The organism is Streptomyces sp. NPDC058637 (assembly GCF_042717325.1).
Taxonomy (GTDB): Bacteria; Actinomycetota; Actinomycetes; order Streptomycetales; family Streptomycetaceae; genus Streptomyces.
The window spans coordinates 113057-154873 of record NZ_JBHXRD010000019.1; the positions used below are offsets into that span (position 1 = coordinate 113057).

Consider the following 41817-nt stretch of genomic DNA (forward strand, 5'->3'; position numbering starts at 1 on the left):
GCCCAGCCGGACATGGAGGTCGTCGCCGAGGCGGGCGACGGCGCGGAGGCGGTCGAGGTCCTGCGGTCCACCGCCGTCGACGTGGTGCTGATGGACGTACGCATGCCGCGCCTGGACGGCGTCGAGGCGACGCGGCGCATCTGCGCGCAGACCGATCCGCCCAAGGTGCTCATCCTGACGACGTTCGACCTGGACGAGTACGCGTTCTCCGGTCTGAAGGCGGGTGCCAGCGGCTTCATGCTCAAGGACGTGCCGCCGGCCGAGCTGCTCTCCGCGATCCGGTCCGTGCACAGCGGCGACGCCGTGGTGGCCCCGTCCACCACCCGCAGGCTGCTCGACCGGTTCTCCTCGATGCTGCCGAGCAGTACGAAGGAGCCGCGCCACAAGCACGTCGAGAAGCTGACCGAGCGCGAGCGCGAGGTGATGATGCTCGTCGCCCAGGGCCTGTCCAACGGCGAGATCGCCGCCCGTCTGGTGCTGTCCGAGGCGACCGTGAAGACGCACGTCGGCCGCATCCTCACCAAGCTGGGCCTGCGCGACCGGGTGCAGGTGGTCGTCCTCGCGTACGAGACGGGCCTGGTCCGGGCCGGTGGCGGCGCGGGCTGACCCGTGGCCCCCTCCGCCGGGTCGGCGGGCCGTTCGACGGGGGCGGACCCGGACGGGTCCTGCTCGCCGAGCCCGTGCGGGCCGGCCGGCTGACCGGCCCTCAGGCCATGGGCGGGATCGGTGGGTCGGCGTGGCACGCCGTCGAACCGGACACCGGCAGCCGGCCGCGCGCCGCACCCGGACGCATCTCAGGCGTATCCGCCTCGCGGCCGTTCACCGCAGCACGCCCTCCAGGAAGTCGCTGCCCAGACGGGCCACCACGGTGAGGTCCAGCGCGTGCAGGACGTAGCGCCCGCGCCGCCGTGTGGTGACCAGGCCGGCCTTCTTGAGCACCGCCAGGTGGCGGGAGACCTCGGGGGCCGTGATGCCGTGCGAATCGGCGAGCTCGCCCGTGGTGTACGGGGAACGGGCCAGGTTGCGGCACAGGCGCATCCGCATCGGGTGGGCCAGCGCCTCCATCCGGAGCTGGAGCAGCTCGACGGACGCGGGGGAGGGCAGCTCGGGCCGGTGCACCGGGTAGTGGATCACCGGCCGCCAGCCCGGGGCGTGCAGCACCATCAGATGCGGCCAGCCGAAGCTGGTCGGGATGAGGGTGAGGCCCGTGCCCGCCGCCGAACCCGCGGCGTCGGTCCGGCCCACGGTCAGCTTGTCGACGCTGATCCTGCTCGCGTCCTCGTTCAGCGACAGGGCGGCGGACACCGCCTCCATCGCCGGTCCGACGCCCTTGCGCCGCAGCACCTCCGTCTTGTGCCGGGCGTCGGCGGCCAGCTGGACCTGGACCCGCTGCCAGGTGTCCGCGAAGAAGGCCTCGTCGCAGTCCTCGAAGAGGCGCCTGACCCAGCCGCGTACGGAAGCCGGGTCGGCCAGCAGCTGCTGGGTGAACTCGACCTGCTTCGGCCCCCGGGCCGCCGCCATGTCCAGTGCGCGGTCGCGCATCGCGGCGTCCGCCAGCGGGGAGGGCGCCCCTGTCCCGTACTGGCTCGCACAGGTGAACTCCAGGGCGGCGGCGACGAACCGCTCGTCGTCGAGCCGGTCGAGGATGTCCAGGTCCTCGGCGAGGGTCGCGCCGGTCCTGCCGTCGCCGCCGCGGACACCGGCGAACGGCATGAACACATCGGAGAAGGTGTTCCGCCAGAGGAAATTCGCCTCGTGCATCCGGTCCGCGAGGTCCGGCTCCAGCGCCGCGGCGGTCGCGGTCGCCCAGCCGTGCAGGCCCGGGTGGTGCCCGGGTTCGGAGAGCGCGTGCAGAGCCAGCCCCAGCTCGGCGAGGGGGGATATCTCGAAGAAGATGCGCTCGGGGGGCAGGCCCGCGATGTCGATGTGCACACTCACCCCTCCATAGTGAGGGGTGCGGGGACGGGGCCCGGCGCCGATTGACGGCGGCGGTCAATCCACGGGCGGCCCCGGGGCCACGGGTCCAGGCTGGACGCATGGACATCGTTCAGCAGCAGATGCTCGACAGCTATCGCGCGGCGCAGCACGGCGAGCCGCCGCCGCCGCTGCCCGGCCGCCACGACCGGGAGGTCCTGCGAGACCTCCGCAGACACCTCCTCGGGCGCCCCGCCGCCGCACCGCGCAGGCCCGGCGGCTGAGGACGACCGGGGCGCCGGCCGGCCGGGGGCCGTGCCGTGCCAGGACCGGCCGACTCACCCCAGCCGCGCCACGAACTCCGTCACCGCCGCCCGTACCTGCCCCGCCGTCCACTCCAGCCCCGGCGCCGCCACCGTGACCTCGGTGTACGACACCCCGGGCGGCCCGGCGGGACCCGCGAACCAGCGCCGGAAGAGCGTCACCCCGGTCTCCTCCGCCTGCCGCACCGACGCCTCGTCCAGCACCTCGGTCCCGTACGGCAGCCACACCTGGAACTGATGGGTGTGCGGCGGCTCGGGACACACCCGGAACCACGGCACCGAGGAGTCCGGGAAGCCCTCCGCCAGCGCGGCGGCGACCACCTTCGCGTGCGCGACGTACGAGGGCAGCCTGGGCAGCTCCCGCTCCAGGCCCAGCAGTGCGGAGAGCGCCGCCGGGTACTGCTGGAAGAGCTGCCCGCCGTACCGGTGGCGCCAGGTCCGGGCCTCCTCGACCAGCGACTCCGGACCGGCGAGCACCGCCCCGGACATCCCGTCCAGGGACTTGTAGAACGAGACGTACACGCTGTCGGCGAGCCCCGCGATCTCCGGCAGGCCGCGTCCGAGGTGCGGCCCGCACTCCCACAGCCGCGCCCCGTCCAGGTGCACCACCGCGTCCCGCTCCCGCGCGGCGGCCACCACGGCCTCCAGCTCCTCCCAGGACGGCAGGACGAATCCGGCGTCGCGCAGCGGCAGCTCCAGCATCAGGGTGCCGAACGGCTCCGGGAAGTCCCGGACCTCGGCCGCCGTCGGCAGCCGGGGCGCGGTCGTCGGATGCACCGTGCGCAGCCCGCTCACCGCCCCGAGCGCCCCCTGCTCGTGCACCTCCGGGTGGGCGAGCGGATGCAGCGCCACCACCGGACTGCCCGTGCGCCCCGCCCAGCACCGGAGCGCGACCTGCTGGGCCATCGTGCCGGTCGGGAAGAACGCCGCGGCCTCCATGCCGAGCAGGCCCGCCGTGCGCCGCTCCAGCTCGGCGACGACCCCGTCGCCGTACACATCCGTCCAGCCGTCCAGGTCCTGCACCGTGCCGGCGTCGGCGGCCAGCGCGGCGAGCCGCTCACCCAGCGTGTGGTCCGCGGACCCCCGGGCCAGCACCCTGTGGGAGCGCTGCCATGCCGTCAGCCTGCGGTGCCGTTGCTTCTGCTCATCGGTGACTGCCATGGGACGATCATCACCCGGACCGCCGGCACCGCCCACCCCGTTTTCCACCGCCGCCCGGAGTTACCCACAGGCTGTGGACAGCCGCGAGGTGCCGCGAAACGCTGGCGTAGCATGCAGAGGAATCGTCCGGTACCCCCCGCGGACTGGAACGGAAGGCCGTCGCCGCGTGAACGCATCAGTTTCCAAGGAATCCCTCGACGCGAGGGACCGCCCCGCCCGCCTCACCGTCGGCGTCGTCGGCGCGGGACGGGTCGGCCCCGCCCTCGCCGCCTCGCTGCAGCTCGCCGGGCACCGCCCGGTGGCGGTGTCGGGCGTCTCCGACGCATCCGTGCGCAGGGCCGCGGCCCTGCTCCCCGACGTACCCCTCGTGACGCCGGCCGAGGTTCTCGCCCGCGCCGAGCTCGTCCTGCTGACCGTCCCCGACGACGCGCTGCCCGGTCTGGTCGAAGGCCTCGCCGAGACCGGCGCCGTGCGACCGGGCCAGCTGATCGTCCACACCTCCGGGCGGTACGGGACGAAGGTGCTCGACCCCGCCCTGCGGGCCGGAGCACTGCCGCTCGCCCTGCATCCGGCCATGACCTTCACCGGCGGCTCCGTCGACGTCCAGCGGCTCGCGGGCTGCTCCTTCGGGGTCACCGCCCCGGACGAGCTCAGGCTGGCCGCCGAGGCGCTCGTCATCGAGATGGGCGGCGAGCCCGAATGGATCGCGGAGGAGTCCCGCCCGCTCTACCACGCGGCGCTCGCCCTCGGCGCGAACCACCTGGTCACCCTGGTCGCCCAGTCCATGGAGCTGCTCGGCAAGGCCGGCGTGGGCGCGCCCGACAGGATGCTCGGCCCGCTGCTCGGGGCCGCGCTGGACAACGCCCTGCGCTCCGGCGACGCGGCCCTGACCGGCCCCGTCGCCCGTGGCGACGCGGGCACGGTCGCCGCGCACGTCCGCGAGCTGCGCACGCACGCCCCGCAGGCGGTGGCCGGATATCTCGCCATGGCACGCACCACGGCCGACCGGGCACTCGCCCACGGCCTGCTCAAGCCGGAGTTCGCGGAGGACCTCCTCGACGTCCTGTCGGACAGCGCGAACACGGTGAACGGAACACACGGCACGGACGAGTCCGGACCGGGGGAGAACCGATGACCACCGCACCCGCCACCCTGCTGCGCACCGCCGGGGAACTGCACGCCTTCGCACGGCCCACCGAGGCACGGCGCGCCGTCGTCATGACGATGGGCGCCCTCCACCAGGGGCACGCCACCCTGATCCGTTCGGCACGGGCCGCCGCCGGACCCGACGGCCAGGTCGTCGTCACGGTCTTCGTCAACCCGCTCCAGTTCGGTGAGGCCGCCGACCTCGACCGCTACCCCCGCACCCTGGAGGCCGACCTCGCCCTCGCCACGGAGGCCGGCGCCGACGCGGTCTTCGCACCCTCGGCCGAGGAGGTCTACCCCGGCGGGGAACCGCAGGTCCGGATCACCGCCGGCCCGATGGGCGAGCGGCTGGAGGGCTCCTCGCGCCCCGGGCACTTCGACGGCATGCTCACCGTCGTCGCCAAACTCCTCCACCTCACCCGGCCCGACGCGGCGTTCTACGGGCAGAAGGACGCCCAGCAGCTGGCCCTGGTCCGCCGCATGGCGCGCGATCTCGACTTCGGCATCGACATCGTCGCCGTGCCCACGGTCCGCGACCCGGACGGCCTCGCGCTCTCCAGCCGCAACCGTTTCCTCTCCGCCGACGAACGCCGCACGGCGCTCGCCCTGTCCAAGGCCCTGTTCGCGGCCCGCGACCGGCTGGCCGCCCAGCAGGCCCTGCACGCCCGCGCCCGTACCGTCCCCCGGCGCGACGGCCGGGCCGCCGCGCTCACCCGCCTCGGAGAGGCCCGCGCGGCGGCCGACACGCAGGCGGTGGCACTGGCCAGGCCGACCGTCGGGCCCGCCGCGGTCCGGGCCGCCGCGCAAGCCGTCCTGGACGAGGCGGCCCAGGAGGACGTCCCGCTCGTCCTGGACTACCTGGCCCTCGTGGACCCGGCGGACTTCACCGAGATCCCCGACGACCGGGACAGCGGCGAGGCGGTCCTCGCCGTGGCGGCGCGGGTGGGCGCCACCCGCCTGATCGACAACATCCCGCTGACCCTCGGAGCCCTCACGTGACCGGAATACGGCTGACCGCCCCCGCCCCCGGCTGGGCCATCGACGCGGACGTCGTCGTGGTCGGCTCCGGCGTGGCCGGTCTCACCACCGCCCTGCGCTGCGCCGCGGCGGGCCTCGCCACGGTCGTCGTCACCAAGGCACGCCTCGACGACGGCTCCACCCGCTGGGCACAGGGCGGCATCGCGGCGGCCCTCGGCGAGGGCGACACCCCCGAGCAGCACCTCGACGACACCCTGGTCGCCGGGGCGGGACTGTGCGACGAGACAGCGGTGCGGACCCTCGTGACCGAAGGCCCCGACGCCGTACGCAGGCTGATCGAGACCGGCGCGCACTTCGACACCACCGACGCCGGTGACATCGCCCTGACGCGAGAGGGCGGCCACCACCGCCGCCGCATCGCGCACGCGGGCGGTGACGCCACGGGCGCCGAGATCTCCCGCGCCCTGGTCGAGGCGGTCCGCTCGGCAGCGCTGCACACGGTGGAGAACGCCCTGGTCCTCGACCTGCTGACCGACGCCGAAGGCCGTACCGCCGGCGTCACCCTGCACGTCATGGGAGAGGGCCAGCACGACGGCGTCGGCGCCGTCCACGCCCCCGCGGTGGTCCTCGCCACCGGCGGCATGGGCCAGGTCTTCTCCGCCACCACCAATCCGCCGGTCTCCACCGGCGACGGGGTGGCACTGGCGCTGCGCGCGGGCGCGGAGGTCTCCGACCTCGAATTCGTCCAGTTCCACCCCACCGTCCTGTTCCTCGGCTCCGACTCCGAGGGCCAGCAGCCGCTGGTGTCGGAAGCGGTACGCGGAGAGGGCGCCCACCTCGTCGACGCGTCGGGTACGCGCTTCATGGTCGGTCAGCACGAGCTGGCCGAGCTGGCCCCGCGCGACATCGTCGCCAAGGCCATCACCCGCCAGACGCACCTCCAGGGCACCGAGCACATGTACCTCGACGCCCGCCACTTCGGCGCCGGGATGTGGGAGCAGCGCTTCCCGACGATCCTGGCCGCCTGCCGCTCCCACGGCATCGACCCGGTCACCGAACCCATCCCGGTGGCCCCGGCCGCGCACTACGCCTCGGGCGGCGTCCGGACGGACCTCCGGGGCCGTACGACGGTCCCCGGCCTGTACGCCTGCGGCGAGGTCGCCTGCACGGGCGTGCACGGCGCGAACCGGCTGGCGTCCAACTCCCTCCTGGAGGGGCTGGTCTTCGCCGAGCGCATCGCGGCGGACGTCGTGGCGGACGTAACCCGGTCCGGCAGGCAGCGGGCCGAGGCCGTGACGGCCACCGGCCGGGCGCCCGTCCCGCTGCTCACCGCCGAGTCCCGGACCGAGATCCAGCGGATCATGACCCGGGGCGCCGGAGTGATCCGTTCCGCCGACAGCCTCGCCGCCGCCGCACAGGAGCTGGAGGCCCTGCAGCGGCGGGCCTCCGACGCCGCGGACGCCGAGGTGGACGGCCCCAAGGACGCCGTGCCCGGTGTGGAGGCCTGGGAGGCCACCAACCTGCTCCTCGTCTCGCGGGTGCTGGTCGCCGCGGCCCGGCAGCGCGAGGAGACCCGCGGCTGCCACTGGCGCGAGGACCGGCCCGACCGTGACGACGCCGAATGGCGCAGGCACCTCGTCGTCCGGCTGGCCCCGGACCGCGGCCCGGTGGTCCACCGGACCGACGATTCGGCGTTCCCGCCCGTACGCCCCGGGGATTCAGCAGACTTCGCCGTACCCACCAGCCCCCCGAACCACCCCGCCGACGCCCCCGAGGAGCCGTAACCGTGAGCACGCCCGAAGAGAACCCGCGTCCCACACCCGTGGACGTACCGCTGATCCAGATCGGCGCGCCCGCCGCGTCCGGGGGCGGCTGCGGCGACGACTGCGGCTGCGGCGACGGCTACGACCCGGACGGCCTGGAGTGCGGCCTGGACCCCGCGCTGGCCCAACTGCTGGCCGAGGCCGGTCTGGACCCCGTCCAGGTCGAGGACATCGCCCATGTCGCGATCGAGGAGGACCTCGACGGCGGGGTGGACGTCACGACCGTGGCGACCGTCCCCGAGGAGGACGTCGCGACCGGTGACTTCACCGCCCGCGAGGCCGGTGTCGTCGCGGGTCTGCGCGTGGCCGAGGCCGTCCTGTCCATCGTCTGTACGGACGAGTTCGAGGTCGAGCGCCACGTCGAGGACGGCGACCGCGTGGTGCCCGGCCAGAAGCTGCTCACCGTCACCACCCGCACCCGTGACCTGCTCACCGGCGAGCGCAGTGCGCTCAACCTGCTCTGCCGGCTCTCCGGGATCGCGACGGCGACGCGTGCCTGGGCGGACGTGCTCGAAGGCACCAGGGCCGAGGTCCGCGACACCCGCAAGACCACTCCCGGGCTGCGCGCCCTGGAGAAGTACGCGGTGCGCTGCGGCGGCGGCGTCAACCACCGCATGTCGCTCGTGGACGCGGCCCTGGTCAAGGACAACCACGTGATCGCGGCGGGCGGCGTGGGAGAGGCGTTCAGGCGGGTCAGGGAGGCGTTCCCGGAGCTTCCGATCGAGGTCGAGGTCGACACCCTGGAGCAGGTCGGCGAGGTGCTCGACGCGGGCGCCGACCTGATCCTGCTGGACAACTTCACCCTCTTGGAGACCGAGGAGGCGGTCGCCCTCGTCGGCGGCCGTGCGGTGCTGGAGTCCTCCGGCCGGCTGACCCTCGACTCGGCACGTGCCTACGCCGAGGCGGGCGTCGACTACCTGGCCGTGGGCGCGCTCACGCACTCCTCGCCGATCCTCGACATCGGCCTGGACTTCCGCGACGCCGACGGGACCGGCGCCTGATGCTGCTCACCATCGACGTCGGCAACTCGCACACGGTCCTCGGCCTGTTCGACGGTGAGGAGATCGTCGAGCACTGGCGGATCTCCACCGACGCCCGCCGCACCGCCGACGAGCTCGCCGTGCTGCTGCAGGGCCTCATGGGCATGCACCCGCTGCTCGGGGTCGAGCTCGGAGACGGCATCGAGGGCATCGCGATCTGCTCGACCGTCCCCGCCGTGCTGCACGAGCTCCGCGAGGTCACCCGCCGCTACTACGGCGATGTCCCGGCGATCCTGGTGGAACCGGGCATCAAGACGGGCGTCCCGGTCCTGACGGACAACCCGAAGGAGGTCGGCGCGGACCGCATCATCAACGCGGTCGCCGCCGTCGAGCTCTACGGCGGCCCGGCGATCGTCGTCGACCTCGGCACGGCCACCACCTTCGACGCGGTCTCCGCCCGCGGCGAGTACACGGGCGGGGTGATCGCGCCCGGCATCGAGATCTCGGTGGAGGCCCTCGGGGTGAAGGGCGCCCAGCTCCGCAAGATCGAGCTGGCCAGGCCGCGCAGCGTGATCGGCAAGAACACCGTCGAAGCCATGCAGTCCGGCATCGTGTACGGCTTCGCGGGCCAGATCGACGGCGTGGTCGAGCGCATGAAGAAGGAGCTGGCGGCCGACCCCGACGAGGTCACCGTGATCGCGACCGGCGGTCTTGCTCCGATGGTGTTGGGCGAGTCCTCCGTCATCGACGAGCACGAGCCCTGGCTGACACTCATCGGACTGCGTCTCGTCTACGAGCGCAACATCGCCCGGATGTAGGACGCGCCGACGGGCACCCGCGGTCACCTGCGGGAACGGCTCGGCGGCGCGACGGAGTGCGCCGCGCCGCCGAGCGGCCAGTTAAGCGGATTTTGTCCATTTAGCACGTATTGTCGCGCCATGCCCACGCCCTACGGATCACGCGGCGGCATGGCGTTCGGTGCGGACGAGCTGCGGGTGCTCCGACGTGCCCTCGCCAACGCCCTCCACCCCACGCCCCTGCCGGAAGACGACGTCCAGGACTGCCTGCGCCTCGCGGGTGCGGTGGACGAGGTGGTGAGCGAGGCCGGCCGGCTGCGCGCGTTCCTCCTCGCCGATCTCGCCCGCTACCGCGAAGCGCTCCCCGGCTCGCGCAGCGGCTACCTGGAGCTCCTCCAGGACGCCCTCGCCGCCGGTTACGACCCTCGCCCCGACGACCTCGCGGCCCTGCGCGCCCTGCGCGCCGGACCGGTCGCCGCGGCCCTTCTGGAGCGCTGCCAGGTGCTCGCCGAGCGCTCGGTGCGGGCCCGCCTCGCCGGACGCGCGGTGTCCGTCACGGCGCCGGCGCCACGCGCCCGGCTACTGGCCCTGCCGGGCGGCCTGGTCGCGGCCGAGGAGACCGAGCGTCCGGCAGTCCCTGCCCGGCCCGCACCGCCGGCCCGCCCGGCGGCCCCGGGTGAACGGCCGATGCCCAAGCCCTCCGAGGTCTTCCCGCCCCGCCGCCGTCCCGCGCCGGCGCCCGCTCCGGAGGAGCGCGCCGCGTCCTGAGGGGGCGCGGGGCCCCGGAAGGACACGCCGCGCCGGGGGTGCCCGCGAGGGACCGGAATGCCGGGCTCGATACCCTGGGCGGCATGGACTACGTATCCGCGCTCGTGCCCCCCGTGGTGATGGCCGCCTTCTTCATCGGTCTTGTCGTGACGATCATCAAGAGTCAGGGCGGACCGAACAAGGCGAAGGAGGACGCCGCCGTGGACGCGGCGATCGCCCGTGCCGAAACGGGACAGCAGGCCCCGCGGCCCGAAGGCGTCTGACCCGACCCGAGCGCGAAGGGCGCACGGCTCCCCAGGGGCTGTGCGCCCTTTTCGCACCCCATAAATGCCTCATTCCAGACATCTAGCACTAAGGTGAGGCTGTGCCGCGCCAATTGGGAGAGCTGGAAGACGCCGTGATGACACGGGTCTGGCAATGGAACCGTCCGGTCACCGTGCGGGAAGTTCTCGAAGATCTTCAGCAGGAGCGCTCCATCGCATACACGACCGTCATGACGGTAATGGACAATCTCCATCAGAAGGGCTGGGTGCGCCGAGAAGTGGACGGGCGTGCCTATCGATATACGGCGGTCTCCACCCGGGCCGCCTACTCGGCCGCGCTGATGAACGAGGCCTGGTCGCGCAGCGACAACCCCGCGGCGGCCTTGGTCGCCTTCTTCGGCATGATGTCCGCCGAGCAGCGCGAGGCGCTGCAGGATGCGATGCGCATCGTCGCCCCCACCTTCCCCGAGCCGTCCGGCGACCGGGCCCCGGCCGATGAAGCGCAGCCGGAGACCGGGCGATAGCGTCAGGGCATGTCCTCAGAGCTGCCGCAAACCGAGCCGCAAACCGAGCCGCATACGGATTTTCATACCGACCCGTCGGTAAATAGGCAGGCCATCACAGTCCGCCGGGCCAGGACGAGTGATGTGGCGTCCGTCCGCGCTCTCCTTGACGGGTACGTCTCCGAAGGCATCCTGCTCGACAAAGCGACGGTGACGCTTTACGAGGACATCCAGGAGTTCTGGGTCGCCGAACGGGACGAGGACGCCCGGGTCATCGGCTGCGGCGCACTGCATGTGATGTGGGAAGACCTCGCCGAAGTGCGTACTCTCGCCGTCGATCACAGCATCAAGGGTGCGGGAGTAGGGCACCAAGTTCTGGACAAGCTCTTGCAGACCGCGCGCTGGCTCGGCGTCCGCCGGGTTTTCTGTCTCACCTTCGAAGTGGACTTCTTCGCGAAGCACGGGTTCACGGAGATCGGGGAGACGCCCGTCGACGGAGATGTCTACAGCGAGCTGCTGCGTTCCTATGACGAGGGTGTTGCCGAGTTCCTCGGTCTCGAACGAGTGAAGCCGAACACCTTGGGCAACAGCCGGATGCTTCTGCACCTGTGAACGGTGGAAGAACCCCGATCCCTATGTCCGAATCGCGCATGTTTCCCGTGTTCTTGCACTCCTCGACCTCTCCCAGGGGTTTGTGTTTTCCGGAGAAAAGCGGTTTCCTTTCCGCGTACTGCATTTTCGATGAAAGGAAATCCGGTGGCACAGAAGGTTCAGGTCCTTCTTGTTGACGACCTCGACGGTGGCGAGGCGGACGAGACAGTGACGTTCGCTCTGGATGGCAAGACCTACGAGATCGACCTCACCACGACCAACGCGGACAAGCTGCGTAGTCTTCTTGAGCCGTACGCCAAGAGTGGCCGTCGCACCGGTGGTCGCGCCGCGACCGGCCGTGGCAAGGGCCGCGCCGTGGCCGGTGGCAACAAGGACACTGCGGAGATCCGTAAGTGGGCGCGCGAGAACGGTCACAATGTGAATGACCGCGGTCGCGTTCCGGCCGAGATCCGTGAGGCTTACGAGAAGGCCAACGGCTGACCTGTCGGCCGAGCGGCCAGCAGGTGCGTCCGGGCATGCGCCAGTCGGGCCCGGTGGCATTCCGTTGCCGCCGCGTCCACGAGTCGTACGAGATCGGGAGTATCCCCACCCCTGCTCCCGAGGCCGGCCAGGGCCGGGAGCGACAGCTCCACCTCCTGGTGCGGTTCGGGGGGCCGCAGCCAGAACGCGGCCCCCGGCGAGCCTCCCGCCCTGCCGGGCGGTACCGGAGCCGTGATGTGCCCGCCCGTGCCGATGCCGGCCAGGGCGAGAGCGATTCCGCCCCACTCCAGCCAGTCGAGCAGTCCGGGCAGCTCGTCGGCGCTTCCCGCGGCCACCAGCAGCCGCATCCGCCGCCCGGCGAGTGCCACGGGCCCGGTGCGGCCGACCCGGCGCAGCACGGCGTGACCCACCGCCGCGGGCAGCTCCAGAACGTCGAAGCGAAGCCCCGTCAGCAGCCGTACGGGCGAGGTCCCCGCCGTGTGCCAGCCGAGCTCCTGTGCGTACCACTGCGACCCGTCGTCGGATTCCGGCGACGAGCGGGGGGTCGGGACGAGGGCGGCAGCCATGTCCGATGAACCGTCGGACCGGCCCCGGAGTTACGCGTCGTCAGTGATCGATCGCGCAACGTGTCCGTGTTGGGGGCGTACGGGGGCATTCGGCAGCGCGAAGTTGTTCGCCCGTAGCGGAGGGAACGGGGGTGCGCCGCATGGACTGTCAGTGAGTGCGGGTAAGACATCCCTAGTGGGAAGGGGCGACACGCGGGCAAAAACGTCTCACGTTCGCCATCGGCGTACTGGCGAAAGGGCTATCTGCCTGGCCTGCGGGAACATCGTCTCGCACCATCGGGTTGGAGCAGTTGTCGGCGTTCGGGGCAGGAGGCCATCGCGGGTGTCGGCAGTTGAAATGAGCGGTCCCCGCCTGCGGGACTAAGCTGCGGAAGGACAGGGAGGGGACCGACCCCTTACTGCCTGACCGCTCTGAGGAGCGATTAACGATGTTCGAGAGGTTCACCGACCGCGCGCGGCGGGTTGTCGTCCTGGCTCAGGAAGAAGCCCGGATGCTCAACCACAACTACATCGGCACCGAGCACATCCTCCTGGGCCTGATCCACGAGGGTGAGGGTGTCGCCGCTAAGGCCCTGGAGAGCCTCGGGATTTCGCTCGAGGCGGTCCGCCAGCAGGTGGAGGAGATCATCGGTCAGGGCCAGCAGGCCCCGTCCGGACACATCCCCTTCACTCCCCGGGCCAAGAAGGTCCTGGAGCTGTCGCTCCGCGAGGCACTTCAGCTCGGCCACAACTACATCGGCACCGAGCACATCCTGCTCGGCCTGATCCGCGAGGGCGAGGGCGTCGCAGCCCAGGTCCTCGTGAAGCTGGGCGCCGACCTGAACCGGGTGCGGCAGCAGGTCATCCAGCTGCTCTCCGGGTACTCGGGAAGCAAGGAGGCGGCCACGGCGGGCGGCCCCGCGGAGGGCACGCCCTCCACGTCCCTGGTGCTCGACCAGTTCGGCCGGAATCTCACCCAGGCCGCTCGTGAATCCAAGCTCGACCCGGTCATCGGGCGCGAGAAGGAGATCGAGCGGGTCATGCAGGTGCTGTCCCGCCGCACCAAGAACAACCCGGTCCTCATCGGCGAGCCCGGCGTCGGCAAGACGGCGGTCGTCGAGGGCCTGGCGCAGGCCATCGTCAAGGGCGAGGTGCCCGAGACCCTCAAGGACAAGCACCTCTACACCCTCGACCTCGGTGCGCTGGTCGCCGGTTCCCGCTACCGCGGTGACTTCGAGGAGCGCCTGAAGAAGGTCCTCAAGGAGATCCGCACCCGCGGCGACATCATCCTGTTCATCGACGAGCTCCACACCCTGGTCGGTGCGGGTGCCGCCGAGGGCGCGATCGACGCGGCGAGCATCCTCAAGCCCATGCTGGCGCGAGGCGAGCTCCAGACCATCGGCGCCACCACGCTCGACGAGTACCGCAAGCACCTGGAGAAGGACGCGGCGCTGGAGCGCCGCTTCCAGCCCATCCAGGTCGCGGAGCCGTCGCTGCCGCACACCATCGAGATCCTCAAGGGCCTGCGCGACCGTTACGAGGCCCACCACCGGGTCTCCATCACGGACGAGGCGCTGGTCCAGGCCGCCACCCTGGCCGACCGCTACATCTCGGACCGCTTCCTGCCGGACAAGGCGATCGACCTGATCGACGAGGCCGGTTCCCGGATGCGCATCCGCCGGATGACCGCGCCGCCGGACCTCCGCGAGTTCGACGAGAAGATCGCGGGTGTCCGCCGCGACAAGGAGTCGGCGATCGACTCCCAGGACTTCGAGAAGGCAGCTTCCCTCCGTGACAAGGAGAAGCAGCTGCTGGCGGCGAAGGCCAAGCGGGAGAAGGAGTGGAAGGCCGGCGACATGGACGTCGTGGCGGAGGTCGACGGCGAGCTCATCGCCGAAGTCCTGGCCACGGCCACGGGTATTCCGGTCTTCAAGCTGACGGAGGAGGAGTCCTCCCGTCTGCTGCGCATGGAGGACGAGCTCCACAAGCGCGTCATCGGTCAGAAGGACGCCATCAAGGCCCTCTCGCAGGCGATCCGCCGTACGCGAGCAGGCCTGAAGGACCCGAAGCGTCCCGGTGGTTCGTTCATCTTCGCCGGTCCGTCCGGTGTCGGTAAGACCGAGCTCTCCAAGACGCTCGCCGAATTCCTCTTCGGCGACGAGGACGCGCTGATCTCCCTCGACATGTCGGAGTTCAGCGAGAAGCACACCGTTTCGCGTCTCTTCGGCTCGCCCCCCGGATACGTGGGTTACGAGGAGGGTGGCCAGCTCACCGAGAAGGTGCGCCGCAAGCCGTTCTCCGTCGTTCTCTTCGACGAGGTCGAGAAGGCCCACCCCGATATCTTCAATTCCCTGCTCCAGATTCTGGAAGACGGTCGCCTGACCGACTCCCAGGGCCGGGTCGTGGACTTCAAGAACACGGTCATCATCATGACGACCAACCTCGGGACCCGGGACATCTCCAAGGGCTTCAACCTGGGCTTCGCCGCCCAGGGTGACGTGAAGACGAACTACGAGCGGATGAAGGTCAAGGTCAACGAAGAGCTCAAGCAGCACTTCCGGCCCGAGTTCCTCAACCGTGTCGACGACACGGTCGTCTTCCACCAGCTCACCGAGGAAGACATCATCCAGATCGTCGACCTGATGGTCGACAAGGTGGATGAGCGCCTCAAGGACCGCGACATGGGTCTGGAGCTCAGCCCCGACGCCAAGTCGCTCCTGGCGAAGAAGGGCTACGACCCCGTGATGGGCGCCCGGCCGCTGCGCCGGACGATCCAGCGCGAGATCGAGGACATCCTCTCCGAGAAGATCCTCTTCGGTGAGCTGCGCCCCGGTCACATCGTGGTCGTGGGCACCGAGGGTGAGGGGGACGAGAAGAAGTTCTCGTTCCGCGGCGAGGAGAAGTCGGCACTGCCCGACGTCCCGCCGATCGAGCAGGCGGCAGGCGGCGCCGGCCCGAACCTGACGAAGGAAGCGTAGGGCGCGTAGCGCCTGAGCGTGTGGGGCTGCCCCGGACCGGTTCACGGTCCGGGGCAGCCCCATTTCCGTGTCCTGGGGCCCACGGGGGTGAGGGCGGCCTTCGGGGCGTGAGGCGGTGCGGGGCTTGTGGCCGGGCCGGGTTCTTCGTCCGAACGCCTGTCCGGGGCGGAGGGCAGGACGGCGCCCTTACACGTGGTGTCGGTGCCTGCCCGGGGGCGGGCGGCCCCGGATCCTCGCGCTGAGGGGGCCTGCTGCTCGGTTCCGGGCGGTGCGGGGTGCCTCCTGTTCCTGGGCGGGCGGGCGGTGCGCCTGCCGACGGGGTACGGGGTGAGGCGCCTGCCCCGGGCGGGAGCGTCGGGTGGGGTGGCTGGGCCGAGGTGGGGCGGCAAACCCCGTGGGAGGCGCGCGCTGGGTCTGCGGGGGTAGCGCCGCCAACGTGCCGCCGCTGTGCCGGGCAAGGGCGCGGCGGCACGCCGGGCGCTCGTGGTGGGCCCGTCGGGGTCGGCCTGACTGCGTCCGCGCGGTGTCATGGGCGTATCAGCCAGGTCCGGAGGCTGCCCCTCGCGGTGCGGGCGCCTGCCCCGGACCCGCCCACCCAAGGGGTACCGACTCCGGCACTCCACACTCCGAGCTCAGGCGGCTTGCCCGGACCCGCCGCGAGAGCGGCGTGCCCTCGGTGTGGTGAGGGTTCAGGTGGCCCGCCGCCCCTGCGCCGACCTAGGTCGCACCGCGCCGCCCTGCCCGGCTCCGGCAGCCGCGTATGCGCACATGGTGCGCCTGCGGGGGGCCCGCCCCGGTGCCGATCGGGGCGTGAACCGGCCCGATCCGGCCCTCTACCGCGTGATCCGGGAGATTCCGGGGGGCCGCGTCCCGCGCCCGGGGAGCCGCCGTCCGCCCTGCGCGGGAGGTCCCGAAACGGAAGGTCTTTGGTCCCACCGGCGGTGACAAGGCGCACAGCCCTTCGGAGGCCTACTACGCGCGGTAGGAGCAAAGTCATTGATCGCTCAAGGGACCTTGGCCCCGCAGCGTGGCGGGACCTTCGGCATGGCGGGTTGATACGCCCGGATCGCCGCCCTGTGTCCGATAAGGGGGCTTTCGTTCTGGGGTTAAACCTGATCCGGGAAACTGATCCAGGCGGGTTCTCGGAGCGTCGGGCGCAGAGGGCGACGGTGAATTCCCCGGAGGGTATCTACGGCTTTTGATCGTAGATGGGGGGTTTGAGTGTTGCCCGGGGTGCGGGTTACCAAGGTGGAGCAAGCCCGGTCCGAGCACTGGGTCCAGTCACCCCGGAGGTTCACCCCGCATGTCGAAGCGCGTTACGTTCCAGCACTCCCGCCGCCCGTCCATGTCCCGCGTCAGTGGCGCCGTCGTGGCCGCCGGCCTGGGTGCGTCGATGGTGTTCGGCGCGGGCGCGGCGTTCGCGTCCGGCACGACGGGCACCGCGGGCACCGCGGCCCTCGCCGGCGCGGCCACCGCCGACTCCGTCGCCCAGCAGGCGACCGCCCAGAGCAAGGCCGCCGACGCGGCCAAGATGTCCGCCGCGGAAAAGAAGGCCGACAAGAAGGCCGCAGCCAAGAAGAAGGCCGCGGCCGCGAAGAAGAAGGCCAAGTCGTGGGAGGCCCCGGTCAACCACTACGTGCTGAGCGCGACCTACGGCACCGGCGGCGACCGCTGGGCCAGCAAGCACTCCGGCCAGGACTTCGCGGTGCCGATCGGCACCAAGGTCGAGGCCGCGCACTCCGGCCGGGTCGTCAAGGCCGGCCCGAACGGCGGCGGCGACGGTCCCGCGTACGGCAACGCCATCGTGATCAAGCACTCCAACGGCAAGTACTCGCAGTACGCGCACCTGTCGAAGATCGAGGTGAATGTCGGCGACCGCGTGAAGACGGGCGAGAAGATCGCCCTGTCCGGCAACACCGGAAACTCCAGCGGCCCGCACCTCCACTTCGAGATCCGGACCTCCCCGAACTACGGCTCGGCGATCAACCCGGTCTCGTACCTGAAGTCCGAGCACGTCCACATCTGACAGACGCCCTGAGCGGCAGGGCCCGGGTCATGGGCCTTGGTCACCAGTTCGACGGCGACCCCGGGAGCAGCCTTGCGCTTCTCCCCGGGGTCGCCTTCGACGTCCCTGAGGGCCGGCATGCCCGCGTGCATCGCGAGGAGTGCGGTGAAGCGGCGCACCTGTTCGGTGAGCGGGGCGTCGGGTTCCTTGAGCAGGTCCAGCAGGGCGATGACCCGGTGCTTGATGGCGCCACGGAAGGGCCCGGAGGCGAATCCCGCCTCCGGGCCCTTCCGTATCGCCGGGGTTCCTCCGCGTCCGCGAAGCCCTTCCACGTCCGCGCGGGTTCAGTCCGCCTGCCGCAGGACGGGGAAGCTCCCGGTGGCCGTCGGTGCGTGCTCCGGCAGCCACAGCACGGCGACCGCGCCGCCCGCGCCGTCCGCGGCACCGGCGGGTGCGGCGTTGCGGAAGGTCAGACGGGCGCCGAGGACCCGGGCCTGACCGGTCGCGATCGTCAGCCCCAGGCCGTGACCGTCTCCGGCCCGGTCCGTGCTGCCGGTACGGAACCGGCTCGGTCCGTCCCGCAGCAGCGCCTCGGGGAAGCCGGGCCCGTGGTCGCGGATCCGCACCACCCGGCCCTCGACCGTCACCTCGACCGGCCCCGACCCGTGCTTGGCGGCGTTCCCCAGGAGATTGCCCAGGATGCGCTCCAGGCGCCGCGGATCCGTGGACACCCACGACTCGTGCACCACCTGGACCGTGATCTCCGGCCTCAGCAGACCGACCCGCCGGCTGACGAACTCGCCCAGCGGCAGTTCCTGCAGCTCGGCCCGTTCCGACGCACTGTCCAGCCGGGCCACTTCGAGCACGTCCTCGACCAGGGTCCGCAGCGCCTGGGCCCGGTCCCGTACGAGCTCCGTGGGCCTGCCGGGCGGCAGCAGCTCGGCGGCCGTGAGCAGCCCGGTCACCGGTGTGCGCAGCTCGTGGGCGATGTCCGCGGTGACCCGGCGCTCCGCCTCGATCCGTTCGTTCAGCGCGTCCGTGAGAGCGTCCACCGCTCGCGCCAGCTCATCGGTCTCGTCCCGTACGACACCGCCGACGGCCTCCCGTACCCGCACGTCCGTGTTGCCCTGGGCGACCTTCCCGGCCGCCGCAGCCGCCTTGCGGAGCCTGCGGGACAGCTGGCCGCCGATCAGGACCCCCAGCGCGGAACCCCCGAAGACGGCCGAGACCGAGCCGATGATCAGCGCCCGGTCGAGGTCGTCCATGATCGTGGCACTGTGGTCGGCGAACCGGGTGTGCAGCGACAGGACGTCCCCGTTGGCCAGCGGCACGGCCGCCCAGACGTCGGGCACACCGTCGGCGTCCTCGTCGACATGGGTGGCACGCCGGTTGTCCCGGACCTGGTCGCGCAGGCCGGCCGGCAGCCTGCGGTCGTTGAGCTCGGCGCCGAACTTGGGCGACGGCTTCTGCGTGTTCGACGCCTCGTACAGCCGCTGGGCGAAGAGGAGACGCTCCAGCTGGACCTCGCGGGCGTTCTCCAGCATCGAGACGCGCGCGGCGTTGTGGACGACGAGGCTCAGGGCCAGGGCGATGAGTGCGCCGACCGCGGCGATCGCGATGCTGATCTTCCAGCGGACACCGGTCCGCAGTGCGAGCCGCGTCATGCGCGGAGCTTGTAACCGAAGCCCCGGACCGTCTCGATCCGGTCCTGCCCGATCTTGGTGCGCAGCCGCTGCACATGGACGTCCACGACCCGGGTGTCACCGCCCCAGCCGTAGTCCCAGACCCGCTCCAGGAGCCTGTCCCGGGAGAGCACCGTGCCGGGTGCCGAGGAGAACTCCAGCAGCAGGCGCATCTCGGTCGGCGTCAGACCCACCTGGTCACCCGCGCGGCGCACCTCCATACCCTCCCTGTCGATCTCCACGTCGCCGAAGACCAGGACGCCGTCCGTCTCCCCTGGCGCCTGGCCGCCCGAGGTGCCCGGCTGCCCGCCCGGGCCCGAGGCGTGGCCGAAACGGCGCAGCACGGCGCGGATCCGGGCGACCAGCACCGCCCCGTCGAACGGTTTCGTGACGTAGTCGTCGGCCCCCGCCTCCAGCCCCAGCACCACATCGATCGAGTCGGCCCGCGCCGACAGCATGATCACGGGCACGGTCGACTCGTCGCGGATACGGCGGCACAGGCTGACCCCGTCGAGCCCCGGCACCATCACATCGAGCAGCGCGATGTCCGGGCGGTCGGCCCGGAAGGCCTCCAGGCCCCGCAGCCCGTCCGGCATGGCGGTCACCGTGAAACCGACGCGTTCCAGCGCGAGCTGGGTGGCCTCACGGATGACGTCGTCGTCCTCCACGAAGAGGACATGGGTCTCGGCCATGCGGGCAAGTCCTCAGTTCTGCGCCGTCGGCGGCGCGGGAAGGTCGCCCTCGCCGAGAGCCCGGTTGAAGTCGTTGTGCACCCGGTCGGTCTCGATGAACCGGTCGGCCGCCCAGCGGTAGGTGATGACGTCCTCGCCGGAGGGGTAGGCGATGGCGTCCTTCGACCCGTACACCTGGGTCGTCACCACCAGGTCACCGCGGTCGATGGTGCCGTAGACCGCGGGTATCTCGGCCGTGAAGACGTTCTCGTACGAACCGTCCGCGCCCTGCCGGTAGACATAGGTGCCGACCCCCACCGAATCGCCGCAGGTCATCACGTTGACCACGAGGTCGGGGGCCGGGCCGTCGGTCAGCGAGCCGTACGAGGTGTCCACCGGGTACTCGTCGCCCGCACAGGGCTTCAGCTCGTTCCTGATCCGCCCGCTCACCTCCGGGTCGGCCTTGACGAGCAGTACGGCGTTGACCCGCGCGGCGGGCTTCGCCGTCCCGGTGGGCACGGCGGTCGAGGGCGTGGCCTGGGCGACCGGCCGGGCGCCCGCCGGACCCTCGTCGCGGGTGCCCGTACCGCCGGTGGAACAGCCGGCGCAGAGCAGTGCGAAGGCGGCGAGCCCGGCCATGGCCGTACTCCCCGCCGCCAGGCCGGCCCGGAGCGTGCTGCCCCGGTGGGCCGTCGTTCTGTCACCGCTGCCTGTCAGGCCGCGCACCGCTCCCGCCCCCGCTCGACATGACGCCTGTCCGGCTGCGCCGGTATCCGCGCCGGTGCGCCCTCGGCCCCATGGCCCCGGGCGGCACGGTCCTCCAGCTCCTGGCGCAGTCGGGCCAGGGCGCGGTGGAGCGTGCTCTTCACCGTACCGGCCGACATGCCGAGTGCCGCGGCCGTCTCCTCCGTGCTCATCTGCTCCCAGTGTCGCAGCACGACGACGCTGCGCTGCTTCGGAGGCAGGACACCCAGGACGTCCATGAGCAGGGCGCGGTCGGCGCGCTGCTCCGTGCCGTCGTCGACGCTCGCGTCGGGGAGCTGATCGGTGGGGACCTCATCGAGCTTGCGGGCCCGCCACCACTCCGTACGCGTATTGATCATGACGCGGCGCAGATAGGCGTCGGCCAGGGACTTGTCGGCGATGCCGTCCCAGCGGCCGTAGGTGCGGACCAGGGCGGTCTGCAACAGGTCCTGCGCGTCCACGGGGTCGGGGACCAGCCGGCGGGCACTGCGCAGCAGCGCGTCCTGCCGGGTGCGTACGTACTCCTCGAATTCGAGCACCTCGCCCTGCGCCATCACAACCGCCTCCGTCCCCGTGGATCCCCGAGATGTCGCCGTCGGCGGGTGGTCCCTCACCGACGCCGATGACGCTACGGAGGGGTTGTCACGAGGATGTGCGCAGCAGCCGTACGCGGACGCACGGCTGTCCATCGGTTGTGTAACAGCCGCTGGACAGCCGTGCGTCCGCCGGTGCGTCGTCAGGTCGTCGTCAGGTCAGCGGAAGCCGGTACCGGCCGTTCGCGAGGGGTTCCACCAGGCCGTCGGCGACCAGACCGTCCAGGGCGCGCGCCCGCTGCACGGGCTCCTCCCACACGGAGTCCAGCGCGGACTGCGGCACCGGCACGACCGACTCGCGCAGGACGGCCAGCAGCCGGCCACGCACCTGCCGGTCCGTGCCGGCATAGGTCTGGCCGCGGCGCGGCGGACCCTGGTGGGCGGGCTTCCCGGCCAGCCGCCAGGCGCACTGTCCGGAGATCGGGCAGCGCGTGCAGTCCTCGTTCTTCGCGGTGCACACGAGTGCGCCGAGCTCCATCGTGGCCGCCGCCCAGCGGGCCGCGCGTTCGTCCTCCTCGGGGAGCAGGGCACGGGCGAGCTTGCGCTCGGCCGCGGTGGTCGCGTTCGGCGGGTACTGGATGCCGGACGCCGCCCGGGCGAACACCCGGCGGACGTTCGTGTCGAGTACGGCATGGCGCTGGCCGTACGCGAACGAGGCCACGGCCGCCGCCGTGTACTCGCCGATCCCGGGCAGCGCGAGCAGCTGGCCGTGCTCGCTCGGCACGTCCCCGCCGTGCCGTTCCGTTATCGCCTGGGCCGCCCCGTGCAGCCGCAGGGCGCGTCGCGGGTAGCCGAGCCGGCCCCAGGCGCGGACCGCTTCACCGGGCGCGTCGGCGGCCAGGTCGGCGGGGCGCGGCCAGCGGGCCAGCCACTGCTCGTACACCGGGAGGACCCGGCTCACCGGGGTCTGCTGCAGCATGAACTCGCTCACCATCACACCCCAGGCGCCCGCCTCGGGGCGGCGCCAGGGCAGATCGCGGGCATGCTGCTCGAACCACCCGATGACGGGGGTGTGGAGGGAGGCGGGGGGCGTCTGTGTCGAAGTCGTGGCAGTCATCGCACCCACGATCCTGGCACGGAAGACGGGACATGGGGCACGGCAACGGGGGTGTCGCCCCGGCCGAGGGCTCACGGGGTGATAACGCCACCCGTTCTGTCCCTTCGGGCCGGGGTCGGTGAGGGCCGGGTGGCACAAAGTGGCCGGAAGTGGCTGGGAAGGGCCGCTCCGTGATGATGATCCGGAAAACTTGTCGATCAGAGCGGCGGGTGGGGGCCGGAGTTGGTCCGGAACTCTCGTAGAGTTCGGGACGTGGGTTCTATGCGCAATCCGGTCGGGCCGCTTCCCTCCAGCATCTACTGGCGGCGGAGGGCCGTAGCGGCGATGGTGATCGCGCTGCTCGCGGCGCTGATCGCGTGGGCCGTCACCTCGGGCGGCGGGGAGAAGAAGGACGACGGGAAGCCCGGCGACGCCGCTCCCGCCCCCTCCATCACGCCAGGACCCACCAGCTCCGGCCCGGACCTCGGCCAACCGCCGGGCGGGCGCGACGAGTCGGGGGAGACCGGAAGCGGTGACGAGGCCTCGGGCGGAGGCGCCGGGGGCGCGGGAACGGGCGGCGGCACCGGATCGGGCGGCTCGGGATCAAGCGGCTCGGCGTCCTCCGGCACCGGATCCGCGGGGTCGGGCACGAGCGGCGGCGGAACGGCGGGCGAACAGGTGCCCGCAGGCTCCCCGCTCCCCAACTGCACACCTGCGAACCTGCAGTTGAGCCTGAAGACTGAGAACAGCTACGGCCCCGACGACAAGCCGGTGTTCCGGCTGGTCGCCAGGAACACCGCGGCCACCGACTGCAAGGCCGATCTCGGCCCGAAGAGCGCGGTGCTCACGATCACCGAGGCCGGCGATGACGACGAACAGCTGTGGTCGTCCAAGGACTGCCCGAAGGCCGGCGCCTTCTTCCTGAAGGTCCCGGCGGGCGCGACGGTCGTCCACACCGTGAAGTGGGACCGCAAGCAGAGCGCGCCCGGGTGCGCGACACCCCCCGCGGGCGCGGCGGCCCCCGGCACGTACCTGCTGGAGGCGAAGGCCCCGGGCGAGCCCGTCCAGCGGACCTCGTTCGTCCTCGCCAAGGACTGACCCCGGCGCTCCGGGCCGCTCCGGTAACGGTCGGAAGGGGCGGGCCGGGTTCCGGGACAGGCGGGTGCGGTCGGAAGAGGCGGACAGGGGCGCCCGCCCCTACCGGTCCCGGCCAAGGGCTGTCCCGTAACGACCGGCGGGCGCACGACGACAGCTACGGCACCTCGCCGCGTTGTCGGAACGCCCGAAATGCACCCGGTACGCGCGGACGTCCCTCCGCCTTGCTGCGGTACACCGCATCCGACGCCGCGCGCTGGTCCGCCAGGGACGCGCTGGTCCGCCAGGGGTGCCGGGACAGCTCTCAGACGTACCGTTCGAGGATCGAGGACTCGGCCAGGCGCGAGAGGCCCTCGCGCACGCTCCGCGCACGCGCCTCGCCGACCCCGTCCACCGTCTGCAGGTCGTCCACGCTGGCGGCGAGCAGCTTCTGCAGACCACCGAAGTGCTCCACCAGCCGCTCGATGATCGCCCCCGGCAGCCTCGGCACCTTCGCCAGCAGCCGGAAGCCACGGGGGGACACCGCCGAGTCCAGCGTCTCCGGCGAGCCGCTGTAGCCCAGCGCCCGTGCCACCACCGGAAGTTCGAGCAGCTCGGTGTGGGTGAGCGCGTCCAGTTCGGTGAGAGCCTCCGCGACCGTCCGGGACCGCTTCGCGGTCGGCTCCGGCACGTAGTCGCGCACGACCAGCTCCCGCTCCGGCTCCACGCCCGCGATCAACTCGTCGAGCTGCAGCGACAGGAGCCGGCCGTCGGTGCCCAGCTCCACCACGTACTCGGCGATCTCGGTCGCGATCCTGCGCACCATCTCCAGCCGCTGCGCGACCGCCGTGACGTCGCGGACGGTCACCAGGTCCTCGATCTCCAGCGCGGAGAGCGTCCCGGCGACCTCGTCCAGCCGGAGCTTGTACCGCTCCAGCGTGGCGAGCGCCTGATTGGCGCGGGACAGGATGGCGGAGGATTCCTCCAGGACCCGCCGTTCCCCGTCCACGTACAGCGCGATCAGACGCATCGACTGGGAGACGGAGACGACCGGGAAGCCGCACGCCTTGGAGACCCGGTCCGCCGTGCGGTGCCGGGTGCCCGTCTCCTCGGTGGGGATCGAGGCGTCCGGGACCAGCTGCACACCGGCCCGCAGGATCTTGGTCATGTCCTTGTCGAGGATCAGTGCGCCGTCCAGCTTGCACAGCTCGCGCAGCCGCGTCGCGGTGAATTCCACGTCCAGCACGAAGCCACCGGTACACATGGATTCGACGGTTTTGTCCATGCCGAGAACGATCAGGCCGCCGGTGTTGCCGCGCAGGATGCGCTCCAGGCCGTCACGGAGGGCCATTCCGGGCGCGACCGCGCTCAACGAGGCGCGCATCAGCCACTCGTTACCCGTGCCTTGGCCGGACTTTCCGGGCGATGCTGCCCGGTCGTTGGCTGCCACTGCACTCCTCCGGTCACAGGTTTGCGGTGCCCTGAGTCCCTCATACCGTTCGTACGGGCGGGCGAGACCAGGGCAAAGTCTACCGGCGTGCGCCGTCCTCCTGTGGTCCGTCCGGGCGAGACCGGCGGGGGAGGACTCTCAGAGCATCGCCCATGTCGGCGACTTCTGTGACCTTCATACCGGCGGGGACCTGCCCCGGGTCCCTCGGGACCAGGGCGTGCTTGAACCCGAGACGGTACGCCTCCGCCAGCCTGCGCTGAACCCCGGTGACCCTTCGGACCTCGCCGGCGAGGCCCACCTCGCCGATCGCGACCAGGTTCTTCGGGAGCGGTGTGTCGCTGGCGGCGCTGGCCAGGGCCAGGGCGATCGCGAGGTCCGCGGCGGGTTCGGTGAGCTTCACGCCGCCCACCGTCGCGCTGTAGATGTCCCGCTTGCCGAGCGCGCTGATCCGGCCCCGCTGCTCCAGGACGGCCAGCATCATCGAGACCCGGGAGGTCTCCAGCCCCGAGGTGGTGCGCCGGGGCGACGGGATCTGTGAATCGACCGTCAGCGCCTGCACCTCGGCGACCAGGGGGCGCTTGCCCTCCAGGGTGACCGTCAGGCAGGTGCCGGGGACCGGCTCGTCACGTCGGGTGAGGAAGAGGCCGGAGGGGTCGGCGAGACCCGTGATGCCCTCGTCGTGCAGCTCGAAGCAGCCGACCTCGTCCGTGGCGCCGTACCTGTTCTTCACACCCCGTACGAGACGGAGGCGCGCGTGCCGGTCGCCCTCGAAGGACAGCACCACGTCGACCAGGTGTTCCAGGAGCCGGGGCCCCGCGATCGCGCCGTCCTTGGTGACATGGCCGACCAGGAGCGTCGACATGCCGCGCTCCTTCGAGGCCCGGATGAGGGCGCCCGCGACCTCGCGGACCTGCGCCATGCCCCCGGGCGCGCCCTCGATCTCAGGCGACGCGACGGTCTGTACGGAGTCGAGGACCAGCAGGGACGGCTTGACCGCGTCCAGGTGGCCGAGGACCGCGGACAGGTCGGTCTCCGCGGCCAGATACAGGTGGTCGTTGATCGCGTTGATCCGGTCGGCCCGCATCCGCACCTGGCTGGCGGACTCCTCGGCCGTGACGTAGAGCGTGCGGTGGTCGTCGCTCGCCGCCTTGGCGGCCACGTCCAGCAGGAGCGTCGACTTGCCGACACCCGGCTCGCCCGCGAGCAGCACGACGGCGCCGGGCACGAGCCCTCCGCCGAGCACGCGGTCCAGCTCGCCGACCCCGGTCGAGCGCGCCGTGGCCTGCCGGCTGTCGACCTGGCCGATCGGCACGGCGGCCGTGGAGACGCGGCCGGCCGCGGTGGTGCGGATCGCGGGTGCGCCGCCGAACTCCTCGACCGTCCCCCAGGCCTGGCACTCCGGGCAGCGGCCGAGCCACTTGGCGGTCGTCCAGCCGCATTCGGTGCAGCGGTAGGACGGCCGGTCCTTCGCGGATTTAGTACGGGCAGCCATGGCGTCACCGTATAGGTGCGGTCCGACAACGCCGACCACGGGCGCGGAAGGCGAACAGGTGCCCGATGCGCGAGGGCGAGGGAATTGCGGGATCTCTGTCCTCTTTCGGGGGATATCTTCACCCGTAAGGATTAAATGTGGGAAAGGGTCACCAGAGGTGTGTGCTCGTCTGCCTACGGTCGCCTCGTGACGAGCAGCAGGCTGGAGACCCCCCTACACACCACCGGCGCACACCGGGCGCACCGCCGAGCGCCCCGTCCGTCGTCGCAGCGGCCGGCGGCACGTTACGAGCCGTACCTCGACGGCCTGTTCACCTACTGCCTCTCCGTCCTGTGCGACCACGAGGCGGCCACCGAGGCGCTCGGCTCGGCCCTCGCGCTCGCGGAACGGCAGGACGGCCGGTGCCCCACGTCCGAGGAGGAACGTAGATCCTGGCTGTACGCCCTGGCCAGGTGGACCTGTCTGCGCGCGCTCACGGAACAGCGGCGGGGCCGCCAGGCCCACCGTCGGACGGCCGCCCCGCGACTCCCCTCCGCCCCGGCTCCCTTCTCCGGTTCCCGCTCCACCCCGGAGGAGGCACTCGCCCCGGATCCCGCCGAGTCCCCGGCGGCCGAGGCGCGCCGACGCGAACTCGCGCAACTGGCCTGGCCGGAGGCCGCGGGCACCACCCCCGAGCAGCGGGAGGCGCTGGAGCTCTCCGTACGCCACCGGCTCACCCCGCGCGCCGTGGCCGCCGTCCTCGGCCTCGAACCGGGCAGCGCCCGGGAGCTCCTGGCCGCGGCGGCCTGCGAGGTGGAGCGCACCCGCGCCGCCCTCGCCGTCGTCGAGTCGGGTGACTGCCCCACCGTCGCCCGCCTCACCGGCACCCACCAGGTGCTGATCTCCGCGGCCCTGCGCCGGGAGCTCGTGCGGCACGTCGACGACTGTCCCCGCTGCCGCCGTGCCGCGGAGCGGGCCGGCGCCACCGGACCGTGGCCCGGCGCGGGCGTCACCCCGGTCGCCGTACTGCCGGTGGTCGAGGCGCCGCGCCCCTCGGTGCACGTCGCCCTGGCCCACGCCGGACGGTCCCGGGCGGGCGCCCCGCGCTTCGGCCGGACCGGCTTCCCGCTGGACCCGAAGGACCACGCCGCGCGCCGGGACCGGCTGCGCGCACGGGTGGTGACGACGGCGGTCGTGGCCACCGTCGTCGCCGCCCCCGTGATCGCCCTGTGGGCGGCCTACCGGGGCGCGCCGCTGACCGGTGAGGGCCGAGACGGCTCCTCCGTCATGGCGACGGAGGTGGAGGAGGGGTCCGGGCTCGCCGGAGACCCGAACGGCCCCTACGAGAACACGGGCAACGCCCGCCCCGACCGGGACGGCCGCTTCACGGACGCCGCGCGGCGTCCGGACGTCTCGGCCGAGGTCGTCAGTGTCGGGGCCGGTCCGCACGCCTCCGACGCGATCCGGATCGTGGTTCGCTCGTCCGGCGGCCGTACGACGATCACGCTGACGGCGCGTGGCGAAGCCGTCGCCTGGTCGGCCCGGGTGAACGCGCCGTGGCTGCATCTCAGCCGCTCGTCCGGCACGCTCGCCGCCGGGCGGAGCGTCACCGTCCAGGTGCTCGTGAACGAGGCGGCCGAACCGGACGGTCCCTGGAGCGCGCGGGTCCTGTTCGCCCCGTCGGGCTCGGCGGTCGCGATCACCGGGAACGGCACCGTGGCCCCGCCGTCCGCAGGCCCGTACCCCGTGCCGGAGCCGTCGTCGGGCTCCCCCGGCCCGTCGCCGTCCTCCCCGCCCCCGTCGCCCGACCCGACCCCGGACCCGACGCCCTCTCCGACGGACCCGCCGGGCTCGCCCGATCCCACGCCGTCCCCGACCGAGGGGTCCCCGACGCCCGCACCGTCCGATCCGGCGGAGGGGCCGGGCGAACCCTCGCCGGAGTCCTCCGGCTGACGGGCGTCGCAGCGGCGAGACGGCGGCGGCGAGACGGCGGCCCGGCGGAATGTTTGCCCCCCCCACGCGCCGGGCCGCCGTCACAGGGGCCGCGCTCCGCAGTCACACCGGCCGCCTTCGCCGCAGGCAACCGCCACTCCCGGCCGCTGTCACTCCACGCGCGCCGTCATTCCACGCCGCTGTCGCGACCGGCCGGGATCAGGACGTCGGATCGGCCGGGTGCGGTGCCATCGGCAGCAGAGACGCCAGCCGCTGCTCGCACAGCTCGACCAGCCGGTCGTACGCCTCCTCGCCCATCAGCTCGGTGAGCTCGGGGCGGTAGGACACGTAGACCGGGTCCCCGGCCCCGTGCGCGGATGTCGCCGAGGTGCACCACCAGTGCAGGTCGTGCCCGCCAGGGCCCCAGCCCCGGCGGTCGTACTCCCCGATCGAGATCTGGAGCACACGCGTGTCGTCGGGGCGGTCGATCCAGTCGTACGTACGCCGGACCGGCAGCTGCCAGCACACGTCGGGCTTCGTCTCCAGCGGCTCCTTGCCCTCCCGCAGGGCCAGGATGTGCAGCGAGCAGCCGGCGCCGCCCTCGAAGCCGGGCCGGTTCTGGAAGATGCAGGAGCCCTCCCAGCGCCGCGTCTGGCGTTCGCCGTCCTCGTCGACTCCGACCCAGCCGGTCTTCGTGCCGACGTCGTGGAACTGCCACAGGTCCGGGGTGAGCCGTGCGACGTGCCCCGCCACCCGCTTCTCGTCGTCCTCGTCGGAGAAGTGCGCGCCCAGGGTGCAGCATCCGTCGTCCGCACGGCCCGCCTGGATGCCCTGGCAGCCGCTGCCGAAGATGCAGCTCCACCTGGACGTGAGCCACGTCAGATCGCAGCGGAAGACCTGCTCGTCGTTGGCGGGGTCGGGGAATTCGACCCAGGCCCGCGCGAAGTCGAGCCCCTTCTCGTCGGGCCGCTCAGGCCCCTTTGCTTCCGGCTGCTGCATCTCCTGCTTCGTTTTCTGCTTCTTCGTGACTTTGTCCGGCTTCGCCTTTTTCGTCTTTGGCACGCGCCCAGAGTAAGTCCGCAGCGGCAGTAGCGTTCCGGGTATGAGACTCGGAGTCCTCGACGTGGGGTCGAACACGGTTCATCTGCTGGCGGTCGACGCGCACCCCGGCGCCCGCCCGCTGCCCGCGCACTCGCACAAGGCGGAACTCCGGCTGGCCGAGCTCCTCGACCCGGAAGGGGCGATCGGCCCGGCGGGGGTCGATCGCCTCGTGTCGACGATCACCGACGCGCTCCGGGCCGCCGAGGACAAGGGCTGCGAGGACGTACTGGCCTTCGCCACCTCCGCCGTGCGCGAGGCGACCAACGCGGACGAGGTGCTGTCCCGCGTACGGGAGGAGACGGGCGTCGCCCTGGCCGTCCTCAGCGGCGAGGAGGAGGCCCGGCTGACCTTCCTGGCCGCCCGCCGCTGGTTCGGCTGGTCGGCGGGGAAGCTGCTGGTCCTGGACATCGGCGGCGGGTCGCTGGAGGTCGGCTACGGGCTGGACGAGGAACCGGACGCCGCCGTGTCGCTGCCCCTCGGCGCCGGCCGCCTCACCGCGAGCTGGCTGCCCGGTGACACGGCGGACCCCACGGCCGTACGGGCGCTGCGCCGCCACGTCCGCGCCTGCATAGCCCGGACCGTCGGCGACTTCACCCGGCTCGGGCCGCCCGACCACGTCGTCGGGACCTCCAAGACCTTCAAGCAGCTGGCCAGGATCGCGGGCGCCCCCCGCTCCGCCGAAGGCCTGTACGTGCAGCGCGTCCTCACCCGTAAGGCCCTGGAGGAGTGGGTGCCGAAGCTGTCGGTGATGACCGTCGGGCAGCGGGGAGACCTGCCCGGGGTCACCGAGGGGCGCGCCGCGCAGCTCCTCGCGGGGGCGCTGGTCGCCGAGGCGGCGATGGACCTGTTCGGGGTCGAGGAGCTGGAGATCTGCCCCTGGGCCCTGCGCGAGGGAGTCATCCTGCGCCGCCTGGACCACCTCCCGGCGGAACAGGCCGCCCTCACCTGACCGCTTCCGGCGGGACGGCCGGGCTCCCATCCGGCCGCTTCCGGCGGGACGGCGGGCTCCCGGAGACCGTTTCCGGCGCAACGGCGGTGCTCCCCCTGACCGCTTCCGGCGGGACGGCCGGCCGTCACCTGACCGCCGCGCCGTCCGCCATGGCCCTCCTCACTTTCAGCCGGGGTCCCTCGGCGACGCGTACCACTGCCCGTACCCTGTCCACGTGGCAGATCCAGTGGTGCGCGTCCCGGATGCGAAGGTCGCCCTGTCGACGGCCTCCGTCTATCCGGAGTCGACGGCGACGGCCTTCGAGATCGCCGCACGCCTGGGTTACGACGGCGTCGAGGTCATGGTCTGGACCGACCCCGTCAGTCAGGACATCGAGGCGCTGAAGCGGCTCTCCGACTATCACGGGGTGCCGATCCTCGCCGTGCACGCACCGTGTCTGCTGATCACGCAGCGGGTCTGGTCCACCGACCCGTGGGTGAAGCTCCAGCGCGCCAGGGCGGCGGCGGAGAGGCTCGGCGCGTCGACCGTGGTCGTCCACCCGCCGTTCCGTTGGCAGCGCAACTACGCGCGTGACTTCGTCACCGGAATCTGGCGCATGGCGGACGAGACCGATGTGCGCTTCGCCGTCGAGAACATGTACCCCTGGCGCTACCGGGACCGCGAGATGCTCGCGTACGCCCCCGACTGGGACGTCACCCGGCACGACTACCGGCACTTCACCGTGGACCTCTCGCACACCGCGACCGCGCGCACCGACAGCATGGCGATGGTGGACCGGATGGGCGACCGGCTCGCCCACGTCCACCTCGCCGACGGCAAGGGCTCCAACAAGGACGAGCACCTGGTGCCGGGCCGGGGCGACCAGCCCTGCGCGGAGCTGCTGGAGCGGCTGGCCCGTACGGCGTTCGACGGCCATGTGGTCATCGAGGTCAACACGCGCCGCGCCATGTCATCGGCCGAACGCGAGGCCGACCTCGCGGAGGCCCTCGCCTTCACCCGCCTCCACCTGGCGTCCTCGGCACAGGCCCCCCGCTCATGACGTCCGGCGGCCCGGAGGGCCGGGCCCCGCGGCGCCGGGGGCGCCCGTCCCGCGCGGAGAAGAGCACCGGCCCCGACGCCAGGACCCGGATCCTCGCGGCGGCCCGTGCGGAATTCGCCGGGCGCGGCTACGACAGGACGTCGATCCGCGGCATCGCCAAGGAGGCCGGAGTCGACGCGGCCCTGGTCCATCACTACTTCGGTACGAAGGACGAGATGTTCGCGGCGGCCGTCGAGGTCTCCTTCGAGCCCGCGCTCGTCATCCCGGAGATCCTCGGCGGTCCGGCCGGGAGCATGGGGGAGCGGCTGGCCCGCTACTTCATCGGCGTGTGGGAGAACCCGGCCACCCGGGCGCCCCTGGTCGCGATACTGCGCTCCGCGCTCACCCACGAGGCGGCGGCGAAGGTGCTGCGCGGGTTCGTGCTGCGGCGTCTGCTGGAGCGGATCGCGGCGGACCTGGACGTGCCCGACCCGACGTTCCGCGCCGAGCTGGCTGCCTCGCACATGATCGGGATCGCGATCCTCCGGTACGTGATCCAGGCGGAACCCCTGGCGTCGGCGGACCCGGAGAAGATCATCGCCATGGTGGCCCCGACGCTCCAGCGGTACCTCACGGAGCAGGACGCTCCGGAGACCCGGCCCCTCTGAGTGCCGAGCACACCGCGAACCCGGCCCCTCTGAGTGCCGAGCCCTCCGCGACCCCGGTCCCGCTGAGGCCGGAGCCTGCCCGGACACTGGGCACCGTGTCCCGGAATCCGGACACATTGTCCAGATCCTGGAGCGAGGCGTACGCTCGGAGACAGTCTTTTCTGTCGAAGGAGCGAGCGACGATGCCCCAGCTGAGGTCCCGCACTGTCACCCACGGCCGCAACATGGCGGGCGCCCGCGCCCTTATGCGCGCGTCCGGCGTAGCCAGTGAGGACATCGGTAAGCCGATCATCGCGGTGGCCAACTCCTTCACCGAGTTCGTCCCGGGCCACACCCACCTCGCCCCGGTCGGCCGGATCGTCTCCGAGGCGATCAAGGCGGCGGGCGCGGTGCCCCGCGAGTTCAACACGATCGCGGTGGACGACGGCATCGCGATGGGCCACGGCGGCATGCTCTACAGCCTGCCCTCCCGTGACCTCATCGCGGACAGCGTCGAGTACATGGTCGAGGCCCACTGTGCCGACGCCCTGATCTGCATCTCCAACTGCGACAAGATCACCCCCGGCATGCTGATGGCGGCCCTCCGCCTCAACATCCCCACGATCTTCGTCTCCGGCGGTCCGATGGAGGCCGGCAAGGCCACCCTCGTCGACGGCACGGTCCGCAGTCTCGACCTGGTCGACGCGATCTCCGACGCGGTGAACGACAAGATCTCGGACGAGGACATCCTCCGCATCGAGGAGAACGCCTGTCCGACCTGTGGCAGTTGCTCCGGAATGTTCACCGCCAACTCGATGAACTGCCTCGCCGAGGCGATCGGCCTCGCGCTGCCCGGCAACGGCTCGGTCCTCGCCACGCACACCGCCCGCAAGGCGCTGTACGAGGACGCAGGCCGCACGATCGTCGAGATCACCGAGCGCTACTACGAGCAGGACGACGAGACGGTCCTCCCCCGGAACATCGCCTCGCGGGCCGCCTTCGAGAACGCCATGGCCCTGGACATCGCCATGGGCGGCTCCACCAACACGATCCTGCACCTGCTGGCCGCAGCCCAGGAGGCCGAGCTCGACTTCGGCCTCCCGGAGATGGACGCGATCTCGCGCCGCGTCCCCTGCCTCGCTAAGGTCGCGCCGAACGTCGCGCCCGGCGGCACGTACTACATGGAGGACATCCACCGGGCCGGCGGCATCCCCGCCATCCTCGGTGAGCTCTACCGCGGCGGCCTCCTCAACGAGGACGTCCACTCCGTCCACTCCGACTCCCTCGCCGACTGGCTGAAGTCCTGGGACGTGCGGGGCGGCTCCCCGTCCCCCGACGCGATCGAGCTGTGGCACGCGGCCCCCGGCTGCGTCCGCTCCGCGACCGCCTTCTCGCAGTCCGAGCGCTGGGACACGCTCGACCTCGACGCCGAGGGCGGCTGCATCCGCTCCATGGAACACGCGTACTCGAAGGACGGCGGCCTCGCGGTCCTCAAGGGCAACCTCGCCGTCGACGGCTGCGTCGTCAAGACGGCCGGTGTGGACGAATCGATCTGGACCTTCGAGGGTCCGGCCGTGGTCTGCGAGTCGCAGGACGAGGCCGTCGACAAGATCCTCCGCAAGGAGATCACGCACGGCGACGTCGTCGTCATCCGCTACGAGGGCCCGCGCGGCGGCCCCGGCATGCAGGAGATGCTCTACCCGACGTCGTTCCTGAAGGGCCGCGGCCTCGGCAAGAGCTGCGCCCTCGTCACCGACGGCCGCTTCTCCGGTGGTACGTCGGGCCTGTCGATCGGCCACGCGTCGCCGGAAGCGGCGTCCGGCGGCACGATCGCGCTGGTCGAGGACGGCGACCGGATCCGGATCGACATCCCGAACCGTTCGATCGAGCTCCTCGTCCCCGACGCCGAGCTCGCCGCCCGCCGCGAGGCACTGAACGGCGTGTACGCGCCGAAGAACCGCGACCGCAAGGTCTCGGCGGCCCTGCGCGCCTACGCCGCCATGGCGACGAGCGCGGACCGCGGCGCGGTCCGCGACGTCTCCAGGCTCGGCTGACACCCCGACGGTCCCGTCCGGCCCCGCCCCCGGTCACTCACCAGCGGGCGGGGTCGTCCGCGTCCACGGCGAAGACGGACCCGTCCGGGGCCGTTCCGACGACGGTCCGGCCGAGGACCACGGGAGCGGGCAGGGTGGAGGCGTGGCTGAGCTTCCCCGCCTTCAGCCGCGGACGCGTCTGGCCGAGCAGTGTCCCGTTCTCCGTGTCGACGGCGAGCAGCCGCCCGTCGGCCGCCGAGAAGTACAGGCGGTTCCCCGCTCCGAGGACCGGCGCGGAGGTCAGGCCCACGGCCGTCTCCAGCCGCCAGCGTTCGGTCTCCGCGGCGCCCGGACGGACATCGACGGCCAGCAGCCCACCACCGCGTTCCAGCAGGTAGGCGGTTCCTGAGGCCACCACGACCTCCGGCCCGTTCATCCGGAAGGGCAGCGGTACGGGCGTCGCGCTCCGCAGCACCGGGTCGTAGCGGACCAGCCCGGTGGTCTGGGCGTTCGCGTCCATGGAGGTCAGCAGGAGTGCCCCGTCGGCGGTTCCGGCCGGGGTGAGTATCCCGTCCAGCCGTCGCTGCCAGGCCGTGCCGCCGGTCCGGGCCCCGACCGCCGTGACGAGGGTGGTGGTCCCGGTGGCGGAGTGCTCGAAGGCGTACGCGAGCCCCGTCCCGCCGTCGTACAGCGCGTAGCCGGGCTGTGAGTGGCCGGGTACGGCGTGCCGCCAGCGCGACGCGCCGGTCTCCGCGTCGAGCCCCCGCGCGGTGCCGTCCCGCCCGACCATCAGCAGCGTGTCACCCGCGGGGAAGGGGACGTCCAGATACTGGGAGAGGCTCTTCTTCCACAGCGGTGCGGCCCGGCCGGGAGCGTACGCCCGGAGTGTGCCGCCCGGCTCGGCGGTGTACGCCGTACCGTCGGGCGTCGCCGTCAGCTCGGGGGCCTCCGGCGAGGTGTCCCGGTGCGACCAGACCACCCGGCCGTCCGACGGATCCAGTCGCGCCGTGCCGAAACCGGCCGCCACGCAGTACAGCGCCGTACCTCCCGGGGCGCACGACGGAGTCGAACCACTCGGTGACCGCAGTGCCGTCCGCCAGGGGACGAAGGCCGCCCGCGGTTCCTTCTTCCCGGCGGAGCCCGCCGGCTCCGGTGCCCCGGAGCCGGCGAAGGCCCCGGCAGCCCACACGCATCCGGCGACCAGCGCGAGGACCGCCGCGCCGACCGTGAGCCGGCGCGCCGTGAGCCGCCGTCCGCCCCCGGACGGCAGCCCGTCCGCCGCCCGCACGTGCGTCGTCCCGTCCGCCGCGTCGCCGGCCACCGAGGGCTCGACGACGGCCGAGGCGACCGGCCGCCGCTGCGCAGGGATGAACGCGGTCGCCTCGTACGACGGGGGGTGCAGCGCCGCCATGATCTCGTCCGGGGTGGGCCGTGCCGCCGGGTCCTTCGCCAGGCAGCGCGCGACCAGCGGCGCGAGCCCCTCGGGCACTCCGGTCAGATCGGCCTCGTCGTGCACCACCTGGTAGGCCACGAGGTACGGGCTGTCCGAATCGAAGGGCCCCCGGCCGGTCGCAGCGTGGACCAGCACCGCGCCCAGCGCGAAGACGTCCGCGGCGGGCCCGACCTCCCGGGGCCGCTGGAACTGCTCCGGCGCCATGTAGGGCGGCGAGCCGATCAGCTTGCCCGTCTCGGTGCGCAGATCGCTGTCGTACGGCCGGGATATCCCGAAGTCGATGACCTTGGGTCCGGAGTCGGGGAGCAGCACGTTGCTCGGCTTGAGATCCCGGTGGATGACACCGGCCCGGTGGATGTCGCGCAGTGCCTCGGCGAGGCCGGCCGTCAGCCGGCGCAGCTCGGCGGGGCTCATCGGCCCGTTCCGCTTCACCTGCGCGGACAGCGTCGGACCGGGCACGTACAGGGTGGCCATCCAGGGCAGCGCGGCGGTCGGATCGGCGTCCACGACCGGTGCGGTGAACGCGCCGCTGACCCGCCGGGCAGCCGCCACCTCCTGCCGGAAACGGGCCCTGAACTCTGGGTCCGCCGCATGCTGACGGTGCACCACCTTGACGGCGAGCTGGAGTCCCGAGGGCGACCGGGCCAGGTGCACCACACCCATGCCGCCCGCTCCGAGACATGCCTCCAGCCGGTACTGCCCTGCGTACTCAGGATGCTCCGCTTCCGGATGTGATCCGGTCCCTCGCAGCGGCGGCATCGCCCACCCCCGTGTGTTCGTGCGCAAGCGCGACGCACGGAGCCTAGTCGATGGTGCGGGCGCGGAGCGTGGGGCTTGTTAGCCTGCGCGTCGTACGCATCGTTTTCAACGGGGGAGGCCCTCATGGGCGTTGGAGAGAACACCGCCACGACGGACGGCACGGCGGCGGAGGACCAGGGGGTGACGACGCTCGCGGTGGACGTCGCCCGGTATCCGATCGCTCCCGGATACCGCGTCAACGTCCGCAAGGGACCGGGCACGAAGTACGGGATCGTCCGGACGCTGCCGTACGGGATGAGCGTCCCGGTCTACTGCCAGAAGCCGGGGGAGTGGATCGCCGGTCCGTACGGCACGTCGAACCTCTGGGACAACATCGCCAGCGGTGAGTTCGTGTCGGACGCCTACGTCCACACCGGCAGTGACGGGTACATCGCTCCGCGCTGCGACTGACCCGTACGGTGCCCGTCCGGGGATAATCGATTCCGTGAGCGAGAACAGCGAAGCATCCGGTACGTCCTTCGGCAGCACACCGCCCGGCGGCACCGCGCCGGGGCCGCAGCCCGAACCCCTCCGTTTCTTCGGTACGACCTGGGTCGACCACGACGGGGGCTACGGGCTGCGGCGCGCCGGGGTCAGCGTCGGCTCGCTCGCGGCGGCCGTGGCCGCCTGCCTGGTGCTCCGCTTCGCGTACCAGGGCCTGGAGATCGCCGAGGTCGGCAGCCTCGTCGGCATGCTCGTCGTGCTTATGTTCGCGATCTGCAGCGCCATCGCGTTCCGCAGGACATGGGAGGGTTTCGGCCGCCGGCCCGCGGATCCGTCCCGCGAGGACAGCCTGCGGGGCCTGAAGTCGATCGGCTTCATCGGCTCGCTCCTCGCCTACTTCTTCCGCTCGCTGATCGAGGCGCCGGGCGAGAAGCTGCGCCGCACGGAATACGAGGCGGCCCTCGCGCGGTACGTGAAGCGCCGCTCGACCCGCACCGGCAACCCGGCTGCCCGCAAGGGCGGCAAGGGGAAGCGCCCCGGGCGCGGGTAGCACCGCCGCACGGCGGCGCGGTACCGGCTCCCTGAGCCTGCCGCGCCGCCCGTGCCTCGGCCCGGCCGCCCGGCGCGGCGGCGTACGCGCGTCCGGTGTGCCGCGACGCGGTCAGCTCCAGGCCCGCCCCCCGGTCGTACGGCAGGACGCCCAGGACGCCCAGCGGCTCCGGCATGCGCAGGACCGCGGCGTCACCCGCCACGCGTAGCCGCAGTGTTCCGTCGGCACGCTTCGCGATCTCCACGTGCACCCGGCTGATGTCCCGGGCAGCCCTGGCGACGGCCGGAACCGGTCCCACCCCACCAGCACCCCCCAGCCCGGGGGACACCTTCACCGATCCCTTGACGAGGACCCCCGGCAGGATCAATATTCATCATATGATGAATTCGCGAGGTGCTCCACCGGCAGGGGCCGTCGAGGCCCGCGCCCTCACCGTCGTACGCGGCGACCGCACCGTCCTGCACGGCCTCGACCTCACCGTCGGGACGGGCAGGATCACCGGCCTGCTCGGCCCCTCCGGCTGCGGCAAGTCCACGCTCATGCGCGCCGTCGTCGGCACCCAGGCCAAGGTCGGCGGAACCCTCGACGTCCTCGGCCTCCCCGCGGGCCACCCGGCCCTGCGCCCCCGGGTCGGCTACGTCACCCAGGCCCCGTCGGTCTACTCCGACCTCACCGTCCGCCAGAACCTGGACTACTTCGCGGCCGTGCTCCGGCCCGGCCGCGCCCACCGCGAGGAGCGCGGGGCCACCGTCACCCGCGCCATCCAGGACGTCGACCTCACCGGCCGCGCGAACGCCCTCGCCGGAAACCTCTCCGGCGGCCAGCTGAGCCGCGTCTCGCTCGCCGTCGCCCTGCTCGGCACACCCGAACTCCTCGTACTCGACGAGCCGACCGTCGGCCTCGACCCCGTCCTGCGCCGCGACCTGTGGAACCTCTTCCACACCCTCGCCGCCGAGCGAGGCACCACGATCCTCGTCTCCTCCCACGTCATGGACGAGGCCGAGCGCTGCCACCGGCTGCTGCTCATGCGCGAAGGAGCCGTCCTCGCGGCCGACACCCCCGAAGCCCTGCGCACCCGCACCGGCTCGGCCACCGTCGAGGAGGCCTTCCTCCACCTCGTCGACGAGGCAGCCGCCACCAGTCCCCAGGAGGCGACCCGATGAGCACCACGGCACCCACAGCCACCACCCCGCCGGCATCACGGCCACTGAGCCCCGCCCGCACCCTGGGCACCGCCGCCCGTGTCCTGCGCCAGCTCCGCCACGACCCCCGCACCATCGCGCTGCTGCTGGTCGTCCCGGTCCTGATGATCACGCTGCTGCGCTACGTGTTCGACGCCGACCCACGGACCTTCGACGCCATCGGCGCCTCACTGCTCGGCATCTTCCCGCTGATCACGATGTTCCTGGTGACCTCGATCGCCACCCTCCGCGAACGCACCTCGGGCACCCTCGAACGCCTGCTCGCCATGCCCCTCGGCAAGGGCGACCTGATCGCCGGGTACGCGCTCGCCTTCGGCACCGTCGCGGTCGCCCAGTCCGTCCTGGCCACCGCGCTCTCCGTATGGGTGCTCGGCCTGGACGTCGTCGGGTCACCCTGGCTGCTGCTCCTGGTCGCCCTGCTCGACGCCCTGCTCGGCACGGCTCTCGGCCTGTTCGTCTCGGCCTTCGCCGCCTCCGAATTCCAGGCGGTGCAGTTCATGCCGGCCGTGATCTTCCCGCAGCTGCTGCTGTGCGGACTGTTCACCCCGCGCGACCAGATGCACCCCGTCCTCGAAGCCGTCTCCGACGTCATGCCGATGTCGTACGCCGTCGACGGGATGGACCAGGTCCTCACGCACACGGACATCACCGCCGACTTCTACCGCGACATCCTGGTCGTCGCGGGCTGCGCCCTGCTCGTCCTCTGCCTGGGCGCCGCCACCCTCCGCCGCCGCACCACCTGACGACGCGGTGCGAGGATGGCGCCAACGACGCGTACCGCCACCCGGAGGGTGAACCGCATGACCCAGACAGTCGCAGTCCTCGGTACAGGAAAGATCGGCGAGGCCTTGCTCAGCGGCATGATCAGGGCCGGCTGGCGCGCCCGGGACCTGCTGGTGACAACCCGCCGCTCCGAACGCGCCGAGGAGCTCCGCACCCGCTACGGCGTCGAGTCCGTCACCAACGCCGAGGCGGCCAAGGGCGCGGACATCCTCATCCTCGCGGTCAAGCCCCAGGACATGGGCAAGCTCCTCGACGAACTCGCCCCGCACGTCACCGCCGACCGGCTCGTCATCAGCGCCGCCGCAGGCATCCCGACCGCGTTCATCGAGGAGCGCCTCGCCGAGGGCACCCCCGTCGTCCGCGTCATGCCGAACACCCCCGTCGTCGTGGACGAGGGAATGTCCGTCATCTCCGCGGGCAGCCACGCCACCCCCGAACACCTCGGTCACGCCGAGACGATCTTCGGCGGCGTCGGCAAGACCCTCCGCGTCCCCGAGTCCCAGCAGGACGCGGCCACCGCGCTCTCCGGCTCCGGGCCCGCCTACTTCTACTTCCTCGTCGAGGCCATGACGGACGCGGGCATCCTGCTCGGCCTGCCCCGCGCCCAGGCCCACGACCTGATCGTGCAGGCCGCCATCGGTGCGGCGATCATGCTCCGGGACAGCGGCGAACACCCGGTCAAGCTCCGCGAGGCCGTCACCAGCCCGGCCGGGACCACCATCAGCGCCATCCGCGAGCTGGAGAACCACGGCGTACGGGCCGCGCTCATCGCCGCCCTCGAAGCGGCCCGCGACCGCAGCCGCGAGCTGGCCTCCGGCAACGGCTGACCGTCCCGCCGCCTCACCGCCGCCCCACCGCGGCGACCAGCTCCGCACTGCGCACCACACTCGCGAACCCACCGCCGTGCAGCGTCACGGCGGTGGCCCGCGCCAGCTCGTCCGCGCTCAGCCGCCAGCCCCACGGACCCACCTGGTCGAAGGTGTACGTCGCGTCGAACGCGAAGAACACCTCGTACCCGAGATTCCCACCCATGCGCGCCGTCGTCTCCGCGCACATATTGGTCTGGATCCCGGCCACCACGATCTGCCGTACACCGGCCTCCTTGAGCCAGGCGTCAAGATCGGGCGTTCCGTAGAAGGCGGAATTCACCGACTTCGTCAGGAACAGCTCCGGACCGGGGCCCTTTCCGCGCCGCTCCTCGACGTACTCCTTGAAGCCGTTCCCCGAATACCCCGCGCGCAGGGGTGAATCCGGCTTGGGCGAGTCGTGCCGGACGAATACGAGTGGTCGGCCGCTCGCCTGCCAGGCGTCGATGAGCCCGGCGATGTTCCGATCGGCGTCCGGGTTGTTCCGCTGCCCCCAGTAGGCGTCCTCCTCGAATCCCCGCTGTACGTCCACGACGACCAGTGCTGCGTTCTCCGCGATCTCCATGTCCCTCAGCCTCCCCCCGGGGACGGCTGTCGCCCAGAGGCCTGAAAGTCATCGACCGATGCTTTACTGCCACCATGACCGCGTCGCCGCCCAGTCGCCCGTCCCGCATCGCCCTGGTCGCGTTCCCCGGGGTACGCGCGTTCGACGTCTCGGTCATCACGGAGGTCTGGGGGGTGGATCGCACCGACCGGGGCGTCCCTGCCTTCGACCTTCGGCGCACAGCCGCCGATCCCGCACCCATTCAGCTTCGCGGCGGTCTGGCACTCACCCCGGACCGCACACTCGCCTGGCTGTCCCGAGCCGACCTGATCGTGGTCCCGGGCCTCGACGACCATCTGACGCCCGCCCCGGAACCGGTACTCGAAGCCCTCCGCCGCGCCCACAGCCGCGGTACTCCGCTCGCCGCGCTCTGCGGGGGCGCCTTCACCCTCGCCCAGGCGGGACTCCTGGACGGCCGCCGCGCCGTCACGCACTGGAATCTCACCGAGCTCCTTCGCACCCACCATCCCCGGGTGACCGTGGTGCCCGACGCCCTCTTCCTCCAGGACGGCAACATCTGGACCTCGGCGGGTACGGCGGCCGGCATCGATCTCTGCCTCCACCTCGTGCGTACGGCGCACGGGGCGGAAACGGCGGCGACGATCGCCCGCTCGATGGTGACGGCGCCGTTCCGTACCGGGACCCAGGCCCAGTTCATCGAGCACCCCACCCCGCAGTCCGACCGGGACGCGGACACCCTCGCGGGTGTACGCGCCCACGCGCTGGCCCATCTGGCGAAACCGCACACGGTGGCGGGCCTCGCCGCCCGCGCGGGTATGTCGGCGCGGACCTTCGCCCGCCATTTCCAGGCCACCACGGGGACGACGCCACTGCGCTGGCTGATCGCCCGGCGCGTCGCCGCAGCCCAGAAGCTCCTGGAGCGGACCGACCTGCCCCTCCCGGAGGTGGCCAGGCGCACGGGCTTCGGCAGCGAGATCACGATGCGCCAGCACTTCGCCGCGCACCTCGCCACCAGCCCACGCGACTATCGGCTGGCGTTCCACGACGCAGGCGGGCAGACCGGAGGTTGACAGCGCCCGTACGCGTCCGTAGTGTGCTCCGAGTTGTCCGACGTGAGTGCCGATCTCGGTCGGTCCCCGGGCAGCCATTCCGCGGTAACCACTCGAAACGCGCGACATCTGTCGCATGTTTTTCTGTGCGTATGTGCGAAATGAGGAATCAGCGTTCGAAGGACCCCGATTAGCGTCGGGGCCGGGGATTCCGCTAAAGTCTCACTCGTCGGAACGGCCCAACGGCCGGGAAGACAAACTCCCGCTGACTGGGAATCAGGCCCGAAAGGATCTGATAGAGTCGGACTCGCCGGAAAGGGAAACGCGAAAGCGAAGAACTGGAAGGCGGCCCCGCTTCGACCGGGAATCGGACACGAAAGAGTCTGATAGAGTCGGAAACGCAAGAACGAAGGGAAGCGCCCGGAGGGCC

At 72.1% G+C, this 41817-nt stretch carries 40 protein-coding genes (1 of these 40 running past the window's edge); 26 read left to right on the forward strand and 14 right to left on the reverse strand.

Annotated elements, in window-relative coordinates; genetic code table 11:
• Positions 1–606 carry the 3' portion of a response regulator gene (locus ACFWVP_RS20685; RefSeq protein WP_384498546.1) on the forward strand. Its footprint begins 69 nt before the window's first position, so 606 of the gene's 675 nt are visible here — the last part of the coding sequence; the start codon falls outside the window, past its left edge; it ends in the stop codon at positions 604–606.
• 213 nt (positions 607–819) lie between these two features.
• Here the strand turns inward: ACFWVP_RS20685 and ACFWVP_RS20690 are convergent, their stop codons facing one another.
• A complete protein-coding gene (locus ACFWVP_RS20690) occupies positions 820–1932 on the reverse strand; it encodes a DUF5937 family protein (RefSeq protein ID WP_384498612.1) in 1113 nt (370 codons plus the stop codon).
• 104 nt (positions 1933–2036) lie between these two features.
• On the opposite strand from ACFWVP_RS20690, the gene ACFWVP_RS20695 reads away from it, so the two are divergent.
• A complete protein-coding gene (locus ACFWVP_RS20695; protein ID WP_384498548.1) occupies positions 2037–2198 on the forward strand; it encodes a hypothetical protein in 162 nt (53 codons plus the stop codon).
• A 54-nt stretch (positions 2199–2252) separates the two neighbouring features.
• Here ACFWVP_RS20695 and ACFWVP_RS20700 read toward each other — a convergent pair whose 3' ends face one another.
• Positions 2253–3398: a threonine aldolase family protein gene (locus ACFWVP_RS20700; RefSeq protein WP_384498550.1), complete on the reverse strand. Its 1146-nt coding sequence runs from the start codon at positions 3396–3398 to the stop codon at positions 2253–2255.
• Positions 3399–3564: 166 nt separating this feature from the next.
• Here ACFWVP_RS20700 and ACFWVP_RS20705 point away from each other — a divergent pair, with 166 nt between their 5' ends.
• From ACFWVP_RS20705 to ACFWVP_RS20750, 10 genes are all read left to right on the forward strand, one after another.
• On the forward strand, positions 3565–4533 hold the full coding sequence (locus ACFWVP_RS20705; RefSeq protein ID WP_384498552.1) for a Rossmann-like and DUF2520 domain-containing protein: 969 nt from the start codon (positions 3565–3567) through the stop codon (positions 4531–4533).
• Positions 4530–5543 (forward strand): pantoate--beta-alanine ligase, encoded by a 1014-nt coding sequence (gene panC / locus ACFWVP_RS20710; protein WP_384498553.1) that lies wholly within the window; start codon positions 4530–4532, stop codon positions 5541–5543. Before ACFWVP_RS20705 ends, panC begins: the two co-directional genes overlap by 4 nt.
• A complete protein-coding gene (locus ACFWVP_RS20715; protein WP_384498555.1) occupies positions 5540–7306 on the forward strand; it encodes an L-aspartate oxidase in 1767 nt (588 codons plus the stop codon). The genes panC and ACFWVP_RS20715 overlap by 4 nt, the downstream gene beginning before the upstream one ends.
• A gap of 2 nt (positions 7307–7308) precedes the next feature.
• On the forward strand, positions 7309–8346 hold the full coding sequence (nadC, locus tag ACFWVP_RS20720) for a carboxylating nicotinate-nucleotide diphosphorylase (RefSeq protein ID WP_384498557.1): 1038 nt from the start codon (positions 7309–7311) through the stop codon (positions 8344–8346).
• Complete coding sequence (locus ACFWVP_RS20725; protein WP_384498559.1) at positions 8346–9143, forward strand: type III pantothenate kinase; 798 nt, start codon at positions 8346–8348, stop codon at positions 9141–9143. The genes nadC and ACFWVP_RS20725 overlap by 1 nt, the downstream gene beginning before the upstream one ends.
• A 150-nt stretch (positions 9144–9293) precedes the next feature.
• Positions 9294–9890: a hypothetical protein gene (locus ACFWVP_RS20730; RefSeq protein WP_384498614.1), complete on the forward strand. Its 597-nt coding sequence runs from the start codon at positions 9294–9296 to the stop codon at positions 9888–9890.
• An 83-nt stretch (positions 9891–9973) separates the two neighbouring features.
• The gene (locus ACFWVP_RS20735) at positions 9974–10153 is read left to right on the forward strand and encodes a hypothetical protein (RefSeq protein ID WP_384498561.1); all 180 of its coding nucleotides are present in this window, start codon (positions 9974–9976) and stop codon (positions 10151–10153) included.
• A 101-nt stretch (positions 10154–10254) separates the two neighbouring features.
• Entirely contained in the window at positions 10255–10677 is a 423-nt protein-coding gene (locus ACFWVP_RS20740; protein WP_384498562.1) for a BlaI/MecI/CopY family transcriptional regulator, read from the forward strand.
• A 9-nt stretch (positions 10678–10686) separates the two neighbouring features.
• Positions 10687–11268, forward strand: a complete 582-nt coding sequence (locus ACFWVP_RS20745) for an amino-acid N-acetyltransferase (RefSeq protein ID WP_384498564.1) — start codon at positions 10687–10689, stop codon at positions 11266–11268.
• Positions 11269–11412: 144 nt separating this feature from the next.
• Complete coding sequence (locus ACFWVP_RS20750; RefSeq protein WP_056793525.1) at positions 11413–11748, forward strand: Lsr2 family protein; 336 nt, start codon at positions 11413–11415, stop codon at positions 11746–11748.
• Here the strand turns inward: ACFWVP_RS20750 and ACFWVP_RS20755 are convergent.
• Positions 11727–12314: an SCO3374 family protein gene (locus ACFWVP_RS20755; RefSeq protein WP_384498566.1), complete on the reverse strand. Its 588-nt coding sequence runs from the start codon at positions 12312–12314 to the stop codon at positions 11727–11729. The two genes, ACFWVP_RS20750 and ACFWVP_RS20755, sit on opposite strands and share 22 nt — an antisense overlap.
• 428 nt (positions 12315–12742) lie before the next feature.
• Between ACFWVP_RS20755 and ACFWVP_RS20760 the strand changes: the two genes are divergently transcribed.
• Entirely contained in the window at positions 12743–15271 is a 2529-nt protein-coding gene (locus tag ACFWVP_RS20760) for an ATP-dependent Clp protease ATP-binding subunit (protein WP_384498567.1), read from the forward strand.
• A 1303-nt stretch (positions 15272–16574) separates the two neighbouring features.
• Positions 16575–17297: a M23 family metallopeptidase gene (locus ACFWVP_RS20765; protein WP_384498569.1), complete on the forward strand. Its 723-nt coding sequence runs from the start codon at positions 16575–16577 to the stop codon at positions 17295–17297.
• On the opposite strand, the gene ACFWVP_RS20770 is transcribed toward ACFWVP_RS20765, so the two are convergent.
• From ACFWVP_RS20770 to ACFWVP_RS20795, 6 genes are all read right to left on the reverse strand, one after another.
• The gene (locus tag ACFWVP_RS20770) at positions 17240–17608 is read right to left on the reverse strand and encodes a hypothetical protein (RefSeq protein ID WP_384498571.1); all 369 of its coding nucleotides are present in this window, start codon (positions 17606–17608) and stop codon (positions 17240–17242) included. The genes ACFWVP_RS20765 and ACFWVP_RS20770 overlap by 58 nt on opposite strands.
• Before the next feature lie 12 nt (positions 17609–17620).
• A complete protein-coding gene (gene cseC / locus ACFWVP_RS20775) occupies positions 17621–18940 on the reverse strand; it encodes a two-component system sensor histidine kinase CseC (protein ID WP_384498573.1) in 1320 nt (439 codons plus the stop codon).
• Complete coding sequence (cseB, locus tag ACFWVP_RS20780) at positions 18937–19650, reverse strand: two-component system response regulator CseB (protein ID WP_384498575.1); 714 nt, start codon at positions 19648–19650, stop codon at positions 18937–18939. Before cseB ends, cseC begins: the two co-directional genes overlap by 4 nt.
• 12 nt (positions 19651–19662) lie before the next feature.
• Complete coding sequence (locus ACFWVP_RS20785) at positions 19663–20355, reverse strand: hypothetical protein (RefSeq protein ID WP_384498576.1); 693 nt, start codon at positions 20353–20355, stop codon at positions 19663–19665.
• On the reverse strand, positions 20343–20927 hold the full coding sequence (locus ACFWVP_RS20790; RefSeq protein WP_384498577.1) for a SigE family RNA polymerase sigma factor: 585 nt from the start codon (positions 20925–20927) through the stop codon (positions 20343–20345). The genes ACFWVP_RS20785 and ACFWVP_RS20790 overlap by 13 nt, the downstream gene beginning before the upstream one ends.
• A 193-nt stretch (positions 20928–21120) precedes the next feature.
• Positions 21121–22023 (reverse strand): A/G-specific adenine glycosylase, encoded by a 903-nt coding sequence (locus ACFWVP_RS20795; protein WP_384498578.1) that lies wholly within the window; start codon positions 22021–22023, stop codon positions 21121–21123.
• Positions 22024–22284: 261 nt separating this feature from the next.
• Here ACFWVP_RS20795 and ACFWVP_RS20800 point away from each other — a divergent pair, with 261 nt between their 5' ends.
• Positions 22285–23100, forward strand: a complete 816-nt coding sequence (locus ACFWVP_RS20800; RefSeq protein ID WP_384498616.1) for a hypothetical protein — start codon at positions 22285–22287, stop codon at positions 23098–23100.
• 301 nt (positions 23101–23401) lie between these two features.
• On the opposite strand, the gene disA is transcribed toward ACFWVP_RS20800, so the two are convergent.
• Entirely contained in the window at positions 23402–24526 is a 1125-nt protein-coding gene (gene disA / locus ACFWVP_RS20805) for a DNA integrity scanning diadenylate cyclase DisA (RefSeq protein WP_384498580.1), read from the reverse strand.
• A gap of 79 nt (positions 24527–24605) precedes the next feature.
• Positions 24606–26018: a DNA repair protein RadA gene (gene radA, locus ACFWVP_RS20810; RefSeq protein WP_384498581.1), complete on the reverse strand. Its 1413-nt coding sequence runs from the start codon at positions 26016–26018 to the stop codon at positions 24606–24608.
• A 135-nt stretch (positions 26019–26153) separates the two neighbouring features.
• Here radA and ACFWVP_RS20815 point away from each other — a divergent pair, with 135 nt between their 5' ends.
• Positions 26154–27950, forward strand: a complete 1797-nt coding sequence (locus tag ACFWVP_RS20815; RefSeq protein ID WP_384498583.1) for a hypothetical protein — start codon at positions 26154–26156, stop codon at positions 27948–27950.
• A 198-nt stretch (positions 27951–28148) separates the two neighbouring features.
• Here the strand turns inward: ACFWVP_RS20815 and ACFWVP_RS20820 are convergent, their stop codons facing one another.
• Positions 28149–28991: a hypothetical protein gene (locus ACFWVP_RS20820; protein WP_384498584.1), complete on the reverse strand. Its 843-nt coding sequence runs from the start codon at positions 28989–28991 to the stop codon at positions 28149–28151.
• Between the two features lie 40 nt (positions 28992–29031).
• On the opposite strand from ACFWVP_RS20820, the gene ACFWVP_RS20825 reads away from it, so the two are divergent.
• The 4 genes from ACFWVP_RS20825 to ilvD all read left to right on the forward strand — a co-directional run bounded on the left by ACFWVP_RS20825 (position 29032) and on the right by ilvD (position 33698).
• The gene (locus ACFWVP_RS20825; protein ID WP_384498585.1) at positions 29032–29979 is read left to right on the forward strand and encodes a Ppx/GppA family phosphatase; all 948 of its coding nucleotides are present in this window, start codon (positions 29032–29034) and stop codon (positions 29977–29979) included.
• A gap of 214 nt (positions 29980–30193) precedes the next feature.
• Entirely contained in the window at positions 30194–31018 is an 825-nt protein-coding gene (locus tag ACFWVP_RS20830; protein ID WP_384498586.1) for a sugar phosphate isomerase/epimerase family protein, read from the forward strand.
• Positions 31015–31665: a TetR family transcriptional regulator gene (locus ACFWVP_RS20835; RefSeq protein WP_384498587.1), complete on the forward strand. Its 651-nt coding sequence runs from the start codon at positions 31015–31017 to the stop codon at positions 31663–31665. The genes ACFWVP_RS20830 and ACFWVP_RS20835 overlap by 4 nt, the downstream gene beginning before the upstream one ends.
• Positions 31666–31847: 182 nt before the next feature.
• Positions 31848–33698 (forward strand): dihydroxy-acid dehydratase, encoded by a 1851-nt coding sequence (ilvD, locus tag ACFWVP_RS20840; RefSeq protein WP_384498588.1) that lies wholly within the window; start codon positions 31848–31850, stop codon positions 33696–33698.
• 37 nt (positions 33699–33735) lie between these two features.
• Here the strand turns inward: ilvD and ACFWVP_RS20845 are convergent, their stop codons facing one another.
• A complete protein-coding gene (locus ACFWVP_RS20845; RefSeq protein WP_384498590.1) occupies positions 33736–35889 on the reverse strand; it encodes a PQQ-binding-like beta-propeller repeat protein in 2154 nt (717 codons plus the stop codon).
• Positions 35890–36012: 123 nt separating this feature from the next.
• Between ACFWVP_RS20845 and ACFWVP_RS20850 the strand changes: the two genes are divergently transcribed.
• The 5 genes from ACFWVP_RS20850 to proC all read left to right on the forward strand — a co-directional run bounded on the left by ACFWVP_RS20850 (position 36013) and on the right by proC (position 39734).
• Complete coding sequence (locus ACFWVP_RS20850) at positions 36013–36339, forward strand: SH3 domain-containing protein (protein ID WP_384498592.1); 327 nt, start codon at positions 36013–36015, stop codon at positions 36337–36339.
• Between the two features lie 34 nt (positions 36340–36373).
• A complete protein-coding gene (locus ACFWVP_RS20855; protein WP_384498594.1) occupies positions 36374–36922 on the forward strand; it encodes a hypothetical protein in 549 nt (182 codons plus the stop codon).
• Positions 36923–37299: 377 nt separating this feature from the next.
• Positions 37300–38085, forward strand: coding sequence for an ABC transporter ATP-binding protein (locus tag ACFWVP_RS20860; RefSeq protein ID WP_384498595.1), 786 nt, complete (start codon positions 37300–37302; stop codon positions 38083–38085).
• A complete protein-coding gene (locus ACFWVP_RS20865; protein WP_384498596.1) occupies positions 38082–38867 on the forward strand; it encodes an ABC transporter permease in 786 nt (261 codons plus the stop codon). The genes ACFWVP_RS20860 and ACFWVP_RS20865 overlap by 4 nt, the downstream gene beginning before the upstream one ends.
• A 57-nt stretch (positions 38868–38924) precedes the next feature.
• Positions 38925–39734: a pyrroline-5-carboxylate reductase gene (proC, locus tag ACFWVP_RS20870; protein WP_384498598.1), complete on the forward strand. Its 810-nt coding sequence runs from the start codon at positions 38925–38927 to the stop codon at positions 39732–39734.
• A gap of 13 nt (positions 39735–39747) precedes the next feature.
• On the opposite strand, the gene ACFWVP_RS20875 is transcribed toward proC, so the two are convergent.
• On the reverse strand, positions 39748–40338 hold the full coding sequence (locus ACFWVP_RS20875) for a cysteine hydrolase family protein (RefSeq protein ID WP_384498599.1): 591 nt from the start codon (positions 40336–40338) through the stop codon (positions 39748–39750).
• Positions 40339–40412: 74 nt separating this feature from the next.
• On the opposite strand from ACFWVP_RS20875, the gene ACFWVP_RS20880 reads away from it, so the two are divergent.
• The gene (locus ACFWVP_RS20880) at positions 40413–41408 is read left to right on the forward strand and encodes a GlxA family transcriptional regulator (protein WP_384498601.1); all 996 of its coding nucleotides are present in this window, start codon (positions 40413–40415) and stop codon (positions 41406–41408) included.
• The last annotated feature ends 409 nt before the right edge of the window (positions 41409–41817 follow it).

Coding starts and splice junctions, on each gene's coding strand:
- ACFWVP_RS20845 (WP_384498590.1), bottom strand. CDS start 35,889: ATGCCGCCGCTGCGAGGGACCGGATCACATCCGGAAGCGGAGCATCCT.
- ACFWVP_RS20835 (WP_384498587.1), top strand. CDS start 31,015: ATGACGTCCGGCGGCCCGGAGGGCCGGGCCCCGCGGCGCCGGGGGCGC.
- ACFWVP_RS20860 (WP_384498595.1), top strand. CDS start 37,300: ATGATGAATTCGCGAGGTGCTCCACCGGCAGGGGCCGTCGAGGCCCGC.
- ACFWVP_RS20730 (WP_384498614.1), top strand. CDS start 9,294: ATGGCGTTCGGTGCGGACGAGCTGCGGGTGCTCCGACGTGCCCTCGCC.
- ACFWVP_RS20865 (WP_384498596.1), top strand. CDS start 38,082: ATGAGCACCACGGCACCCACAGCCACCACCCCGCCGGCATCACGGCCA.
- ACFWVP_RS20825 (WP_384498585.1), top strand. CDS start 29,032: ATGAGACTCGGAGTCCTCGACGTGGGGTCGAACACGGTTCATCTGCTG.
- ACFWVP_RS20790 (WP_384498577.1), bottom strand. CDS start 20,927: ATGGCGCAGGGCGAGGTGCTCGAATTCGAGGAGTACGTACGCACCCGG.
- radA (WP_384498581.1), bottom strand. CDS start 26,018: ATGGCTGCCCGTACTAAATCCGCGAAGGACCGGCCGTCCTACCGCTGC.
- ACFWVP_RS20745 (WP_384498564.1), top strand. CDS start 10,687: ATGTCCTCAGAGCTGCCGCAAACCGAGCCGCAAACCGAGCCGCATACG.
- ACFWVP_RS20765 (WP_384498569.1), top strand. CDS start 16,575: ATGTCGAAGCGCGTTACGTTCCAGCACTCCCGCCGCCCGTCCATGTCC.
- ACFWVP_RS20880 (WP_384498601.1), top strand. CDS start 40,413: ATGACCGCGTCGCCGCCCAGTCGCCCGTCCCGCATCGCCCTGGTCGCG.
- cseB (WP_384498575.1), bottom strand. CDS start 19,650: ATGGCCGAGACCCATGTCCTCTTCGTGGAGGACGACGACGTCATCCGT.
- panC (WP_384498553.1), top strand. CDS start 4,530: ATGACCACCGCACCCGCCACCCTGCTGCGCACCGCCGGGGAACTGCAC.
- ACFWVP_RS20695 (WP_384498548.1), top strand. CDS start 2,037: ATGGACATCGTTCAGCAGCAGATGCTCGACAGCTATCGCGCGGCGCAG.
- ACFWVP_RS20760 (WP_384498567.1), top strand. CDS start 12,743: ATGTTCGAGAGGTTCACCGACCGCGCGCGGCGGGTTGTCGTCCTGGCT.
- ACFWVP_RS20850 (WP_384498592.1), top strand. CDS start 36,013: ATGGGCGTTGGAGAGAACACCGCCACGACGGACGGCACGGCGGCGGAG.
- ACFWVP_RS20800 (WP_384498616.1), top strand. CDS start 22,285: ATGCGCAATCCGGTCGGGCCGCTTCCCTCCAGCATCTACTGGCGGCGG.
- ACFWVP_RS20725 (WP_384498559.1), top strand. CDS start 8,346: ATGCTGCTCACCATCGACGTCGGCAACTCGCACACGGTCCTCGGCCTG.
- ACFWVP_RS20700 (WP_384498550.1), bottom strand. CDS start 3,398: ATGGCAGTCACCGATGAGCAGAAGCAACGGCACCGCAGGCTGACGGCA.
- ACFWVP_RS20755 (WP_384498566.1), bottom strand. CDS start 12,314: ATGGCTGCCGCCCTCGTCCCGACCCCCCGCTCGTCGCCGGAATCCGAC.
- ACFWVP_RS20815 (WP_384498583.1), top strand. CDS start 26,154: ATGTGGGAAAGGGTCACCAGAGGTGTGTGCTCGTCTGCCTACGGTCGC.
- ACFWVP_RS20735 (WP_384498561.1), top strand. CDS start 9,974: ATGGACTACGTATCCGCGCTCGTGCCCCCCGTGGTGATGGCCGCCTTC.
- cseC (WP_384498573.1), bottom strand. CDS start 18,940: ATGACGCGGCTCGCACTGCGGACCGGTGTCCGCTGGAAGATCAGCATC.
- ACFWVP_RS20875 (WP_384498599.1), bottom strand. CDS start 40,338: ATGGAGATCGCGGAGAACGCAGCACTGGTCGTCGTGGACGTACAGCGG.
- ilvD (WP_384498588.1), top strand. CDS start 31,848: ATGCCCCAGCTGAGGTCCCGCACTGTCACCCACGGCCGCAACATGGCG.
- proC (WP_384498598.1), top strand. CDS start 38,925: ATGACCCAGACAGTCGCAGTCCTCGGTACAGGAAAGATCGGCGAGGCC.
- ACFWVP_RS20795 (WP_384498578.1), bottom strand. CDS start 22,023: ATGACTGCCACGACTTCGACACAGACGCCCCCCGCCTCCCTCCACACC.